We start from the raw sequence: 57,671 nt of genomic DNA on the forward strand, positions 1-57,671 counted from the left end.
GGATCCGGAATTTCAAGATATTCTAGTACTTCCGGTCCTCCGAATTTATTAAATACAAGTGCTTTCAAATGAGTGGCCTCCTCTTATATATTTTTAAAAAGCTCTGAAAGAACGGGCTTCTTGTATTTACTCCAAAACTTGCCTCTGCTTATGATACGGTTAACCCGCTGTCTGTAACAGCAAGTTTATTTCGAAATTTAGGGAGCACAAAAGTACTCCTCGGACAGAAGTTCTGTTATTCCAATTCCAAAATTGATTCACCGCTAATTATAGTACCATTATTATTTCCTTCACAAATCTCTTTCATTGTGCCTGGCTTGTCAAAATTAAACACATGCATGGGCAGATTGTAGTCTCTTGCTAAAATGAAAGCGGATTGGTCCATTACCTTTAAGTTGTGTTTTAAGACATCGTTGTAATGAAGCGAGCGAAATTTCCTTGCATCCTTATCCAATTTAGGGTCTGCGTTAAGAACACATCAACTCCTTGCTTTGCAACTAATAAAGCGTCACAATGAACCTCGATGGCTCTTTATACTGAAGGATAGTCTGTTGTAACGTAAGGATGACCGTTCAATATAGCCTTTTTCTAGATGGTGGATTGCTCTTAGACGGATGCATGGTTCTGCAACTGAAGTAATAGGTATTGCCGTCATTACTCGTACTTCCTTTTTGGTCTTGGCTTTAAGAACTCCACGAAGCATTAAACTATTTACTACAGTCGCAAGTGTACCAATGTTATCAGCTTCTGCCCTTTCTATCCCCCAGCTTTCCGCCATATTCCCTCCGAAAATGTTACCCCCACCTATAACTAACGATACTTCAACACCTAAGTTTACCACTGACATAATTTAATCCGCAATATGGTCCAACCTTTCTGGCTCAAAACCAAATTCTGAGTTTCCTGCTACTGCTCCACCACTTAGCTTAACGAGAACCCTTTTGTACCTTGACAAAGATTATACCCCCATATACCCCCATAAAATAAAAACACTAAAGCAATAAATGCTTTAGTGCTCTACTGGAATGGAAATATGAAATTACACATGTCGACTGAATGTAAGTCTTCCCTTTCCGCCTCATACTCCCACTAATTCATGTTTTTTCCATCAAGTGATTTACATTACGTGAATGTAAATTGCAATGATGAGAATGGAAATGTTTTTGGAGTTGATCTTTGACCCACCTGTTTACCTGCTGATGATGCCGTCGATTGACCTGTTCTTTAAATGAAACTATGCTATTTAGCAAAGAAGGCGAGTAGATTGAAACAAATAAGAAGTCGCTTTTCAATGGCAGTCCATATTCTTTCCATGATCTCGCTGGGCCCCCTATATAGTACAGGCGATCGAATTGCCCGTAGCATCAATAGTAACCCTGTAGTAATTCGAAGGATCATGGCCCAGCTCAAAAAAGCAGGTTTTTTTGATACAAAACCAGGAGTTGCGGGGGCCTCTCTTCTGATCTCTCCTGAAAAATGTACCCTACTGAATATCTTCAAAGCTGTCGAATCTGTGGATGGAAATCAGCTTTTCAAAATACACAAGGATACGGACCCCAGGAATGAACATTGAATCCATTCTATTACCCCAATTCTCTAATGCACAGAAGGCTATGGAGCAAGAACTAACTTCTGTTACCCTACTCAGATTGTAGAGCAACTACGGATAAAGGCAAATGTAAAATAAAGCTACTCCTCTGATGGGTAGCTTTATTTTACATTTAATGATTTTGCACCGAGTCATATAGAAGCTTGATAATCTAAGGTTTGATGACCCGGCTCCTATCATGCAAGCAAAGAGTGTCTTTTTCAGCCTCAAATGTACTCCATAAAGCGCTGGTTCTGTTATTCCGCACAAACCTGATATTCCAGCAGAAAAGGCGACCTGTTTTAATTTTGCATCCTTTGTTTTGAATGCTACAGCCATTGCACCAGCGCCTTGTGCTATATTGGAGGCCTGGAGGCCAGCATTGCCACAAGTACTAATGTTTCATAACCTGGTGATACCATTGCATTAATGAAAACAGGATAAAAAACTTTATGAATTCCATACATGACGAACAGTGGCATCAGTATTGCCATTATGACCACTGTCAACCATCCCACTCGGTCTTGGATCCAAAAAATCAAGTTCGATATATCTGTACCGACATACATACCTAAGGGTCCAATCGCTATCAAAGTAATTGGTGCCACAACTAATATGACAATCAGTGGCTGCACCTGCTTCATCTACGAAATCCCATAAGTTCGTAATAGAACCTCCCAGGAAACCATAATTATAGCCGTACATTGTTGCATCTTTATGGAATGCCGGTTGCATAATTTCCTTCTTACCTGCTATCAATCCATCCACATACTTACTAATCACTTCAACAATTGCTTCATAATCCTCGAATAGCGACTTCAATGGGACCATGTTCTTGTCCCTCGAACAACAGCCCTATAGCTGGACAATCACTATGATGAAAAGATAATTAAGCAAGATTGGAAGTTAACCTAATTAAGCCATTCAAAATGGAATTAGGACTTCAAAGGTTACCCTTTGGTACTACAGCATGGACTAAAAAGCGCGAGTCACAGTGCTGAATTCGCCCCTGTAACCCGCGTTTTTTTTATTATGCTTCTATACATCAATCACTGTCCTATTGAGTAAAAAATCAATTTATAACATCCATTAAGTTCTCATACCCACATAATCAATGGACGATGAAACTCCGCTCACTTTAAATGATACATTCGATACTTAGACATAAACTTTACAGATGGAGCGCTGAATTAGCAATGAGGACACCTATCAGCTTACTACGGGGTAAGGTAAGAGCGGAAAATTCATGTCGGAAGGATCTTTACATACAGACTTCAATTAGTTAATTATTTCCTATAACATCGCTATTATTCCATATATCAGGATTATTGATCGTTTGATTTTCTCCACGTACAGTGAAATCATAACTATCCTTTGCATTAGTATACCAGTCAACAATGACTAACTTTCCATTCGCACTTTGCACAAGAAATTCAGTAGGTTCAGCAAAACTGCCTACATCCTTTTTAACTTGTGCATCTAATTTAAGATAGAAAAAGTTCTTACCCACTCCAACATACTTTACTTCTGCTGCATCAACATCAACGTCTGTCACCAAATTATGAGTAAGATTGTTCTTAAGGAACAAATCGTATTGAGAGGTGATTTTTTTTTGCGTATATTGTTTAAGGTTTTCGTTATCTATATAAGTATCCAATTCAATGTCAGAACCGTTCCAGATCGCCCTATAATATTCAGACAGAGCATCCGTACACATTTTGTATGCTGTTTCAAAATCTGAAGCGGTTAGACCACTTTCGTCTTTCGCCAAAAAATAGGAGGAATCTTTTGATGAATTTCCTTTTGTTACAGGCGAAACTCTTGTGTTTTCAGCATTATTAATATCTCCAACAACGGGAACATTGTTATTTTCATTGTCACTAGTACTGGTCTGTTCGCATGCACTAAGAGTTAATAAAATCAATAATAACAGGTAAGCACGTTTCATTAAGTTTCCTCCTATGAAAATATTCTCGAACTCCAGATAATTAAGGAGGAGAAATTAGTTTGATGCACAACGCTTCAAAAAAACAATGAAGTGTTGTGCATCTCCCCTCAAATTTTTCACTTGTAATAACCAGTCAATTTTATAACCCTTTTGCTATCACCAGGATAAATTTCCTCCGCCTTTTGGTTGTTATTATAACTATTTTTACCAGAGCGTCCTGTAACCAATGCTCCAAGAACTGACATCGTATTAGTTTCGTAGTATTCAGTAATAATAGTCGAATGCCGCCAATTATTGTAAGATCCGCTCAAATAAAATTGCAATACATCTCCAATTTGATATGGATAGCCTGCACTAGCATTATATTTGAACGTTGAGTATGTAGTACCCGTCCCAGCCGGACCCTTCGTTGTGTTATTCACCAAAAAATTATACAAGTTTGGTACACCTGACCAGGATGAAGCACGATTACTCAAACTTCTATAATACCAGCCTGTAGAGGCAATACCTGTTCCATTAGTATCGTAAGTAATTGCACCACCAGCGAGTAATGCATGAGATACGAAGTTTGTACAGTCCCAATTTCCAGTTATTTGTGAGAAATCGTAGTAAGAAACATTCGAACCACCACTTGCAGGCTGATCTTTTGCTTTATTATTTTTCGCATAATTTGCTATCGCTGTCTTATTTAATGAAGATAAGGTTGCAAAAGGCGTAATAACCTGATTAGATGATCCGTCATTTTCTAAACTATTGATTTGTACTGGAGCTTCGCGATCGACAGAAAAATAATCGGTGATTTTATCATTTAATTCCTCTTGTCTATTAGCGGTATAAGAGCTATCCAGCTTAGAGTTGATATTAACGAGATTACTTATATGATCCCCTTCACCTCTAACATATTCATCATAATAGTCATATGGCATATACCAATCTGAAATAGTAAGCCCTGCATCTGTATTGCGAAATAACATTTTTGACACTTCGCCAAATCCAGACTCCACTTCCATTCCCACGTAATTGAATGAGGCCTCAGTACCTATTGTCAAGAGGATGCCTTCTTCGGTAACTTCAGAGGACAGTAAATTGAATTTCAAGACGTAGTTTTCTTTTTGTGCATTTGCGGCATCTACCACAAATTGTTTTGTTTTCATTTTCTTTTCGAAGTAATCAGACAGTTCGGAATCAAGCAATTCTGTCCTGACAGTTGATTTGTTATCTAATTGCTTTGTTCCGAGATCGATATTTTCATAGTAATTCTTCAACAATTCTTTTGCAAGGGAATAACTAGTTGTCACGGCAGACAAGCTAATCGCTCTATCCTGAGTGTTCAATTCAATTTGTAATGGACTACTGGGTTCAACATACGAATCATCAAAATTATGGTCTGGTAGAATAATATCTTGAGTATCAAAATCAGGTGGGTTACTTTGAGCCTGAGCAGCTGGAATATTCATGGAAAGTACAAGTGCACCTACAATCACATTGCTCATTATTTTTTTCAAAAAAAAATCATTCCTCTCATCTCATTTGTATAAAAAAACAATACTATAAACATGAAATTAAAGTTTTCTTGCAATCACACCTCCTAGAACGATCATTAGTAATAATCCTAACAATCGTTTCAATTAGCTATTTTTACGTCCTTAAAAAGTAAAAACATTACAAATAATTGTAATAATTTCCAATATAAAATATTCCCTTAAATCTGTCAATGATAATAGAGAAAAACAATAATGTTATAGATTACAGTCCTTCAGCCTAAAGTAGAAGCCGCTGCTAAAAAGAAGAGCACTGTAGCAGAAAAAGTGGTGTATTACCAAAAGCAAATCAAGAAACTTAAACATTTGATCACTAAGGTACAAATCGAACGTAGTACAGAGGTTGAAGGTTCAAAAGGTTACATAGCAAGTCTTGAATTAGAAAGGAAATACATTAAGCAAAGTTTGTATTATTCAGAGAAAATTCTTGCCTGCGGGGTGCCTGCGTGTCTTCGTTAACTTGTATGATTCGCTTTTTTAATACCTAGCCGCCGGTGTTTAACTCCCCATCGTATCAGTTGTTCTAAACAAATGTGAACATTTTCATGTATTATGGTACTTAATAAAGCTTTAAGTACATGTTATCAATGATTAGATGTTCATCTAATCGGTAATCGGACTATGTTCTTGTCAATTCCGGCAATCGGTACAAGTTCTTGTCCTTGGCTCGGGACAAACTTGTACGATAAATTAAAAAAGCCGCTAAAATAGCGACTTCAATGGGACCATGTTCTTGTCCCTTGACATTTCTTGATCAATCATATTTCTCTTTGACATCCTGTCTATCATAGACGAGAGCTGCAAACGAGTGGTTCCAGTGTAATTTGATCCGCATATCTTTTCATGAATATGGGAAATCGTTGCCTGAAAAGCTTTAAATGCTTGATACATTGATAGTGTTATCAATCGACTCTATTAGAGATGTCTCCGTAATTTTTTGATATTCACCTGTCAGAGGATCTCTGTAACCGAAAACATTAAAAGGTTCATCTGCATTCTAATAGTTCTCACTTGTAATTCGTTTCATTTACCTACCCCACTATTCTAATAGTTTACTTGCTTTAGATTCCGTATAATAATTATATCGGCACTTCATCACTAATGGCTTAAAATCAATGATTCGAATTACTAGGAGAGTGGATATACTTTGACAGTACAACCTAAGACTTCTCTCGCCATTTCTCATAGCCATCAAGTATCCTTCTGGGTTCCGCTTCAATTATTTTACGAGCTGCAAAGGTATCACCAGCTCTGAGAGCCTCTATAATACTAAGCTAGTCCGTAAGATCAATTAACTTCACGTAATTTATACCAGCCAGCGTTTTACATGAATCTGTGAATCTGGTTGTTGCGATGACAACCGCTTTTTTAGCCTTATAGTATCTCATACAAGAGAAAACTTCTTGAACAGCACTAATGCCTACCGGATTTCTACCGAATATCTTTGGCTTGAATGACATTTTCAACTCCAACTGGATCAGTAAAAACGATATCAACTCCAAAGTCACGACTACCTATAGTCTTATAGACACCAGAATAGCCTAGTTCGATTAATAATCTGTATAAGTACATCTCAAAACCGGAGCCGTTTTCCATTCTATCAATATCAGCTAATGTAATATCTCTTAGTTCGTAGTCCTCCTTATCAAATTCAACGATAATCTTTTGTTTTCTCGACTAGATGAGAATTAATATAGACAACACAAAAACTTAAGCAATAATCAGCAGAAAAATAATATACTCCATTAGACCTACACCCCTTCTAATTTCCAGTACAATAATACCATATATTTCAAGGTGATAGATAGAATTTGTGATCACAGTATTATGCAAATCAAGATTTTGAATTTATGCAAACAAGCTATAAGCCAAGGTCTAAAACGGATGATCCGGCTAAATCGTTATCTTCAAGCAGCAGAGGGACTCTTAAAGAAGGCTCAGCGCGATGAAGATGTCTTCAAATTGGCGAATAAAACCTTTCATCGCCGGAAGCTTCACGTTTAATCTAAATCAGTATCATGTATAATCTCAAACGAAGTCGTGGATTGATGAAAATTCGGTTTGGTCTGTCCTCATCTGAAACCCAAACTATTCAAACGAGTGGCTAAGGCGACTCAGAAGCATCGAATTTAACCCATCCTTTTTATAGAGGGACTTCAAGAAAAGAATCCCTGGTCTCGCTCTTCTGACAGATATCATCTATTTACCTTATGGCCACTCCAAGATGGCCGATTTGTCCTTCAACAATATGGAAGCAAGCATTCCAGGGATTGGGGATAAGATTCGCATTGAGTAAAATTAATAAACGTTTCATAGAGGTTACTTTTCTTCTCTCTTGTTTAACTTCTGTTTGAGTATCATGATTTAGTATGTAAGCATTAGCTCAATAAGGGAAGGTTACAGTTAAAGTGGTGGTAGAGTATCTATATTCCAGTGAAGTCAGTGTTGGGGCATCATCGAACTGAGTTGCGGGCACATAAAAGATCTCGGCTATTAAATAATAAGAAAAACTTTTTGTTCTGTAAAACATGAAGTCCATCTCAAATGAGATGGACTTCATTGTTCATACTAGTTTTTATTCATCATATTCCCACTTCAGAATGTCTTTAGCTTCCTTGATCACTTTTCCTTTTTTGTTGATGTAATAGGCCTTTCCATTCTTATAAACGATAGCTTGTCCATTACTGAAGCTCGTTACACTACTGTAAATCGCGGGGATGACCATTTTACCTTTTTTGTCGATGAAGCCGACTTTTCCGTTGTGTAGAGTTACAGGAGCTAATCCTTCCGAATAAAAAAAGATACGAGCATACTTAGGCTTCACAACAACTTTTCCTTTTTCATTGATGAAACCCCAGTTTTTTCCGATTCTTACTCCAACCAATCCTTCATGAAAACCAGTATCATCAATTTCGTCAAACTGCGGCTTAATAAAGTAGGCTCCTTTTTTATTGATAAATCCATACTTTCCATTGATGCTGACTGGGGCTGCCCCTTTAGCGTTAAATGGTTTGGCTGTCTGAAATTTAGCCGGAATGATGATTTTTCTGTTTTTATCAACATAGCCGTATGTCCCTTGGCTACTCTGGTAAACATAAAGCTTTTGATTGTGAGGATCATCATTAAAGATTTTTAGAATACTAGGTTCTTCAGATTCAACGATAAATTCAATGATAAACTCGTTCCATACATAACCACCGATTTCATATACCGAGAGTTCTAGCATGTATTTCCCAGGTTTCACCTTTGGGGCGAATTTGACGGTATACGAAAACGCGCCACCTTCGCCCGGAAGCAATTTTAGCACCGCTGGCGAGCTTGTGACCGAAACCATGTTTTCTCCAGCGTGACCCCAACCCGACAAATAAGCTGTGGGTTTTAGATACATCGTTTCGTTGGTGTTATTGGTATAATGGGAGGGAATTTTGAGCTTCTTCGCTTCGCCAGGTTTTAATTTAATCGTTTGTATCGCTTTTTGACTTGCAGATACTTGCGTAGGAATGCAAAGTACAGATAATAGAATGGTAACAATAGAAAGCAGTAATGCTAATCTCAATTTCTTTCTCACGCTGAAACCTCCAGTTGATTTTTCATTAAACTCTGATATATGTAAACTTCTAACTTATAAATGAGCAATCCACTTCTAGCAAACAGTAAAATGAAAAAGATAACTGCAAGTAGCAATCCCTTATTGATGATGGCTAGTTATATACCTAATAAGGGCCAGAAGAGAAACCATGACGTCATATAAGGGTGACACACCTGAAAGTACGCCCTTTTCCAACTATTATTTTTAGAATAACCTGCCCTACTTCTTTATCCAAATGGTTATGGCGAAGTCTTATATTGTTGCTTCGACGATCAAAAGATTCTTCGGAGAAGTGGTTGGTTGGGCAGACATCTGACTTCCATTGACCATTTTTGGTAGAAGGCAAATGAGATAAACGCGCCCCAGTCCTTCCTTTCATTTCAATAAATTTAATAGTACATCGCCTTCCGCCAGGCTTACATACTGATTGACTAAGACCAATTGCAAACTTTGCATAGGAACCAAATTTAAAGTTTATTTATTTAGATTCACTTGCTCCCTCCCCAATTAAATCATAAACCTGGGCGAATTAATCCAAGCGATGAATTTTGTAAAGTCGCTGCGGTTTGAACGGTTCAAGTCTGATCATGCCCATACTGTTCTTCTCAATAGTCTCGACCCCTGATCTGTTCTTGTGTATCTCGAAGCGTTTTCGCAAGCAATTGGTCTCTAGGTACGTATGTGTCAACTAGCTCATCATAGCCCTCGGGAAGCGGGCATTCTCTATTAACGTACTTCTTATTTGTCATGAATAAACCTTTACCAAAGTGAGTGTCAATAATTCCAGCAGAGTAATCTACAAAGACTCGTTCACCGCAATATTTACATTTTGAGAATGTAGTAGTTTTTTTATATGGTGCGCAGTATGTAGCAGAACATTTGCAAGCAATTTTGAATGTAACCCTAGGTATGGGTAATGAAATATCCGTTTCAAGTAAGTTACTTTTTTCATGATTCAATTCTGTTTCTGTAATATCCTCTTTAGTTTGGGAACTGTTAAGGGTATCAAGTTCAATTTGCTGTTCGGATTGTTCGAGTTTAAAATCAGCTACCAGAGTTGCATTTAATCCGAAAATATCTTTACCAACGGAGGTTATAAATCGAGTCTCTTTGTTATAACACGTAATCCACTCTTCAGATTGCTCTTTAGAAAGCTCAACCTTACCCTTAACACCACTATTTAGTGTATAGACCATTATATTAAGCCTATTATCTTCTCTCATCCAATAGCTCCCTTCCCTTTTTTTCTTATTTTTTAATGTTCCTCTTTCATATGCTTCATATCCCTAACTGTAGTTAAATAACTTCACTAAATAGATTTCAGTATAGTATGAATTTTAATCAGTTAATTATCGACTATCCCCTACTTTACGAAGTTTAAGATTCCCGATTCTTTGTTTTCTAAATGAACATGTTGAACGATTATATTCGGTTCCCTATCCCTCCCCTATCGCCTCTTACATCCTAAGAAACAGTATAATTACAGATTGAGTATTTTGTAGTGACCCGGTTGTACCCGCTCATAGTCTTCATAAGAAGATTTGTAATGATGTGTAGTGTTAGAGCAGCACCTAGAAGTACTGTGTGTTCGCCTCTTCATATAATCTATTACTTCCTTATGTGTAAAGAAGTTAACACCTTTAGCTGAAACAATTGCTCTAGTTGCCCTCAAAAACTCTTCTCTACAATTTACCACTCCCATCGGATTACCTCCATTAGCGATTTCTTTTATCTTAACATTACTTATCTTTCAGAAGAGTATAAGTTGTGTATCATCTATGCTCTTATTTCCCCATTCAAATCCTTTGTTTTTATTACTTGGACAGACTATTATGAAAAAACGAGGTGAGACAATTGTTGAAAAAGGAACTAAAAGCCCAAGCTAAGTCACGTGGCATTGAACTTAATGATAAAAAGATTGAACGCTACGTTGGATATGGACTACTTACAGGCACAAAAACAAGTCAAGGAAATGCAAGCCGTACCGGTGTGGTGAAGCTGTTTGATGAGCGATCCATAGATGCTATATGTTTAATAAACGAACTGAATGTGAACAAGAAAATTAGACGTCAACAGGATTACATCTATGTTTTGTTCTGGCGAGGATACCCGGTTGATCTGGAGAAGCTACAAATAAGATTACTGGAGTATCAAACAAAGATGATAAAGTGGTTCGAGGATAGATCAGAGTATACTTACGATCAGAGCGAATTTATGGATATGATTCTTTCGGAGAATGTAGGTAAGCTGCCTAGGAAAGTTGGAAGACCTTCTAAACAGTTCTTAGCTAGGGAAAACGTAGAATTTCAAGAAACTGCAAATGCAATGTTTAAAACAGGGAAATTATTTAGGGAATTACTGAATGGAACGATTACTCCAGGAGTATTTCGTGAATTCATTCAAAGTAAGAGTACACTATCAGATGAACCCCATGAAGAATTACTACTTCAACATGTGAACCGCTGGATTAAAGAGAATTCTTGGATGAACGCAATTAAGACGTCGAATGTTCAGGACTACAAGGATTGCTATGAACTAATTGCTTTATTAAAGGAATATTGGTTGGTAATAGAACAACAGTATGGAGACATTTATAGCATTCCAGGAGTTGGAGATACCCTAAATATACTTGAAGAAAATTTTCATATATCAAAGCTAGCTGATCAGCCTTTCATTTATAGATTTGTAATTCTAATCTTCATTAGTGGCGGATTTAGCTGCCAACTAAGAGAATTTTTGTCCCTACCTTCAGTCTATCAAGGGTGGACGTCTATAGTATCTGATTTAGGTGCCACTTCTGGAGAGGAGGTGAGAATCAATGGATAACATCGGTGTAGCACTGGGTGGAGGTAAAGCTTTTTCAATCCCTACTTGGTTTGTCTTACTGATCATTGCGTTTGCAATATTTGGTATGTACAAATTTGTTCTTCAATTTAAAGAAGAATTGGCTTAATCGAATAACAAAAGGACTAACCTAATATAGGATTAGTCCTTTTGTTATTCGATTTTAATATTTTAAAACTTTAATAAAACATCACGGATTCACCTGTTACTCAGAACTTTAAAGAGTCACAAATCACAGTTATAACAGTTTGGACAGTTAAATCAAAGGCTAATATGTGAGCTACCTCGTCACCAGCTGGTGCTCATGTACTTTCTTTATACCCTGGAAATACATTAGAGGGTGGTTAGAATTTTGTTGTGAACGGAGAAACCTGGAACTTTAATGGTATTGAAGCAGACTATGCGATACTCTCTGCTCTGTCTGCAGACAATTAATTTCCATTGAAAATACCATTCATGATCTTTCTGCACGGTTATTATCAGTCAGAAGTAAGAAAGACATTACGAAAGTTTCACTTTATTACTTCATAGAACCTGAAACTAGGTTAACCAAGGAGCTTTGTTAAAATCCGTCATATAAAAGGAGACGTTAACATGTTGAAAAAATTGATAGCTCATTTTTTAATTTCCGCTTATGTTCTTGTCCCTCCACAATAATATATGGAATTTCTCCATGAAGCAGGTTCAAAGCTTGACTTATTTAGAATTAAAATTATTTTCATATGAGGTAACACTCTCAAATAGCATCCACAATTTTCTTGCTGAAAAAAATTCTGCCAGTTTATTAATCAAAGATGCTCAGCTATGGGCTCGTTATTGTACTAGCCGAGCAACCTCTGATTTCAAATCACGAGAAAAACTTTATGCTTTCCCCATAAAAAAACCTTCGGTAGGCAAGAGAAGTCATCTTAACAGATGTCATTTTTCTCTTGTCCACTCGAAGGGGGGAATGTCATAATAGCGACAATGAAGGGAACAAACGTTCTTGTCCATACTAGTTCGTTTCCTTCAACAATATTTTGTTATCGCTGCCCGTTAAATGGGTGGTGCATGGTGGTGGCTAAAATCACTTGGAGATTATTACTCTCAGATGCAGTATTTTCTCTATTAAGCGTCAACTATCTTCATGCTATTATTTCCCTTACATATTCAGAGCACTCTTGGACCAAGTCATGTAACTTATTCAAGTCTACACAACGTTTTTCCATCAGTGGGTTATCCCAATCATAATCTTTAATTACAACCACAGCAAACTCCTTCCTATACCAGCCAACATCAATAATAATATTCATTCCATAATTATACCTGACTTGAAAAATATCTTCTTGATCCAAGAATTCCGTTCCATTGTAAGCAATAAGTCCTGGTGAGAAATCTATATCATCAAACATTAATTATGCTCCCCTCACTTTGATTTTTTCAAATATTGCAATGCTTCTGATTCATTAATAGGATGTCCGTGTATAACTGGAGTTGAATTTCCATTTTTGCTCATTTTCACAACTACATATTTTGTTTCCTTCCCTAAGTGAGCTCCAACCACGTCATCAAACTTCATTATTTTCCACACTTGTCCCGTTTCATTTTTCACTATTGTCCCCTGGTCCCAACCTATACGTTCTAACATTTCATTATCTATACCTGGCTTATATTTAGCAGCACCAGACTTTGTTGCCTTTATAGTCTTCTTATCCCATTTCACATTCTTATTCAGAATGTGTTTATGCCCATGATTATCCCATGTCAGATTTTGTGTCTTCTTAAGTTTATTGTAGTAAGAGGCAGCATCATCGCCGGTTTTAAATGTCAATTTCCCTACTTTAACTGTATATGAACCTGGAGCAAATGGAATAATAGCAGCCGCAATATCCCAAGCTAAAAAGCCAGCATTACTCCAACTAGGTTTATTCCAAAAATCAACTGCACTCCAACCGATACTTATTACATCTGCAATAGTTTCCCAGAAATGTCCCGATGGGTCTGTACGAGTTATTGGATTATTCCCTACATAAGTATATAGGTTTCTGCTCAGGGGATCATTCAGATTACCCTCGTACGTATCCTCTGTAATAAATCGTTTTGCCTCAGGATCATAATAACGAGCTCTCAGATAATAATAACCCGTTTCTTCATCGTACATTTCTCCGGCATATTTAAATGGATTATCGAATGCCTCTTTTTCCGAGGTCAAATTACCCCAAATGTCATAATCATAGGAATTCAGTGTATTACCAGCCGAATCCTTGATCTCAACTACATCCCCATGGTCGTTGTAGTAATAATATCCCCTTTGTGAACTACTCTCACGGAAAAGAAGTGAGTTCCCCCAAATATTTCTCGCTTTAGGAGTTCCTCGTTCATCTAGTTCCTCAATAATTTTATCATTCAAGTAAATGTATTGAGTACTCTTGTCTCCGACCGTTTTGGATGCACGAAGTCCGTCCCCATAATAGGTGAACTTAGTAGAAGTTTCAACATCCTGATCATCTGTTATGGTCACTTTAGTAAGCTGATTAAGACCATCATATTGTAAGTCAGTACTTCCTTCAGTAAAATCAACAAAACTATCTTCATTTGTGGTTTCAATATTACCTTTAACATCATAACTATACGTTTTGTTGTTTCCAAAAGGACTCGTTTCCTTTTGAATACGATTCAGTTGATCATATTGGAACGAAGTGATTTTAGAATTGGTCATCTTCTGAGTTAAATTACTAAACCCGTCATAATTAATCTGTTGATTGAATCCGGCAAATTGAGTAGAAACAACCTCGTCAAACGCATTGAGTTTTATCAATTGAGACTGATGATTCGGATGCTTGGTCGTAATTTGGTTTGAATCATCTCCAATACTATAGCTCATTTCAACTGTCCCCATGTCTGGGTAAGAAACAGAAGAAATTCGACTTAACTCATCATAGACATAATTGACACTTTTCCCATCTGGATATGCTAAACTTTCTAATTGATCGAAATTGTTATAAACCAGATGATAAGCACGGTTTCCGACTGTCTGAGTACTCAAACGGTTCCATTCATCGTAGGCATATTGAATGACATCTTTTTCGCTACTTGATTGAATGGAAGTAAGCAATAAATTGTTTGGATCGTACGTTTTGTTAATACTATAAGTGGTGTGGTCTTGAGCATCCTTTACAGTAATCAAATCAGGCTGATCATATCCATTATAGTTATAGGAATACGTTTCATTTAGTTCATTTGTATACTTAGCAACAAGCCCCGTAGGTGTATACGCATAGTGCTTTTCTCTAATTGTATCTTTTAGATCTGGGGTATCGCTTTTTTGTGTCTTTGTAGATGATAACTGCCATCCCAATTCATTATAGCTACTCTCCTCTTGAAGTTCCCCATTAATGTATTGTTTTGTAAGAGCACCGTTGGAATCGTATGTGTATGCATAGTCCGTTCCTTCAGCATCCGTCATAGAGACCAGTTTGTTATTCGGGTCGTAGCTATACTGTGTAACTTGCTGCCCACCGTCCGTTTTAACGGTCGTTTTTGTGTTTTGATCTAGCGAGTTAAAAGTAAATATGGTCTCTCTATTTTTACTTGCACTCTTTTCTTGATAAAAATTCGTTAATCCAGATAGAGTACTAAGTTTAACCTCTACCTTACCATTTGGAGTTACTACCTTGACCGAATTTCTTGGTAATACATTTGATCCTTCCATTGCCGTATTTCCATAGGAATAGCTCGTGACGGCTCCGCTTGGATCAATTCCCTTAGAAAGTTCACCATTTGCACCATATTGATAGCGGGTCTTCAGCTGTTCATCTCCATAAGGCAAAGTAGCAGTTAGTAACACACCACTATTATTGAATTTATTTTCAACCAATGTTCGCGTAGTTCCTTTTGAAACCGCCATCTGTGTTTCAACTTCTCCAAAAGGAGTGTATGTTGTTACAATACGAATCCCACTTGGTTCTGTCGATGTGATTTCTCGGTCAAAATTGTCATACGCATACGTATAACCCAAGATACTACTTCCATCGGATGGCAAATATTTTTCTTGGAGAATTCGGTCCTGATCATCATAATCAAACAGCACTTTACTACCATCTGGATAGCTCATGGATACTTGCCTACCGTAGGAATCATACGTATAAGCGTAACTTACAGGTTGTGGTGATGATCCATCTTTTAAAGTTAGATAAACGGTTTGTTTCGTAATATGTTGACCATCATCATATTCGAAATAATTATCATTTTCTCGGTACTTGCCAAACCCATCCCCTGAACTGGATTGTTTAATATGCGTAGGTTGATGGTCTGAATTGTAGTTCAAATATTCGGTAACTAGAGTATCTGTGGAACTTTTGCCCTGACTAGTATACACTTTTATTTCTGTACTTCTTGACAGAGTGCCATTGGCATTGTAATCAAAAGACTGTCTCGTCGAGCTATTTGCTTCTGCAGGTGTTTTTTCGATATAACTGACTTGATGAAAGGGTCCATTATAAAGATAAGTTGTTACGTTCCCTAAGACGTCGACTACTCTCTTTGGATAACCGTAATTGTCATATTGTAATGTTTGAAGAGCAGCGTAACTATCAATGGTTGAAGCACTATCCCCAAAATATAATTCATTTTTCACTTTAGCAGAGCGAGGATCGGAGGATAAACCATCCGTAAACATTTTTATGAGTGACGGATTAAATCCATCTTTATAAAATACTGATGTTACTTCTGTAGTCGCAAAATCTGTATTCGCTTGACCTACGGTTTCTTTCAACGCATTCTGTATATCCGAGTATTGTGTGGATGAATAGGTTTCTTTCAACATGCCATAGGCATTCGGGGTATAACGATTCATTACTGATGCTACATAATCGCCATAATTGTAACTTGTTTTGGTAGTAATTTCGTCCCCCGTACGGTGCTTACTGTTAGCCAATCTGAAATAAGCGATTTCCTCATCCGTTCTTGAAACATTCCATATTTCCTGAGCGTCCTTGGTATTTCCCTCTACATTTTCTTGAAGGAATTTCAAGTTATCTTTAATATCTTTAAACGTATAGTAGACAGATGTTACTGGATGATATCCAATATATGTTAATACATTTACGTCAAGATAGTTACGAATGGTTCCGCGAATTTCTGCTTGACCAGTCCATCTTCCTTGGAGTGACCATGATTTATCATACGGAGAATACCGATAATGTGTCTGAAGGCCTTGGTCATTTTCAACTTGTTTTAAGAGAAGGTATTCAACCTCGCCGTAGGTCGCTAAGTCACGATTAAAAATTTGACTCGCTTCTGCTTCTTCTTGGTCAAGAATCGGTTTGTAATTTTCGTCAAACTCATAATAGTAGTCATCTTCAAAATTAAAATCGGCGTGCGAATTCATATCTGGTGAATAATAAGAATACGATTCAATAGTACGATTGTTTAGCTTATCTTTCACTGCATTCAGTTCGTAGTAAGCAGCGGGTACCTCTTGCATTTCATACGTGTCTACTTGATCTTTTACCGCCACTCTTAAAGATGCCTTGTGATCGACCAGGGTCTTGTCATAAAACATCTTGTACAATTCTTTTCCGTTCGGTGAAGTGACCGTATACCCGTTAATTACAGCATTAGTACTCTGAATTTCGATGTGTCTTCCCACCGAATCAATAATGCTTATGCCATCACTTGAATATGAGTATGTGATTTGATCACCAAACTGATTCTTCTTGTATAATATCTCACCTTCATCATTAAACGCATACGTAAGTTGGTCATCTATGGTTAATAAGTGATCACCACTACTATCCATTTGATAAACAACATTGTCATAAGGATAATTCCTCGGATGCTTTACCACACCTTCCGAATTTAAATCAAATTCATAAGTGGTGCCATCCTCGAGAGAAAACCGGCGAACGCCGTGATCATAATTGTAACTTCTATTATAAGAATCATAAGTTACACCCGGCTGAAAAGTGATTGGAATGGACTCGTAAATATAATTCGTATGCATGACAGGCAGTGCCAGGTTCCAACCTGTCGCAATATAATAATCAGTATCCGTCAATTGATCAATCGCCTGAGTTACTGTGTTCCCCATACAATCTGAAGCTGGAGAAGTTGCATCAAAATCGCTGTTTCCTTGTTCACATATTTGCATGGCTTCATACGATGGATTAGTTGTTTTAGCATTTAAGGAATCGTACGTACGTGTAAGTGAAAAATCCAGATTGGTTTTTCCTTTTAAGTTTAAATCGACTTTACTTTGTGTTGCAGTTTTATAGATAGAGTTGACATCAGAATCAGTGTCACTTTGATACACAAAGGAACTGTTACGATCCGTAAACGAAAATCGATCTGGCAAGCTCATTAACGATTGAGTTAAGATAGAATTTGATTCAAAGGAGTCTTCTGCGTCTTCTGCATTTTCTACGTCTTCTGTATCTTTTACGTCTTCAGTATTTCCTACGTCTTCAGTATTTTCTACGTCTTCTGTATCTTTTACGTCTTCAGTATTTTCTACGTCTTCTGTATTTTCTACGTCTTCTGTATTTTCTACGTCTTCTGTATTTTTTACGTCTTCAGTATTTCCTTTGCCTTTTGTATTTCCAACGTCTTCCACATCTTCAATTTCATCTTGGTATACCGAGTCGGTCACCGAAGGCATCTCTAATGTAGGACTTTGGAGTGAGTTCCAATATGCCGTAGCCCCCTTGGCATCTTTTTCGTAGTTATATACCTGCATGGAAACTGGCGTATAACGTGATAATAATTCTCTTTCCGATTCAGATAATTCATCCATAATACGAATAACTTGTTTTTTATCTAAATCTAAAAGCCTTACTAGTAAATCGGTATTCAACAAGTAAGTTACATCAGAGTAATAATAAGCGGCCACTAAAAGCATATCAGCTGAAAATAAAGACTGCATTTCGTTTAATTGATTCTCATCAAGTTTAGAAAAAGAAGAGATACTCTTGAATGAATTGTCCTCAGCCTCTTCTTTTATTGGATTTGCGTAAATTTGGATATTTGAAAATGGGTTTAATACCAAGCTGATAATCAGCAAGAATGACAGTATAGATTGCAATCGTTTTATATTTTTCAATATTCTATCCCCTAATTATTATCAATAATCATACGATCCGTTTTTATCATGTTACCAAGCGCATCAAAAATATAGTCTATGATATAAAGCTTTTCACCTTTAGCAAATCTTTCAGAAATGATCCTATTAAACGCATCATATTCATATTTTTTTATCCCGATATCATAGGTAAAGTTGTAGATTTGTGTAATCTGTCCATTTTTAACAACGGCAGCATTTATATCTGTTGAACCCGAAATATGAATGGGTTGAGTATAGACTGTTCCATGGTTTAAAGTAGGTTTCGAGCCATCAATGGTATATAAAATCTTGTCTCCCGTTGTTGAAAGTGTTAGGTTAAATGGTTTTTCGTACAGACCTGTTGGTTTATTGACTTTGATCAAGTCTGGCAATATCCAACCATCCCGTTTTACTTGTGCATAAGCCCAAACATAAACTTCACCAAAACCTTGATTAAAACCATCATTTATAGCCTGATTAATATTGTCCCAAACATGTAAATGCTCGACGTCGTTAACAAAACCTGCAAAATAATGTATGAGTTCAACGGGGTATTTGAGATGGGATTGTACATAAGTCAACGATTTGATGTGTTTATCCTTTTGGTCATAGATCAGATAATCGTAATCTTCGAGCATAAAAAAATCTAGATTTGGATACTTCCACTGCTTATAAGGGAAATTAACGATACTCATCATTTGAGGTACTCTATCCCGGTCAACTACAGAAGGAGTAAAGAACAAGACGGTAAACTTTGCATCGGGGTAAACTTTTTTTACTGCGTCTCTCAGCATTAATGTAAACTCACCGTTTTTATTCCTCAACCAATAAAGCATATCCTCGTGACCTTTAATTGATTCCAAACTAGACTTAAATTCATACATACGTTTACCCGTCTCTTTTTGGTAAAGTTCTTTCGTCGCTTTATCATAAAATGTGGGCGGTTTATCCTTTAAACCTTCCATGAACCACCACCAAGGCTCTCCCTCCTGAATCATTGGCTCCATTCCATTTTTAACAGACATTCTTGCTAGTTCTAATACATATTTTTTATAAAATTTCTGTACGTCTGGATTTGTAAAGCTCAATAAATGAGGAACGGGCACCCATCCACTTGTAGCTGGTGTGTTGTCCCACGTGCGCTGCCACCAGTCAGCAGGCGCATCAACACTTTCCATAGAAATAGAATTGATAAGCTTGAAATCATGCTCACTCAATCTCTTAATATAGTTGTCATACCACTGTTCAAATCCTGAATTGAATGGATAATCCGTAATGACTTCCATTGCTCCATTTGAATACTTTTTGTCATAGTAATGTGAGGCACCCACATACATAGTCACATAACCATTAAAGCCCAACTTGTGATAGTCTGATACGACTCGTTCGGGGGTCAAATTGTAGATATCATCATAATCATCAGTAATGCGAAGATCTTGCCCAGGCCGAGCCGTGGGCTCTTTGCCTAAATAATCATTACCTGACACATTCCAGTTGGTCATTTTAACCATGAACTTTTCAGAATCCGATAAATAATCATCGGCTGCTGTTCCATCGTATTCTGTCGGAACATAAGCCCACATAATTTTTTTAATATCACCAACAGGGATTTTCTTCCACTCTGGATTCTTAACCCATTTTTCAATATATTCCTTTGTTCCATCTTCATGAGTGATGACATTATATTCTTTCTGGTAAGGCTGCCAGCCTGCATAAAGATTATTAAAATCAATAGTTATATTTCCTTGTGTGCCACTAGCAGCACCAGCTACTCTACGTGCAGGAAATATAATATTATTCTCTTGTTCCCAATCATCTTGGGGTCGATTGGTCACATAGTTCCACAATCGAGCATAATAAATTTCACCAGTGTTCGTCTCAATCGTAAGCGCAGGCGCAAGGACGGAATTCATTTCTGGTAAGTTTCCGTAAAGATAGTAACTGTAACTTAAAGTGACGTTTGAAAAGTCACTATCCGTTGGATATTTTAAATCTGGATGACTATAGTGATCTATAGATTCCCAACTCATCCCGCTGAGATCTGAAGGCTTTCGAAAGTTCCCCATGGTTGTAACTGTATTTCCATTAGTAATGGTTGAAGCCATCATTGAAAATGAAAAATTATTGGTTAAATATTTGGGCTGGAGTTTATAAACCTCATTTTCATGTGAGGATTTAATCATGGAAGGCACTGCTAATTTTGACTGAAGAAGTGATTTGTTCTGTGGCGTTTTCTGAGGCTCATAATCAGGGAATTCTTGCTTCCATTTATTTAATTGAGCTGTGTATGAATCTGATATCTCTTGTATATCCGAATTATCATGGGCTGTTTCTTTTGCCCTCAAGATCTCCTCATTTTCCTTTGGTTCTTGTTCTTCTTGAACTTCTTGTTCGTTGGATACAATGCCTTTTGCCTCGCTTACATATATACTAGATAAGACCAGCTGTAAACATAGTATAAAGACCATACATAAAGCTACTTTTTTTGAAATCACTTTCTCGCTCCCCTATAAGTAATTTTTAATATATAACAATTTACTATTATATTTATTTTTCAAAATTTTACAATAAAAAAATTAGTTCTATCTAAACTTAGAGGTTAAATTAGTATTCATCCGAAGGCTACAAATTGTAATTTCCCACCGATTCTTATATAAGAAAAATTGCCTGTGACTCTGTAAATCCAGGCCATCGCCTCCAATTTAGATGGCCTTTTTCACGGGACTTCGATCTTAGAACCTCTCCTTTTTAATAATTACCTAATCGGTAATAGGAACAAATTCTTGTTCTTGGCTCAGGACACAAACTTGTACCGATAAAATAAAAAAGCCGCTAAATTAGCGACATCAATGGGAACGTATTCTTATCACTCGACTCTTTAAGAAAACTTAGCAAAGAGGAACATTCCTTTTCCTCGCTTTCCTTCCTAGTTTATACCGATCCAAGTTAAGCTTTCCGAGCAAAGATTTCACTGTTTATTCGGAGTACTCTGGGACGTGCCTACTGAAATAAGCATGTTCATTGTAGCCACATTAGAATAGACCTTATTCCTAATGGACCAATCATGGAAGTACGGTTGCTGTTGCTATCATAATTGAACGTTGTTTGCTTCCGCCGGGATAAATCATCCGTTTTAAATTTTCTTCTACCAGATGACGAATATCTTAATATTCATTAGTTTTTTCAACATATGTAAGGTCTAACTTACCTTAAAGTATTCATGTTGTCCGGAGTTCAGACCTCAGAAATAAAGTCTGTGGAAGTTACCAGACGGTTCCATATGAAGTAATCAAACACTTTTTTATTTAGGAGGTTCAGATTTTTGACCTTTTATCCAATAACACATATCGTTCTACATCGAGGTCGATCTCAGAAGAAACTAAACCACAGTTCCCCAGTAGAACACAGGATAAGGTGGTAGTTTAGCCCTGTCTTTTTTGTTCTATCTATCTTCACGTCTATGATTCAATTTTCTACCATTTCTCCCGATAATACGGAAAAATTCAATGCCTCTCAGCGTTCTAAATAGAAAAAGTCGCTAATTAGCGACTTGATTTGATTACATTTTTTTGTTTCACCTCATTTTTCTTTATCTCTTCAATTGTATAATCTCCTGTTCAGATAAACCAGTCACCTTCGCAATCGTAGCTAAATCCAAATTAAGTTTCAGCATATTTTTGGCCACTTCTGTAATACCTGCTTTTCGAGCCCCTTCAAGCATCGAGGCTTCGTCATGCAAATACTTCTGACGAGCCTCGTACAAACGACGAGCTTCTGAATCCTGGCTCAAAAATTGTAAGGTATCCATAGCCTTCTCTAATCCTGGTTCGTTCATCTTCAGCACCTCCCAATGTGTAGTATCCACACCCTTCAAAAACAACAACCAATTCTCAAGTCCACCTTGTAAAGGGATCACGTCATCTAATTTAGGTAATTCATAAGCGTTAAACCCGTTCGATCTTCCCTGAGATGGAATGTATTATGATATTCACGATTTTCTAAAAAAGCATAGTTTAAAATATTGATGGTGACACATTTTTTCAACTCCTGATACTTTTCACCCTCATGAAGTTGACTGGAATATCGTTTGCTCCAATAAAATAATGTCCGTTTCTCAATATCGTATTTATTAAATAATTGCATTTCAATGTCAATTAGTTTTCCCTCTGACGTTTTGGCATAAACATCAAAAATGGATTGCTTCTCGGTTTAAAAATGCCAACAATACGTCTTTGTTATTTTCACTGCCAAAAATACGTTTGAAAACAAAATCTACTCTGGGATCCAGTAAATCCATAACAGACAACTCCATTCTTTCTTCAGTTCCATTATACCAAAATCAAGCCGTCACAAGTATAATTTTAAGCAAATCACTCTCACCCAAAATTCATGAGTCTGAGTGAGAAAAACTGAATTGCTCGAGAGTCTTCTTGTCCTTGGCTCGGGACACAAACTTGTACCGATAAAACAAAAAAGCCGCTAAATAAATAGTGACTTTCAACGGAATATGTTATTTCCCCTAGAGAATCATCAAAATACACTAGTCACGATAATATGGTTCCATAACTCCTTTATTGTTTTTCCCTCAATTTTTGGATTTTGATATTAACTGTTCCACAGAGTCATATCTAAGTTGAACTTCTTCATTTTGTTTAACGCAATACCATCCATCTTCATTATAACTGATTAAAAAGTGGAAATCGTTTAAGTCAAACTCCACTTCATGTCCAAGATTTAAATCCTCAATAAACTCTTCATAACTGTACATACTGTCTCTCCTTTCATTGTCTCCAAGAGCTTCTAGGTTCTGTTTATTCGGGACTTTCGGATGTTCTTTAGGATTCCCATGATTCGTATAGTCAATATCTTTTTTTCATTTCCATTTTTGTCATAAAATCTTCTTTGAACAAGTTTACCTTCTTCGTCTATTCTATCTGCATATGAGTAAGGTTTTTGTTCCTTAGATGGGAGCTTGTTCGTTGCTTTCTTACCAGAATGAGATACTTTCTTAGCTGTTCCACTAGTCCCTTTTTTAAGGGATTTAAATATTGCTTTTTTAGCAGTTTTCTTAACTACTGCTTTTACAGTCTTTTTAGCAATTACTTTAACTACGAATACAATAAGAAAAATAATGAATGGATTATTTCCATCATCATCAACGAATGTAACTGGATTATTCAATCCATAGCTGTACCCATTTCGATTCAGCGGATTATCCAGATCTAAATCTTGTTCCGCGTCTAATGAAATAAAGGAACCTAGTTCCGGATTGTAGTTTCTGGACATCAGATAATATAATACAGACTCAGTATTATATCTATAACTAGCATAACGGTACGGGTTTTCATCCGCAATTGAACCACTTTGATTTAAAATATTCCCCCATGCGTCATATTCATACTGAGCTACTTCGTTTCCATTCTGATCCGTTAAACTAACGACATCTCCATGACCGCTCAAGTGGTAATAATAGGTATTACCATAATGGTAGCGGGACTGTATCTATCGAGTATACTTTGAGAGCTTCTGAGAAAAATAGCATACCAATCGCTGGTAACTATTCAAGTGCTACTAAAACAATAACTTTTTCCAATGTTCAAGCGGGTACTTATGCTTTGCAAATAAAAAATATTGGAACTACAACTGCTAGTGGATATGGATCAATCAATGATTAAGTAAAACAAGAAGGCCAAGAAGGCCAAGAAGGAGCCATTGTCGAAAACAATGGCTCCTTCTTTATGAAGTGAAATTACTATTTTGATGAACTTGATGGAACATCAGTATCAGTCAGGTTTTCATCATTTAAGGTTTTATTTAAGAGCAACGAATTGGGATAATTTTTAAGAAATTCAGCTTCATCTACTTTTAAAAAAAACTCGCCTTCAAAAATTAGTTGATTCGTATTAGGCCCGATTTGATCTAAATTTCTTGCTATCTCCGATTCCTTAAAGATACTTTGTTCATCTGCTCGTACGAACATGCCATGAGGTGTATATAGTTGACTATAATACCCTTTTGCGATTTTTGATTCTACGGATTCTACAGATTTCACGTTATTTGTTGAAAAATTAGTGTTAACAGGATTTTCATCTGTCTTATTTACGGTTTCCATTTCTGAATAGGTGTCTGCTTTCGAATTCGATATTAATGCCACTCCTGAAATAATAATCACTGCAAAGGCTATTAAATATATTTTTTTAAACATATTATCCTCGCCCTTCCTATAAAAACAATTATTTCCTACTTTAAAACATTATATTCACCCAAATGTTGAACGAATCGATAAGGTCTGTTAAGGAAAAGATTCAACTATAAAATGTTTTATTTTCCTAATTTTATTATACTAGCATTTAAAGTGCATGTGAACATCAGTTTACGATAAAATGCATTTCCTTACGCATTAAATCTCCAATTCTCCTCTAGGTATTATTATTTTCCATCCAACATGGACAACACGCCGGATAGCGATCGGGAGAATCAGAAGGTAAACCGTTCCATTTTGTTTCACCTGGAGGATATAAGAACTTGTTATCAAAGAAGGGCGTTGTTTGCTGAAGAGATACTGAAAAATGGTGAACGTGTAGCTGCCCCATTACATAGATATGAAGTAGAGTTATCTCACGGATGGTTCCCGGTCATTGACCTATCGTATATCTGAGTTCCGTTGAGTCTGTTGTGCCGAATAGCTGTACAATAATAAAGCCCGCCGGGAGTGAATCGGCGGGCTAACCTTTTCCTGCAGAAGTAGACCCAATGTCTACAATAATATGATATGTACCTCTTGAGAATAAGTGCAAATTTTAACTTGAATAAAAAATAATCTTCCTGTTAGTTTGAAATAAAGCAGCCGATCATTTTGGTCAGCTGCTTTATTTGTTGTATGAACTATCGTTTCCCGTTAGTTTAATGAGCCTCTATTATGCATTTGAATAATTAATCCAGACCACTCCTGGTTAACCACGGAACGAAGGAGTACCCCAAGTACCCGAACAAGAACTTCGGCTCGTGCTCCTAGTTTGTATCCTCCCATAGTTGAAAGGAAAAGAAGTATCTTTATATACTAAAAGTGAGACCTTTACATCTAAAGTAATCTTCTTCTTGTTTAACAAAAAGTTCATAACGTCTCTTTAACCATTTAAATGACCTACTCATGATGTTTGTAATTATACGTGTATGATTGATCCGGTAGGACGTCCAAATTTTTTTTAAAATAATCCCAACCTTTATTTCGCCTGGCACACTATATAATTGTCAGGAATTACAGATGCAACTATGGAGGCAAAAGATGGATTCAATTGGTAAAAACGGGAAAGAAGCGGCGGAAGCGATTCGAAGCTATGTCAAACCGATTTTCGGTTTTGCCTTAAATCGGGTCAAGCAGCGGGCCGAGGCGGAGGATCTGGCTCAGGAGATAATGCTGCAGTTGTTGAAATCCTTCTCTGGGGTGCGGGACATTAGAAACCTTGACGCTTACGTCTGGACGGTTGCCCGATACACTTGGGTGAATTGGTTGAAAAAGCGTGCGCACGCTCCCCAAGCGTTCGAAATCAACGGCATGTCCGAACTGTCTGCTGCCCCTTCCCGGGAGCCGCTTGACCGGCTGCTGGTAACCGAAGCTTACCGCGAGCTCCGCCGAGAAGTCGCGTTTCTGTCCGATATCCATCGCCGGATCGTGGTCATGCATTACTACGACGAGCTTAAAATCGGCGATATCGCGATTGCTCTGAACATTCCTGTCAACACAGTGAAGTGGCATTTGAGCGAGGCTAGAAAGAAGTTACGGAAAGGGATGAAACGTATGCGTGCAACAGGAACTTTAAGTGTCAATCCGGTCAGCATGGGGGAAATGGGCCATTCCGGTTCGGCCGGCAGACTGGGCGAAACCAACGATTTTCTTGGACGCGCCTTGGCGCAAAATATCGTTTACGCGGCTTATCACAAGGCGCGTACCGTACATCAAATCGCGGAGGAGCTCGGAATGCCGCCGTCTTTGCTGGAAGGCGAAGTCCGGCACCTGGCAGATTACAATTTTCTCATCCAAACCTCTCCCGGCAAATATCAAAGCAATACCATCGTCTGGGACCTCTTCGAGTTGGCCGTAGCCGGTCATCAATTTTGGCAAGATTGCGCCGCCGAAGTGGCCGATGTTCATTTTGACTCGTTAATGGAAGTTCGCCGGCAAGTCGAGGATAGCGGAGTGTACGTTCCGGACGGCGACTATAACTTCCTGCTCTGGACCTTGCTGCCCAAGAACGTCGAGGAGCAATCTTGGCGGAGCATGCCGGCGGGCGAAAACTTCGATGCGGTCGCACCAATGCGAAAGGACGGAGGTCAGTATATTGCCTATGCGGCGTTAAACCGGAGCCACAATGCCGATCCGGGTTTTGATTTGAGTAGTTACGTCACCTTCGGTCCGTCGCTCCGCTACGTCGAAGACACTCCCTTATACTTGTGGCAATTCAATACGTACTGGAGCGACCGCCAGATGGATTGGCGTTTCCTGGAATACCGGAATGTCGAGATTTGTCATGCGTTCCAACAAGGGGAACTGCCCGAAAACGAAGAGAACGCCGAGCAATACTCGTTCCTGCTGGAGAAGGGGTACATCCGCAAGACGGAGGAGGGGTACAAGTTCAATGCGGTTTGGATCGACTCTCCGCAAACGTTGGATCGGTTGAACAAGGCAATGCCGGATTTGTCCGCTCTGTATGCGCCTGCTGTCGGCAAGCTCTACGACAAAATGCTCAACCTGTTCCTGCAAAATCAGCCGAAGCATTTGGAGCCGCAGCTTGCTTACATGGTGAGAGGCAACACCGGCGGAGGCCGGCTTGTCGCTTATATTTTGAAGCATTTGATCGATAACGGGAAGTTGAAACCGCCGTTGCCGCACCAGCAGAAGACGATTTCAACCTGGATGGGGCCGGTCAAGTAAGTCGGTTCGGAAATGTATACGAAGAATGGCCGTTCCCGGGCGGTGGCCATTTTTACACAAAACTCTGTCTGTCCAACGAAGTAAGTAGGACATCGCTATTTCACCACGGCCCCCTCCTGAACGTATGAAAATGATTAAAAACTACCCATGACGCATGTGCGTCATGGGTAGTTTTTAATCGCAATCGTATCTGCCGGATTTCTCCTTTACCTTACGATTTTTAATCTTTCTTGTGCGCAACCAACCGTGAGAGGCCAGATGCTCCACTACTCGGCAGATCTATTCAGCAAAACTGCCCGTTAGTTGAATGAATTTACGGGCAATATTGAATTTACATGGTTCCAATGTTATTGTTCTTCAAATCCATTAAAGCAACAATTGTGCAACCTTATTTAAATATACCGCTATAGTTATCATCATTGGAACAATCACATTTCTCTAACCAACACCAATATTCCTTACCTAGGATAGGACGGTATGCTTTAACTGAATAACTGAACTTCTTAGTTCTTTCTCTTGTTCTAGGTAAGCACACAACGCTTGAATAACCGACCTCTTTGGATTAGTCTGAGCAATTTCACTATTCAACAATTGAAAAATCTCCTGCAATTCCTTACGGCGTTCAGCCCCCCCCTTCCAGGCCTCAATGATAGCAATCACTCTGCTGAGCAACTCTTCGGTGATCCGTTTTTTTTCTCCATTCCAGTCATTTGAGCCTGAATGAATAAATGTATCATATGCGCTTTGCCCGAGCAGCCCATTCGAACCTAACTTGGACATGTGGTTGACTAACGCATCCATTTTATCAACGATAAACCAAGCTGTATCCTCAATGGACAATAGATTCTCTTCGGAGATGACGCGCTGCAGATAATCTTTAATAAAAGACCGGTAAATAAAGATTAAATCCCAGAGAAACGGCTTAATTATAGGGCCGTAGACTTCTAAAAGCCATGATCTGTGCCACTCCATCATTCGCTCGCGAACGTGATTTCTCAATTTGCGGAATGTTTCGTACTGCGTAATTGGTAGATCAATGAAATCCACCATAATATGACGATATTCCATGAAATACTGAAAACGAAATACAATCTGATCCACTAGTCTCTCCTGAGAGCTTCCCTTTCCGATATCTTTCAAACGTTCAGCCCGATCAAAATAAGCCATTTGGCAATGGTCGAAAACCTCACACAACAAATCCTCTTTAGAAGGGAAATATTTGTAAACGGAGCCCTTTGCTATGGAACAGTCCTGGGCGATTTCCTGAATGGATGTTCCCAGGTAACCTTTTTCTTTAAACATTTTAGAAGCCGAATAAATAATATCTTGCTTCGTTACGCTCATGCTCAAGCATCCCCTCTTGACAACTTTGAACCTATAGTACAAAATTATGAACACCAAGTCAATAAATAAAAGTTCAATTTTATGAACTAACTATTAAGGATAAACAAGTTGGAATTGGAGTGTGATTAACATGAAAGAGCATTTATATCAATTTTCTAAAACGGCATTAATCGTAATCGACTTGCAGAAATGGATCGGAAACCAGTACGCCCCTCATTCAGCAGAACAAGTTGTCGAACGTGCCGCTGTTATGGTTCAAACTTTCCGCGAGGTTGGTGCCTTCGTTGGACTCGTACGTGTTTCTTCGAAAGATTTCAAAGATATGCCCCATCCGCTGCTGGATCAAGAACCTCCAGCAATCAATCTGGTACCTGGATGGGATGAAATTGTACCTGAAATTGGAGTCACTACTAACGACCATCTAATTACTAAGCGTCAGTGGGGTGCATTTTACGGGACGGATCTGGATCAGCAGTTACGCCGGAGAGGCATTACTACGATCATACTCTGCGGAATTGCTTCAGGGATTGGGGTTGATACAACTGCGCGAGAAGCATTTGCTCATGGGTATCAAGTGATTTTTGCAATAGACGCAATGACCGGATTCAGTGAGGCAGAACATGAGCACGTAAGCAAAGTCATCTTTCCACGTATCGGACGAATCCGCACTACCGACGAGATTCTCGCTTGTGCAGCGCTTCAATCTAGATCCACATAAAAGAACTTAATAGATGAGAGGTCCGACAACAAGCACGCATCGGTAATGATACCATGTAAATTTTTACGACAACACCCTTCATTCTAAGTTAAAGCAAAGGCACGCAACCAGGTACCTTTGCTTTGTTTTGCGTTACTTTTCTAATCTGTTGGCACTTAGATCACTACCTAATTTTAGTTGGTCCACTATTCTATGTAACCCTATCTAGAGTTTAATAATTGTTCCATGTACAGAGCTATCTTCGTCTGCTAAAAACACGGATTATTTAAGCCATTAAATAAATTGGACGTCCGTCGATTTTCTGGAGCAGAAAGCTTTTGGTCCTCTCATTAGTCTAGCATTAAGTACAATAAGCTCTAGATCGTTGATGATTGGTTAGCCGCGCTATAAAATCAATAAGCCCAAATTCATACCATAAATAAAAATGGTGTCGAGGATAATGTTCACAACAGCAGCAACAAATACCCTGAATGGCTGTTTTAGAATATCCTTGTGATGCAATTAACCTATCTAATCCCAGAGAAATGAGTACACCTAAAGTTCCAAAAAGGTAAATGTTTAAAATTACATGAGCGAATGATAAAATCTCATGACTGGCACCAAATAGTTTTAAAAATGATGCATTAAATAGTAGAAACACAGTTATTATTAGCATCGATGCCATGAGTAGCATAGAGAAACGAAACCAAGCAAGTCTTCCTCTTTATTATGTTCCCTTTCTCCAATTTTTATAGAAGCTAACGGAGCACCACCGATTCCAAATAAAACTGCTCAGGAAGATCCTATCAAATACGCTCACAATATAAGGTGAAAATATCGTCTCTGGCAATGCCAACAAAGCAAAAATTTTAACGAATAAATGTACAATTATCAATTAGCCCATTTCAAATGTCTTGTTATGAACTATACCTTAATAAAAGAACCTTGAAGGCAATTGGCCCATCAAGGTTAAAAAAACATAAACTAACCTGTATAAATTAACTCATTTATACGGGTCCCATTCTCCAGTTACAAACCTACTATTGACTGCTTGTCTTGCGCCACAAAAATTCTAGTTAAGGTCCATACTGGCGAGCACGCGTGCGACTGCGGCTACTGTCGCATGCACATCGGCGTCCGACGTGCGCCAGTTGACAACGCTGATTCGCATTGCACTCCGCCCTCTCCAAACTGTGCCGCTGAAAAATGCCGTTCCTTCCGCGTTGATAGCGGCAATCACTGAGGTGGTGCGAGCGTCATGATCTTCTTCTGAAGCATTGATTTTTGGCGAGAGGAACCTGACCAGTGCTTGGTTCAGCGTGGGTGCAAAAACCAACTCGGCGCCCTGCAACGCTGAGATACCGCTCGCAAGAGCTGCGGCATGATCACAACTCCGTTCAATGAGCTCGGCCACGCCAACTCTGCCAAGCTCACGCAACGCTGCATAAACCGCAAAGCCTCGTGCGCGTCGAGTCCAATCAGGCGTCCAGTTAATTTGGTCGCGTGTTTCCGCATCATGGGTCAGATAGACTGCACTAATCCCCATTGCTGCGCGATGTGCATCGGAATCAGTAATTAGGGCTATTCCATTGTCCTTCGGTGTATTAAGCCACTTATGCGCATCCGTCGCCCATGAATGCGCCAGTTCGATTCCTGCCAGTTTGCTTCGATGTTTTCCACTTGCTCGCGCCCAAAGTCCAAATGCACCGTCGATATGCACCCATGCCCCAGCTGCTCGCGCGATAGGGATAAGTTCACTGAAAGGATCGATTGCGGCTACGTTAAGATCCGCTGCGTCAAGAATAACAATCGTTGGGCTGTCAGAAGCTTTAAGTGCTGTGGACAGCACATCTGCTGTGACACGCGCGTCATCGTCGGTTGTGAGAGGAACCAAGGCAGCTGTTCCGATACCGAGGAAGCGCAGAGCGCGTTCGATACTTCCATGACGCTGTTCAGACGCCAGAATACGGATTGAGGGAGCTCCGTTCAACCCGTCCAGCTCCACATTCCACCCCCTATCTCGAAGGAGCGCATGACGTGCTGCGGCGAGACAAGTGAAGTGCGCCATCTGGCAGCCGGTGGTAAATGCGAACGAAGCTGTGCTAGGCAAATCAAGTACCTCCTTGACCCATGCTCCGGCTATCTCTTCCACTACAGAAGCGGCAGGCCCGCAAGCATATAGAGCTGCGTTATTGTCCCAAGTGGAAGTAAGCCAATCGGCTGCAAGTGCTGAAGGTAGTGCACCGCCAATCACCCATGCAAAAAAACGGCCCCCTGCAGAGCCCAAATGTCCTCCTTCGGTGGCAGCCACCAACTCGTCAATCACCCGTTCGGCGGGAATGCCATCATCGCCAAGTGGAATGCCCAATCGACGACGTAATGTATCTGTGTCTGTAGTTGCGCCGACAGACTGGCTGTCCAATTTGTTGAGAAAATCTACAGCATGAACCTGGGTACGCTCAAGAAGAGAGCGGAAATTTTCATTCAGGTCATTACTATCCGTTTGTGTTTTTTTTATCAAAATAAAAACCCCCAGTACAGTAAGAATTTAAGACAAAGTTATTTTAACACTACCATCCTTTTGATATCTTGCTCATCAATTCGCTCTCCTCACACTATGCTTATATCTCTCAATAGCAGCTTAAGCTAGCTACAAATTTCTGCAATATGACAATAAAATCATGGCAACTATTACTTTAGCCGAATTTCACCATTTCAATTCGTACTGATTTCCCCTTATTCGCTGAATAACATTTATTTTATCGACCGGGACCCTACACGTTAAGCTAAATTAAGAGATTAAAACCGATTAGATATATTCCAAATCGGTAATGGGAACATGTTCTTGTCCATTTCGGCAATCGGTACAAGTTCTTGTCCTATGCTCGGGACACGAGCTTGTACCGATAAAATAAAAAAAGCCGCTAAATTAGCGACTTCAATGGAAATATGTTCTTGTCCCTCGACAGATGCTGTCAATAATGTAATATCGTAGTAGATTTTAGTAAGTTGCTTGGTTACTCTATAATTTTATATACTTCATTCATAAAACTTGGGTTCTTATCAATCAATTATTACCACTTTCTGCGGGTCATCTAAAAATTGAAACATCGTTTGGATCTGGTTAGAAGTATTTCTCTCAAGTGACAGTGTAGGGATCTCCTTTTTATCAAAGAAACCGACCTCAAGAGTTTCAAGACCCCCTTTGGGATCGCCCGAAACAATCTCACACTGAATAAAAATTTTATATACATGATACTGTTCTGGTGGATGATCATGAAATTTTTTATCAAGTACAGCCAGTATTCGTTTCGAGGTAGTAATGAACCCTGATTCTTCCTCTATTTCTTTAACTACTACTTCGGAAGGAGAATAGCCAATGTCAGCCCAACCACCTGGTAACGCCCATGCGTTATCAGCCTTTTCTCTTACTAAGAGTATTTTACCTTCTTGAAAAACAACACCACGTATATCTACCTTAGGGGTAGCATAACCCGTTTCACTTCCAAAGTGTAGTTTAATCTTCTCCATTCCTACATTAGTATAATTCTCAAGAATTTCAATACTAAGGGCTCTTAATTCTTCATATCGCTCAAGATCATATACATCTTTCGAATAAGTCAAACCTGTTTGTGCGATGGCTTGAATCCTCTTAACCCAATCAAGCCATTCACTACCTGAACTCATGGTCTTCTCCTACCTTTCGCAATTTGACAACATGTCATTATATTCGGATATGAGTAGACTCAAGATTTCTTCAACAGGCATGCCGGCTGAAATATGAGTTCTATTCCAATTGATTCTTGAGAAAACCTCTGAATAGCAATTATTTAAAATTTCTAGATTATCTAAACTTTCTAGATGATGAATCGGGGGGGAAGGTCTTTCTGTTAACCTTTGATAAGCTTTTATGGGCTCGATATCAATAAAATAACTTATGGTAGGGTGGGGAAAATGGGAAATCAAACTTATCATAGGCTCAATATTGGCATTGTAATGAAGACCTTGAGCAAGTATATCATATACATATCTATCCAGCACAATTATCTTATTAGACTGATTTTGAAGTTTTTTATTCAATGTATCCAACCAATCAATTAAAATACCGTAAATATACACATTACCATTCATATTTGGGATATATGAGAACGGATCACCAAACTCATTTTCGCAATATTTTTTCATTATCTCATTAACAACATAATCCGGCTTGCAGTATTCGGAGTTATATCCTCTTTCAAAAAGAGCTGCGGCTAATTTTTGAGCATACGTTGTTTTTCCTGAACCATCAATCCCAGAAAAAGAAATAATAATTGCATCCACCACCTTATAAGATTAAAGCCCCTTGAATAACTCGATTATTTTCAGTATCCGTAATAAGCAGATCGCCGTTGATAGCGATTTCAATCCAACGAGCAGCACATAGCTTCTTAAGGGGAAGCTTATCGGGAAATATCATTTTTACTACTTTACCATACCAGTTATCATCTTTTATTAGATATACTAACCTCTGGTTTGCTGTATCCATAACTAAAAAACCTTTTAAATAAGGCATCACAAACCTAGGTCTATTAAACGTGTGCCACTTTCTATCTTCCATTGAATAAAAACCGTTTATTTCTTCACGTTTTTGATCAACCGTTATCAAAATGATTTCGCTTTTGCCAGAATTCGCTATCACTATTCCTTTTGAAAAGTACTTAGCAGAATGGGGGTCGTCTAGATTTGCCCAGATTCTTAACAGTTTTCCGTTTTGATTAAGTTCGACAATCTCGTTATTGCTTGTCAAGGTAATAAGTAGGTTCCCAGTCTTACGTTCAACTTCAATATGGTGGGGATCACCCAAACTATTAAGCTGGCCATCATGATTATAGTCATTAAATGAACCTGTAGTAGTATATGTAGATAAATTTACTACAAGGACTCTATTATTCAAACCATCTCCGATAACTATTTCATTAGAGTTTTGAGGGTTAACTACTCCACATCTAGGCCAATATAACTTTGAACCTGCAAGTGAAGAACAGAAGTTTGAAGTACCAGATTGTTTGTTGTAAAAACAAAAATTATTTTTGTGAGTGTTTGCAATAATCCAATAATTATTAACTTCCTGGATACTTCTTGGATAAGTAAGAAGGTGCTTTTCGACAGGTGAGTGCCCTATTTCATTTACTATCTTACCTGAAAAGTCTACGGTTATAATTCTTTGATTTTTTGAATCTGCGATGACTGTCCTGCCATCGGCCAACCGTCTTGCACATGTCGGCTTCCACAACAAACCGTCAATTGATCCAAGTTCTCCGGCATTACCGTATTGCCACACTATATTGCCTTCTAAATCAATTTCAATGACCCTAGAATTTATTGAATCACAAATTAATATGGTTCGGCTTTGATGAATATAGACGGAAAACATAGGAACGTTTAATTGTTCTTTGTCTCCAGGTCTGTTTTTGATTCCGAAAGATGTGACTAACTTGCCGCTATTACTCAACAAGAATACTTGTTGAGTTTTCCTCATGGTAAGAAGAACACCATCTTCTAGTAATTGTATAGTTTCTGGATCGATATCAAGGATAACTGGATAATGATAGGTCTCTGTTTTAGTGGTAATCTTTAAATTCTCTCTCCATTCAACCTTTAAAATATCAACCCCATACTCTAATGCTACCCCATTATTATTCATGATTATAGGGTTCTTCAATCCAGGTCTACCAATATTCCGATGGGCAACTCGTTTTAGAGAACCACTTAATTCGTAATCTCCATTGATATCAACAACATAGCTTATTTTATCATTGCTTGTTTCAAAATAGATAGGTTCTTCAAAAACTGATTCTTCATTGTACACTCTAGGATATAAAGGTCCAAAATCAAACTTATATTCAAACTTCAAAATGCCCATTCCTTTTCATAATCATATTTTGGATAATACTAATTTCCCCATTCCAATAAGACCATGATCATCATCTTCTTCTCCTATCACAACAGACAAATTCTCAGGAGTCATGAATGTAGTGACTTTGTGAATTTCATTTTGAAGTTTGTCGGTATACAACTCTCCCAATGAGGTAGCAAATCCACCAATAATAATATATTTCTTGATTCCAATAGAATAAAATATGTTCGATAATGAATTAGCTAAAGGTTTAATTGATTCATCAAGAACGTAATTGGCGAACAAATCACCTTTTTTAATTGCTTCAGCTAAAATTTGATTGTTGATATAATCCTCAGAATTTAATGAGGAATTATTAAAAAGTTCAGTATTCTTCACACGGAAAATATTAGCTAGTTTTTCAATTCCTCTTCCAGAGGATACACTAGCTAAGTGTCCAGGTTGTCCACATTCACAAATGAAATCTCGAAATGTATCACCGATGTATGAATGACCCAATTCCCCACCCGAACCGTCTAATCCACTAAGAGGACCCACGTTTTTCAAGAATACTTTGTTTCCCAGTCCCGAACTTACAGTGACAATGCAGTAATCTTCAGATGAAGTATCAAAATATCGATAACCCGCTGCTGTCATATCATTTACCACATAAATGTGTTCCATATCTAACTTTTTCTTTAATATTTCAGCTAAAGGGATTTGTTTAGTATTTATTCCGCTCCAAAGTGTAGGTGCTGAAGAAACCGCACCTACACTATTTACTGGACCAGGGAATGAAACTCCTACACCTAATATATTGTAATTAGCAATATATGACTCATACGTTCCCACAAAGTATTCAATCAGCAAATCCACTAAATTTTCAATAGAAGACTCTGGATTATTCAGATAGCTTGGACTTCCTTGTTTTACTACTTCAAGCAAAACACCGTTAGTCAAGTATATTCCAGCCCTAGAAGTAGTCCCGCCTATATCAAACACAAGTATTACGTTCTGTTTCAAATGGAAGCCTCCCTTTGGAGAGAGACCTGAAAAATATATACTTTCATAGTAGAATTGGAATTGTTCACTAACCCATGCGTCCCGTGGAGAGGATTTGAGATAACATCGCCTGCAACTACCTCATATTCTTTTTCCCCCAGCGTCATTAAACCAGTTCCCTCTATAATAAAGTATATTTCCTCATTTTCATTGTGTGTATGAACACCAATAGAAACGCCAGGAGGAATTTCAACAAAGTCTATAAAATCAATTCCTGAATGAAAATCTTTAGATTCATAAGGTCTAACTTTTGATAAGAATCCCTGTCCCCCATGACTCTTCTCAGGTTCATAGGCAGTATTAAATACATTCACAATTTTATATCCCATTTTCATACCTCATTCTATTCAAATAAAATTGGTTCAAGAAATTGCTTTGCTTTGGATATTGCCTCTTCTGATGACATTGATATATCGTCGATCTCTAAAGAAATCACACCATTATAACCTGATAATTTCACTGCGGTTAAAAACTTTTTCCAGTTAGTATCGCCCCAACCAGGGATACGGGATCTGAAACCTCTTCCCTTCCTATTTAGGTCTCCATGTGGCATCCATCCAGATGTATTTAAATGATTAGTGAATTCTGTATCTTTTCCATGTACGTTGAAGATTTTCTTTCCTAAGACTTCTGCATAAATGGAAGGATCTACTCCAGTAATCAATAAATTCGAAGGATCCAAACAATAACCGAAACTATCTATATTTAATAGTTCACTCATTTCTAAAGCCGTCTCAAGGTTATAAGCCATTTGTTGCGGACTAATCTCATGTGCAAATTTAATTCCTAATCTTTCATATTCCTCTAAAATAGGCATCCAGGTGCTTTTAGCATTCTCTTTCTGTTTCTCCCATCCGTCTTTAGAAGGCCAAGGATGATACTGTGAGAATTCCAAACATCCAAGATGGCCAATAACCAATGGGATGTTATACTCTTTTGCTGCCTTTGCAGCTTGAATAGTTCTTCGAATTCCGTAAGCTTTTTGTTCTTCTTTAGATCCGGAATAAAACTGCTGCGTTGCTTCTCCATAGGGACCTAGTACTAGCTGAGTATCTCTATGAATTGCTAAGCCTGAAATTGTTAGTCCAGATTCAGAAAAAATTTGATTGAGTTTATTTTTGTAACTTGGATCTGATGCACGTTCAATATCAAAATGTAAACTCCCGTTATTTGCAGTTAACTCTACGCTGTTAATACCAAGGGTTTTAATCTTTTCTAAGGCTACCTCTAATGTTTCGTTCTGATAGATGCGAGTAAATAATCCTAAATGCATAAGGTTTCCATCTCCTTCATCACATCGCCTAGTATCTCAAACATTTCGCTAATTTGATCTAATGTGACGATTACCGGAGGCTTAATAACAATTTTGTTGTTATATCGTCTTAAGAACAGACCTCTTTCTAAAGAACGATTAAAGACTTCTTCAGCGATTTCATCTCCATTGTTATCCGTATTGTCAAACTCAATGCAATGGATTAATCCAACTCCCCTATGAGAAAAAGATAAATTATTTGCTTCTTTTAAAGTCATAATTTGGCTGACCATAGCATCATACTTTAACTCAATTTCAAAATCAGTCGTTTCCAACTCATTTAAACAAGCAAATGCTGCCGCACAAGATAGAGCATGTCCTCCATGAGTAAAATCTGCTTCATTGTAATCAAGAACGGCAGAAAGTTCTTCTTTCACCAGCACTCCAGCTAATGGATGACCTCCCGATAGTCCTTTTCCTAAGGTAATAATATCTGGAGAAAGACCATAATAGTTTGTAGCAAATAAACCTGGTAACCAACCAAAACTTTGATTCTCATCTAATATAAGAAGAATACCGTTTTCTTTCGCTAGGCTATTCACACTCTGTAAATACAATTTTGTTTTGGAATTAACTAAGACTCCTGCGTTCACCATCATTGGGTCTAACAAAATGGCAGCAATACTCTTTGTCTTAATAACTTCAATTAATTCATTTAATGTTTCTTTATAGTCTCCCTCTTCTTTACAATTTGGAGGATTTACAAACACAATATCATCCGTATTGCCGGCCAACGTCCTAGGGTCCCTTCCATAACCTCTTAATTGAATGGTTTGTGTCGTTTGACCTGTGTGGCCCTGATTAAATGAAATAATGCCAGTCTTACCTGTATATTTCCTAGCAATTTTCACACCGGTTTCATTAGCATCAGACCCGTCACACATTTTAATATTCACTTTGGTAAATCCGTCTGGTGCTATTTGAACAAGTTTCTCAGCAGTCTTAAAATAAGACATAGAGCTGAAACGACTCGAAGCATAGGTCAATGTTTTAGCTTGTTCCGTAATTGCATCCACTAATGCAGGATGACACTGACCCAAAAGTAAATTCAACGTCTGACTGGAAAAATCCATAAATCGTTTTCCATCATAATCCCAAAAGTAAATTCCCTCACCACGGCATGCTGGCGATGTGCCTTCCACGGGCCATGTATTTCTAGTCAAGTATTTCAAATACACACTGTTTGTAATTTTCATAATATTTTCCTCCTAGTTTCTTATCAATAAAGTATCTTTTACGATAACCTCTTCGAAATATTTACTTATACTCATTACTTCGTTTAAATCGTGGGCTTCAACTAATATCCTCACTAAATGTTCTGTACCAGATTTTCTTATAAATACTCTCCCTCGATCTCCGAGTTGGGTTTGCACTTTCTCTATCTTCGCTTGGATATATCTAGGCATATCCCATGAGGCATTACATGGTATATTGATTAATTTATTGGGGTACATAAATGATGCTTTTCGCAACATGCTAATTGGCTGCTTTAAAGTCTGTATCATTTGTATGAAGAGCAAGGCAGTTAGTAATCCATCAGAAGTGGTACTATACTTTGAGAACATGAGATGCCCCGAAGACTCTCCCCCGAGCACAATTTGATTCTCTTTCATACACATGGTTACGTTTTTATCCCCCACTGGGGTGATTTCTATTTCAATTCCGTAGTGAATGATATGATTGATCAAGCCTAAGTTTGTCATAATAGTAGTAGCAATAGTGTTATTAAATAGCTCCCCATTATCTTTGTAGTACAAGGCAATCATCGTGAGCATTTCATCCCCAGTGAGTCTATGACCTTGATCGTCAACTAGGATACAGCGGTCTGCATCTCCATCGAATGCTATTCCCATAATAGCTTTTGAACTTTTAACCTGATGTTCTAGTAAACTGGTGTCCATGGACCCACAAGCTTTATTAATATTTTTCCCATCTGGACGATCGTTAATTGAGACAATCTCAAAACCTAAATCCTTAAAGTACTTTGGTGCGATGTTGCTTGCTGCTCCATTAGCACAGTCTATAACTAACTTTGAACCTTCATTCGTAATGGGTACACTAACTGAAAGGTAATCCAGATAATCAGAACTTCCTTTCGCTTCCCAAAATAACACTTCTCCTATAGTTTCATTTCCAAACTTATTGTTATTTTGATTGTAGTGTTGTTCAATCTTCTTCTCTTCTTCTTTGGTTATTTTATAGCCATATCTATCAAATATTTTTATTCCATTATAGTAATAGGGGTTGTGTGAAGCAGACACTACAATACCTAAATCACAATCGTATTTCTTCGTTAAGAATGCGATCGCTGGAGTCGGGAGTATACCCACTTTTATCACGTCAATCCCGCAAGAAGTAAATCCGGCAATTAAAGCATGCTCAATCATCAAATTGGACTGTCTAGTATCATATCCAATGATAACTTTGTGATTGCTCTCAGAATCCCCAGCGTATTGAATAATATAATTTCCGATACCTCTAGCAATTCTCAAAATTCTCTCTGGCGATAGTTCTTCGTTTGAAAATCCTCGTATTCCGTCCGTTCCAAAAAGATCATTCATCATACTTCAATGCTCCTTTTGGCGTTAAATGCAGATTGATAGATTTGAAGATTATTCATTGCTGAAGCAAGTAATTGTAAAGGAAGTTGTTCAGGCTTTTTGACAAAACTTGCTTCTCCTATAGATAGAGGAATTACAAGGTTTAAATCATTTCCTCGATGTTGAATCACTATATCTAACGATTTATACATAAGTTCTGGAATGAACGTTTCCGCATTGAAAATTTCATATCCAATTGACAACAACGTGGATAAGATATTATTCCTATCAGTTTCATTAATTCTACCCATTAGGTAGGATATTTCAGTTGAAATCGCAATATCCATTACAACCGCTTTACCGTGATTAATTCTATAATTCGAATACTCTTCTATAAAAGGACTAAACGTATGTCCGAAGTCTACCAGCCTTTCAAGATTATCCTCATAAAAGTTTCCATTGAGATGGTCGAGCATTTGTTGGACAGATATATAATTAATCTTATTTGAAACAAACAAATTATTTTGGTATTTGCCCTCTAGAAGTTCCACATGATTCTTTTTTACAAGATCGAAGAGGTATTGATCACAAATGATTGCCATTTTAATAATTTCCCCTATCCCGCACAAGAATTGATCTTCGGGAAGCGTTTTCAACAGATTGATATCATTGAAAGTAGCAATTGCGGGGTGAAATGATCCTATATAATTTTTTGTGCCTGCAAAATTTACACCTGTTTTTATACCTACACCTGCATCAACCTGCCCTAATAATGTAGTCGGTATTCGCAAATAATCTAAGCGTCGTTTAAACATGGATGCTGCAAAACCAACGATATCAAGTAATATACCTCCTCCTATAGCAACAAACAGTGATTTTCTGTCTAGTCCAAATTCTTTCCCTTTACTGCAAATCTCCAAAACATTATCCATATTTTTATTAAGTTCCGTCGTCTTAATTACAATAATTTTGAAGTTAGTTATATGAGAACTAAAATATCCTTCAATTTCATTTCTAAAAAGCTTATTTACCGTTTCACTTATGACCACACAGCATTTTTTTTGCTTACAGTAATCCTTAATCAAAGAATTTTCTAAATTAAATATTCCTTCTGAGAAATATACTTTGAAAGAAGTACTTTGATTTACATCAGCTATAATTTCACTCATACTATTTACTTTCATTTCTGATCTCCTTGCATTCTATAAAGTTTAATGTGGTATATTCTCATGAATGTCGACTTAACACTTTGTTTTCTAGCCTATTTTATTTAATAACTCCTCTAAGCAACTTTTTTCTTGACGTAGGATCTTTTCTAACTCCGCTTCTATCTTATTTAGAAGAGAACTAGACTTCGTAACGTTGTACTTAATAACGGTATTCCTTAAAATCATAGATTGTTTCTCTAAATCTACATACTTCACAATGGCTTCATCTGTATGTTTTAGATAACCTAAATTAGCCATGTATTGTAGACGAAGCATCATAATTTTTTTGTGCTCCCAAATTAGGTGAAATGGCCTTATATCTAGATTTTCAATCTTGTGCTTGTGATGTCTAAATCTAGTTAACAAGTACTTGTAAACTTCCAGGCCATAGAGACTCATGACGTTATAATTGATAGGATCAAACGAACGCTTTGAGTATAAATGTCGACGCATACCATCTATGATTTGATCAATGTTCAACTCATAAATATCTTCATTTTTCTTTTTTAGCAAAATAACCCGAGATATATGATCATAAGGACTGCAAATATTATTAAAAGCATCATTTATCTCTTCATACGTGCATTTTGTTTCTTGATATTTTCCATTTGCCAGATTATCAGCAATATAAATTGACTCATCATCGTACCCTAATATCAGGGTTTCATGAAACTGACTTTGTTTCTTATAAACAGCATGCGCAGGAATATAGAAACGGTCTAAATGGCACCAAACATATGAATCAGAGTCAATAGAATGCTTTATAAAATCAACGAATGTATCCCATTTAGAATTCACTATTTCCCGTGACAGGACATTCTTTCTAATAAACGGACAAGTTTCAACAATTATGTCTTGATTATCATAACAATATAGTTCCCAATCAATTACATATCTTAACTGTATAAAATTATTGCAAACCCAAGGCATCAAGTTCTCTTCATCAGCGAGAATGGAAAATAAAGTCCCTTGGTAATTCATTGTGTCCATTATTGGTTGTCCCAAAAAAAGTTTTTTCATAATTTAATGACCCCATATATTAAGATATTTAGAAGTAGAATAAGAGAACAACTTAGTCTATAAAACAATATCAATCCATTTAGCTCCGATTACTCATTGCGATTTCCTCATTGAGCTTAATTATTCGATTTGGATCAAAAAACCTTTCTGCAAAAGACATATCCCATCTTCCTGCAATTTCGTTACTATTGTAGTGGTATACTTCATCCAAATAGGATAAATCCTGAGGTTTCAAACGGATCAGAATATCATCTGATACTACATCAATATACAGACTGTTAAGGTTTGATAATGCGTAGTAAACTCCTTTGTGAGACTGCGTTGCCTCAACACTTTCGTGAAATTTATTCCAATCGATACAAATTTCTTTATGAACGAGTAGATAAAAGATATCGCATAACTTATATAAGGTAAGATCGTTATAGGCTTTTACATCTCTAATTGTGGTAGCTTCTTTGTAATAATGAATACATAAGAATATTAAAAAATCTTCCCAGTTCAATGTCTTTATACGAGTGTTATCTATGTTCACACTAATGGAATTGTCTAATAAATTTGTGACTGAAACATCAGTTCTATTTGCAGTATTTAGATCAATAGAGAACTGAAGATCTACTTCGTGAGAATGGATAATTAATGAATTGGGTGTCTTTATAATAAAAGGATGTACTTCATGAGATACTAGAGACCAAAACATCGTGTCTTTTCTAGATGCAGCAACAATATCACTCCGGTCTAAATTAATGACACCTTGGATATATCCTACATCTTTGAGACATTGAGTTGCTAAATTTATCTGGCTAGGATGGATAAGGATATCTGTATCACCGAAATTCCGTGCTCCCCAATCTTTATACACACAAGCTGATAGGGCTATGCCCTTAAGCAGTGCATAGTTTATCCCATTTTCATCAAACTTTTGGCATACTCGTTTTGTATGTTCCCACTGTTCTTTTGCCTTATTTAATTGAAGATTGTAACTTTGGGAGACGTTTGAAAAGAGCTTTTCATATGAAAGCTGAACATCAAGTTTTTTCAAATATTTTTGAATATTGCTCCAAACCATCCCGGTAACACGATGATATTGTAATAATCCCAGCACTCGACTCCAATCCATGTGCGAATTCACCAAGTCCATTACCTGCGTAGTTTCCGTCTCTGTCCATGTTGGTTTCACTAACAATAGGACTAGCCTCTCTTCAGTCTTTAAAGAATCTAAATTAGTAACCATTTAATCACCCTTTCACTTCTACTTTATTCGCTATCAATGGATCTTGAGCCAAACTGTAGCAAATGTCGGCATTTTCTACAGTAGATAATCGATGTGCGATAATAATAGTCGTTTTCTCTTTTCGTATAAGATCAATATTGGCTTGAACACGCCTTTCCGTCTCTAAATCCAAGGCAGAAGTCGCTTCATCCAGTATTAGAACTTCGGGATTTCCTATTATAGCCCTTGCCAGGGCTATTCTTTGTCGCTGACCGCCTGATAAGTTCACTCCCCGTTCACCTAATAAGGTATCGAAACCATCTGGAAGACTCACGATATTCTCGTAAATCTCAGCATGCCTACAAGCCTCAGCAAGTTCTGCTTCTGTAAAATCACGGCCTAAAGTTATGTTAGAACGTATGCTATCAGGCAGAAGATAGGGATCTTGAAAAACAGCATTCACTTTTTGAGCCCAAGTTTCCCTTTTTAACTTTTGTATTGGAATATCATTAATCTCGATATGTCCCGAAGTAGGTGAATATAGTCTAAGAAGAAGTTGAGCAATTGTTGATTTACCTGATCCGCTTTCTCCAACGATTGCTACCTTTTTACCAAATGGAATTTCTATCGTAAGGCCATTAAGAACTTGCTTTTCTCCTTCAGCATAAGAGAAACTTACCTTCTTAAAAGAGATCCTTTTGACAGGCTGCGTCAAGCTGACTTCTCCTGGATCCATTTGTTTACTACTCATTAATTGTTGTGCCTTATATATTCCTCCGTAATCATTTGAAAATTGCATAATTGAATTGTACGTCCCTTGAAAAGCATCTAATAATTGGATGGAAAATTGATAGAACACTACAAAGGTACCGATGGTTAAGTTACCTTCCAAAACCATATATCCGCCATAACCTAAAATTAATAGGTTGGAGCCCCATCGCATAGGTTCGGAAATGACTAATTGCTTTCTCTGTATACGAGCAATTTCAAAAACTTTATGAATGTAATTTTGTGCGCTTTGTTTTATCTTATTGATTTCCCAATGAATTCGATGAAAAGCAATGACTTCTCTTGAAGCAGATATACCTTCCTCAATATTCACATTGTGTTCTGCCTTCAGGTTACTACGTTGAATTGATAATTTACTTATACGTGAACCAAAGTATTTTCCCTGAATAATGTATAGGACCGAAAGTGGCACAATAATAAATAAGAGCTGTGGTACAGTAAAGCCTACAATGCATAAGAGCAGTATAAGATTTAGAATTCTTTCTATAAGATCTGGAAACCCCCAGATATACGTATTCTTGGAGTTTAACAAGTCATTGAGATAAGATAGCAAACTACCCACTCGTTCTTTTTGGTAATGATCTGCAGGCATTTGATATAGAAATTCCATATACTCTTTTCGCATCATCAACCTCAATCTATCCGAGGCTCTTTCAAACAAGATATCTTTGAAACACCAAGAGGCAATGTAACTAAAAGCCAAGAAAACAAATAAACCTAGTAAATACGGAAACAAACTATAGTTTTTTTCTAAAAATACATCATCAATAATATATTTTTGAGTAAATGTAATCATCAAGTTGGTAACAACGGATATCACGAGCAAAAGCATTGCCAAGAGATATATACGTTTAACCTTTGCAATATAGCTAACGACCCAACGAAGCGACTGAAGCATCTTTTTTCTCTCCCATCAGTAACTCATGAAAAGCTCCCTTTTTCACGAGCAAATTCTCATAAGTTCCAACTTCAGATATCCTACCATCTTTTATCATAACTATTTTGTCATAGTCCTGTATCGTTGAAATCCTATGAGCTACTGCGAGAATGGTACGTCCTTTAAAAAGATGGTCAAGCGCATCTTTTACTTTCTTTTCGTTGACGTGGTCCAAAGCGGATGTTGCCTCATCTAAGACAATTATTGGAGGGTTCTTCAGGATCATACGCGCAATCGCAATTCGCTGTCTCTGTCCGCCCGAGAGCCTACTTCCTCTTTCGCCTACGAGGGTTTCATATGAATCTGGAAGTTCACTAATAAAGCTATGAGCAGATGCTGCCTTCGAAGCGGCGATTATGTCCTCATCTGATGCATCTGGATTACCAAATCGTATATTTTCTTTGATACTATTGCCATACAAATACGTCTCTTGGAATACGTACCCTACATTTTCCCTAAGCTGGGACAACGAAAGTTCGGATAATATGACATCATCCAAAGAAATAGATCCTTCTGTAGGATCATAAAACCGTGAGATCATCTTTATTAAGCTAGACTTCCCGTGTCCGCTCATGCCAACAAAAGCCACCTTTTCTCCTGCTTCTATTGTTAGATCAATATTTTTTAAGATCATTGAGGAAGGACTATACCCGAAACTTACATTATCGAATTCGATCCTACCTCTCACTACAGGAAGCTGCACTGGATTATCCGCTTCTATGACATCAGACTCCAACTCCATGAAGTAATGTAATCTTACAGTTTGAATTAATAATTCCTTTTGTTCGGTTAAATTTGTTATTAAGACCGTGAGATCAAACATTACCTTATAATAAAGAATCGTAAATGCTATAAACTCTCCTAGTGTCAGAAGATCTTGGGAAACAAAAAAATAGCCAAAGATGAACATTAAAACACCACTGAAATACACCATAACCCTTCGAAATGCACCACGATAATTAATAAGTTTAAAGAAAATCACATTAATCGCAGCAGTTTGTTTGTCTTTTTCTAAAAGACGTTCCAGATCCCATCCCTCTTGCCCATATGACCTTAATTCAATCAAGGAAGATATGCTGTCATATTGTCTTTTGTTGAGTTCTGAATGAGCATTTTCCAATTGTTGCGCATACAAAGCTGATTTTCTTTCAAAGTATGGTCCACACAAGTAGTAAATGATTATTCCTGGAATAAACACTAATGAAAGTTGCCAACTTAAATAAAACATAAATGTAAAAGTTACTATAAACGTTATCGTAAACTGCAAAATGGTTGGAAAGTACAGACGAATGATTTTCTGTAACGCTTCAACTTCAATTTGGAATAATGAGAATACCTCTCCAACAGGATATTTCTCATAAAACGAGTAACCTAAGCTTCTTATTTTATGAAAGACTCCTATCTGCATATCCCTTGACACCCATTCTTGGACTTTCTGATCAATCATATATTTTAGTATTGTAGAAATGACGACGATTGTAATGATAAAAACTATAATTTCAAGGGAATTCCGATATTTAGATAAGTCATTTGCAGGAAGAATTTCATCTACCAAGAATTGTACAAATTTAGGTATTGAGATTTGTGCTAAAGAAAGAATTAGTCCAAGTAGTATGCTAACTGAAAACAACTTTTTGTATGGACTAAGAAAAGAAAGAGTCCATGTATATATCTTGAGAAGATTAACTTTACCTGTTGTTACACGTTTTTCTCCTATTCTAAGACTAGTCTGTCCCAAGATAATTCCACCCCTTAATTTAAATCTAGACCTCCCTCAAGGATTCTAGAATACTTTCTTCTAAAACATGAAACCCATCATTTAGTTCAACTTGATTTATTGTTAATGGTGGAAGTAATTTAATAACTGAATCTTTTCGTCCAACACATTCTACAAGCAATCCTTTTTCAAAGCATTTGTCTCTTATTTTTTCAGCTATATATGAAGATTGAATTCGACTTAAATCTACTCCCCAAATCATTCCCTTGCCTCTGATTTCAATTTGAGGATGGATCGATGAGATCCTTACAAGTACAGATTTCATTTGAGCAGATTTTATAGCAATATCATTTTCAATTTCTCCCCATATATCTAGAGCGGCGGCAGCTGTTATTAACGCCAGTTGATTGCCTCTGAACGTGCCATTGTGCTCACCTGGAGACCAAATATCCAAATGATTTTTTATTAAGAGTAGTGCCATAGGTAAACCATACCCACTTATCGATTTTGAAAGAACTACAAGATCTGGTACTATGCCAGCATCCTCGAATGAAAAGAAGGTACCTGTGCGTCCACAACCAACCTGTATATCATCACAAATGAGCAAAACCTCATGTTTTCTACACAGCTCTTCCAAGGATCTCAACCACTCGACTGAAGCAACATTAATACCACCTTCAGCCTGGATTGTTTCTAATATTATAGCTGCCGGTTTATCAATTCCTGAATGATCATCTGCTAAAACCTGTTCAATATATGATAGGGTGTCCATATTGTATGTATCACCTGCATATGGAAAGAACGTTGTATTATTCAGTGGAATACCGGCAGCTTGCCGGTGATAGTGGTTACTAGTTACGGATAAACTACCTAGCGACATACCATGGAAACCTCCCATGAATGCAAATATACCTGTCCTTTGGGTAACCTTTCTAGCTAATTTTATGGCAGCTTCAACAGCATTTGTCCCAGTAGGTCCACAAAATTGTAATTTATAAGAGTACCCTTTTCTTTTTAATATGGAGTTATCAAATTTAAGTAAAAATTGTTCCTTTGCTTCAGTATACATATCCAAAGAGTGAACAATTCCATCTGTCTCAATATATTCTACAAGCTTACTTTTTAGATATTCATGATTATGACCATAATTAAGTGCGCCTGCTCCAGCAAAAAAATCAATATATTTTTTTCCTGTGTTTGAATAAACAAAAGCTCCCTTAGCTTTAGTGAATTTGTCAGGGAATGACCTACAATACGATCTTACGTTAGATTCTAGTTCTTCAAAAACCATGTGCTAATCATTCCTTTTTCTACATTAAATTATCTACTGTTTATTCGTAAAAGAGATCACTTTGGGTTGTATTTTCATCTCTAATTCCGTATTTTCATATATTTCCATTGCTAAATTTTGCGCGATTTCAATTGAATCCGATACTGTAAGTATTCTTGCAATGATATCTGTGTTTGAAGACGCCCCAGTAACATACTGATTTACTTCTTTAAGAAAAATGATATTTACATCACTGTGATTTATATATGATTGATCAATTTTTATTCCACAGAGATTTCCTGCAATGGGGCTTGTTACTTCAAGACATACCGAATATTTTGGCTTACTTAAATTCATTTTCGCAAGTTCCCCTGTAACAAACAATGCACATACTTGGTCAAAAACAGATATGTTCAGTGCTCGATCAATCATCCACGGATTGGGTGGACCTATAAGTCGGGGATTCACTTCCAGAATATAAACCTCGTCTTCTTCGGTAACAATAAATTCGATGTGACATGGGCCAAAATTGTACTGAAACTCATCTACAAAACGCTTAGTTTCTTCAACAATTTTATCCACTATCGGTTCATTAACAGGAAATGTGTATCCTAGCTCGATAAAGTATGGTAATTGACTCATTAGACGGTTAGTAACACCTAGAATTTGAATTTGACCGTTAGCAACGATAAATTCACAACTATAAATGTTCCCCTGAATGTATTCTTCCAACAGGAAAGTAGGTTTATATAGGTTCCCTGTAAACCGAGAAATGTATTTTAATTTCTTAAAACTTTCGGTTAACTCTTGTTCATTATTTATCAGTTTTACACCTACTGATTCGTTACCATTTACTGGTTTAAAGACCCATTGTTTGTTCTGAGAAGTACGATAAAAATCTATTGCTTCCTTGATCTCACTAAATGAATAGAATTTCGGATGAGCAAAACTTAATTGATTTTGTTTCCTTCGAAATTCATCTTTAAAATGAAAGACAAAAGATGATTCTGAACTTAGAAACGAATAATTATACTTTTCACAAATTAAACTGACTGGATATATAAAAAAGTCACTTGTAGAAACAATTGTTTTTACCATGTGCTCGCTTTTAATCTCGTTTATTAATGAAGATAAAAAGTTAAACTGCACTATTCTCTTATCAGTTATTACTTTTGTTGCACGTTTAATATTTTCACTATCGTACGGTACAATACCTGAAGTAATTAAAATCACTTCATATCCTAATGTTTGAAAAGACAGTATTTCAGCGCCTCTGTTACCTGATTCAACAATGATTACATATTGTATCATTGTTGCAACCCATATGTATTAGTAAGGAGTTCGGATATTTTGTATATACTTGAAAAATTCTCAATTAATAGGTCTTGATCATCGATCTGAATATCAAATTCGATTTCTAAATTTACAATTAACTCAATTGTCTTTATAGAATCTAGACCCTCATTTCGAAGTTCAGTATGTAATTCAATACCTCCTTCACGATGTAACACTTCTAAAACTTTTGATAATATTATTTGTTCCAAAGAAGAAACTTGCTGAACCATTATAAAAACAACTCCATTTCTATATTCAAATCAGGCCAATTTTCTGTCTTGTATCCATATAAATCAATGATAGCTTCTTTCCAACGATCCGTACCAAAAGCAATACATCCAGAATGTAGAGGCTGCCCATTAACATCTTTGATGTTATATTTTGAGCAAAGCATATCATTGCAATAGTTAAATGAAGCGATAGATACCTCTTTTCCAGTTGATGTGGTAACAATAAGTTCGTATTTCGCGTTACTCATCATTTGGTATGTTCCTTTGGTTTTCAAATCTTGGCTGAAGAAAAATGGATCTGTTGCCGTAGCAATTCTCCCTTTCAAACCAATGGATTCAAATAAGTTCCAAACGACATTCATAATATCATTTCGCATATTGATTACGTGTTCTTCATCGCCAATAAATACAATTTCTCTCATAGTAAACTGACTTTTTCTGAATTTATCTTCCCTCCACTTCACTTCATGACGATAACATTCTCCTCTTCCAGTAAGCGCTTTCTCTTTAGTCAATATTTGGCCTTGTAATTCTTCATAGCAGTGATAGCATATACATGGTTGTAAAACTTCCCCTTTAAACTCTAGTGCATCGTTATATCTTTCTTCCTTTGCTTTAAGTCGGAAAGTCTTTATTGCGTCGATATTATGAGGAACAGATGCTACCCCAAAGATATTCTGAGGAAAATGAACATGGTACTGATTTTTCAACATGTTGTCTTTGGTAAGTATAGATGGGTACTCCCTCATTTGGGCACCGTTCTTTTTTGCAATCTTAAGGAATGTCTGATCCAACTTCTCTTTTAACAGAATTCCACTTTCATGCATAGTTGAATCATTCACAGTATTACCATTAGGCTTACGAGAATGATCTTTGGACTGAGGAAGATTTGTTTTTACAACTCTTTCCTTAATACTTCGAACGTTCTCTAACTCAATACATAGTGTTTGAAACGAATCTCTCAATGACGATATTCTATCACCATCAATTTCAGAATCTAAATGAAGTTCAATAACTTTTTTATCGCTATCGTAAGTTAAACCTGATACAGATTCAGATAAATAAAGAATTCTGTCAATCAAGATATCAACTTTATCAAACAATTTTCCAGGGACCTCTAACGAAATATACATTGTCAATCTCCTCTCTATAACCATCGTGTCCGATGGGTTAAAACACCCAGCTCGTATTTAGCAATCATTTCATACGCAACATCTGATTGTGGAGGATGAAAGCCACCTGCTTTTACATCCTGATATAATTTAGATAAAATGTTGCTTTTCCCAATACTGCTTATTCCTGAAATTTTCATTGCAATATTCACGATCTGCTCAGCATTTCTAGTAACAAGCTCTTTCGTAATTAAGCTAATGTTGCTAATATTGTCGGAAACCAGTTTGCCTGAAAGGACATCATCAAGTAAATTTGAATATCTTGTAATTTGCGAAAAGCTTGTTTCCAATAATATGGACATCTCAGCCACTGAAAATTGCACACCAGGAAAAAAAGAAAGGGCACGATTAGTGTGTGGTACTTGTTTGCTTCTACAATACTCTTTTACAAAATCATAGGCTCTTTTGGCAATTCCATAGTAAACCGAAACAATACTTAAACGGAATAAGTATCCAAATACATTGGTCTTTTGTAGAGCATCCTTTGCAGTGAATAAAGCATCTATGTACGGAACAGACACATTATCGAATAACAAACTGTTGCTATTGCTCTCAGACATCGAAATAGTATCCCAGTCAGGTTTTACAGAGATCCCTTCAGAACTTCTCCTAATTAAAAGCACCGCTATTCGTCCCTCCTGTTCAGAGGGGTTATCAACGTAGCAATAAACTGGAAGGAAGTGAACATATGGCTCCAAAGAAACAAATTTTTTTACTCCATTTATTACGTAGCCTTGTTCTGTCTTTCTGGCATGGACAGAAAACTGTTCGGGGTTTAGTTGATCTTCTCTTAAGAAATAAAATCCTGGTTCATTAAGCGAGGCAAACAGTCTCCCTGAAGCAGATTCCTTCAAAACTGAATGAATTAGTTTCTCATCAACGCCAATTTTCTGAAGTCCCCACTGAGTATATAAGTGCATTGCGAAACTTAGTGCGGTTGAAGGACAAGTTTCCGACAAACCAGAAATAAGTCGAACGTAGGCTTGCGGTTTTATATGAACATCTTGAGTAAAATGGTGTGCATCCATATTCAATAAGAAGTCGATTTTTTCTGACAAACTATGTTCACAATCTCTTGAATATTTAGTGAACTCTTCTACATAATGATACAAATTATTCATAAAAGTATCTCCATATGATGAATTTTTACAACAGATTTAATTTACCATTTTACTAATATGTAAAACAATACTATCTGTATAATGTTATATAAGGTAAAATATGAATATAATTAAATGGAGGATGGGAACTTGCAAATTCAAGGTATTATCTCTCAGCTATTATTGTTTCCCGGAGCGCTTGAAAAATGGTCCTTAACGAAGTATGACTTTCTTTATATCAAAACCGATAATAACCTCGAAATACAAATAAACCGCTGCAACATTAGTTTAACTTCAGGAAACAGTGCAATATTTCAATATACTCACAGTCAGTTTTGCTTGTTTAACCCTGGTAATCAAACCATCAGTCTTCAGATAGTTAGATTCAGTTGTAGGACAGTTATACTCAAAGAGCCTTATCTAACTGGATTCGATCCTTCTCCTTTTGATTTAATTTTAGAAAATAAGCATTCCATTGATACCAATACTATAGCCGTTATGTCTTTCTTAGAGAACCTCCAGAAACCCAGTACTTTGGAGAAAAAGGACCAAATAGATGCGAGACTTATTCAGTTAAATAGATTCATTAGAAAAAACTATCAGTCGAACATAACATTACAAGACTTAGCTGAATATGCTGGCGTCCATCCAACGTATCTATGTAACACTTATTCCAAAGTGTTTAAAACATCCCCTATTTACTTTGTGAACCAATTGAGAATTAACAAAGCAAAAGAACTACTAGCAGAAACCGATTTATCCATTAAAGTCATAGCATCAAATGTTGGATATAATAGTTTGTCTCAGTTTAGTTCTATTTTCAAAAGATACTGTTTGAAATCTCCAAGCCAATATAGAGAGGGATTGGCCAGCAATCATTCCATACTGCAATAATTACGCAAATCTATTCAAGTATACTTGAACACATTTTTTCTTTTTCTAAATTAGGTTTCGCATTGTACATAACGATTCAACAAGCTTTACCTTAAAACGTTAAAGACCTAATTTCAACATTACAGGCCTCCTTGGATTTTTATGCAATAAAAAAACGCACAACTTCGCGAAAGCGATATCATGCGTTTTGGATGCATAAAAGTTTAAATTCGTTGTTAGTTTAAGACTGTAACCCGTTGATTGAACAATGGCTTTAAAAAGGAACGATACCCCTGTGTTTCGCCAAGTTCTTATTGTCTTCACATACTAAAAGTGTTCACAATGTTCTTCTTCATCCTGATAAATACAACTTACCAGTCCAATCATGTCGCTGTAATTTTATCATCTCATTTGTTGAGTACATAAACACAGATACATTGAAGAGTATAGATTTCATAAATTACGTTCATTTTATCTTAAGATCTTCCAAAATAAAGCTTTATGATGTTTTAGGTGCTTTTATAATGTAATTTTCGTATAGAATACCAAAAACCAAAAGCGGTAATAGTGCTGATACTCCCAAAACCACATTTGTCTGAAAGAACGACTGATGGATGAAATAAAATACAACACTGATTACGATAGCAATCAACAAATACATAAGATTTAAGCCAATGGCATTTATTTTCCCCTTAAACAATCTATCTCTCATCCACACGATGATCGATGTACTGACTATGGAAAGCAGAAAAACCGGAATGCTAATTAAGAATATATAGAAAATACCTGTTGTGAATGCATTATCTATCCCACCATCACTTTGTGGCCCTGCAAAAATCAGAATGGTGTACAAGACAGCAGCTGTTAAAGCAGTAATTACATTTGAGAGGATAAACCGTCCTAGATGTTGTAATCCTGGGCTAGTACCGTTCAAAATGAAGCACCTACCTTATATTTTTTCAATTCACTTCATTATATATGATTATTTGGAATCAGTCATACTTTTACTGGAAAAAACCTCTACATTTTGTATATGAACCACAATTTTTTAAGTAGAACTGATCAAACGAACCATATTATAAATATATCGATCCCCACCAATAAAGCTGTTGCTCCACGAACCGTTAGTTTGTACACGAATTGCGGATGAACCCGAACCATCAAGAACAATGGTATTAGTAGGATCTAAGCCAATGTGCTCAATAGAGGCTTTTAGATCATTGATGGTGATAGCGTCTGGTGTTGCAATAAGATATACATCATCGCCTTTCCATGCGATCGCTGTTCTTGGCAGTGGTACATTGAATTGAGCAACACCCCAGTCAGAAGAAGTAAAACTGTTACCTCCAATAATTGTTTTAACATTGCTATACTGGGCAAAAACCTCTGCTGTGTTTGTAGCATACATATATGCTGCCTTGGTTGTCCCTCCACTTGTATAGATGACCAACGTCTTACGAGCAAAGAGTTGATTGGATGATCCGTTCCGTAAATAATTTTTTGGCAGTGTTCGGGTTTTAAGTGGTGAACCGTAGTTTACAGAGACATTACCGGTATCTGTAGAAGAGTATGCGATAGATCTTCCCTCAAGCGGAGGAATATTGTAGTTATCATTCTCTGGGAGGAAGAAACCACCGTTGATACCCATAAAAGAAGTCTGCGACATCGGTTTTAAGATCGTTTCACTTTTGATGTTGGAAAGTTTCGTTTTGATATACTTCATACGTGGACCGTATGGAGAAAAAATCGACAGTGGTGCTCCTTCAACTTGTTTGTATTCATAGTTAGTAGCCATATAATAATTCCCCTATTCAGATTAGATTAGAGAAATGTAATTAAAGAATGGGACTTGTTCTATAGCGTCATTCCTCCGCCTAGATAAGTCTTAATTACCTTCTCATATATAAGGGTAATTTAATTGTTTATTTAACAACCTCTAATCATAAAAAGTTGTGATAACAGGCTAAAATTATCGAATCTAGATAACATAGTGTCCACAGTTTGTATGAGGCCAAATGCTGGCATTACCAAAGTAGCGAATGTGTTCGTCATTAACAAATTAGCTGATCTGTCTACGCCTACTAGTTGGATTGAATGGGCTATCGGAGGCATTAGCCTCAAACTTCAAGAAACTGTTACTAGCGAAACGGCATTCAACACCCTGCTGAAAGATGAAAAAGGCAATGTTGATTTCGGAAACAACAAACGTGCTGCGATCGGCTATAAAGCTGATAAAATTGTCCTGGCTGTAATGAGTAAAGCAAACGATTGTACGCCATTAGAAGCAAGAGGTATCATGAAGTCTCTTGGATGTACAGATGCTATTATGCTGGATGGCAATACAGCCGCACAAATTCGTGCCAAAAAATCAGATGGTACAAACTACACTTCTGGTGGACCTCGTCTTGTATACAGTATCATTACTGTCAACGGGGCAACTTGGTCTTAATCCTTCGGTTTTTCAAAGGGAAATCGCTTTATGATTTCCCTTTTTCCTATTCCTTTTGAACAATAAATTGTAACTTTTTCCATCATCGTAGCGACTTTATCTATATAAGTTTTTTAAAGGTGGGATATCATACTAAAATCATTTGCCTTAACAGCGCTGTTAACTTCATTTATTCTTCTTACGGCGTGTGGTGTTACAAACTCACCAACCGAAGAACCAACGAATACGATGAATACAACACAGAATTCAGTACCTGATACATCTAAAACTCCTGAGGCTGAAACGGAGTCTTCAACAAATTTTAAACCTGGTATTAATATTGATTTTAAAGAGGCGGAATCCTCCCTAACGGAAGACGAATCCCCTCTTCTCGATGTACTTAAATTGAACTTAAAAGGACTTGTTGAGCATGACCACAATTTGTACCGATCCGGATTCGTCACCGAAAAATTGGCCGATGCTATGGATGGGTATTATAGTGAAGAATTCCAATATAATTTTTCAACAATTGAAAGCATTGAAAAAGTGAATCGATCAAAAACCAAGTGCATATTACAGTCCTTGGGGAACGTTTGGATTCCAATACAGATACGATTGAAGAAGTGAAAATGATGTACGCGGTCCGGAAGAACAATGAAAGTATATGGTCCATCTATACAATTGATTAATTCATGAGTGCTGAATTCCGCTAAACGGGTACCTTTGAACATATGGTGAATTTATGATAAAGATGATGTTTTAGGCTAGAACGTGTCGGTCATTAAGCTTGAGAAGTTGACCGCTATCGTAAGACGACAAGAACAAGTCGCAAAAACACAAAGAATCTGCATGATTGGTCGTTTTATCAGTTGCAAATGTTCATCCCATACAAGGCGGCACACGCTGGAATCCAAATCGCGGAAATTGATCCAGCCTACACTTCGCAAATCTGCCCAGTATGCAGTAGGCGGAACAAATCCAATGATCGAACGTATCGTTGCATCTGTGGGTATACAGCACACCGTGATCGAGTAGGTGCGATCAACATCATGCGTCAACCTGTGGCAGATGGTAACAGTCTGATTTGGGACGGGATATTGAACGAGCCCTTAACTTAGCAGCTGGGCAAAGCAGAAACGGATGCGCCCTAGAATTAGCTAGGAATCCCACCTTTCAAGGGTGAGAGGCTCAAAATAGTGGAAATGCCCTTAGTACAGGCGTTGTAAGAAAATTCATATACTGAATCTAGTTTGAGCAACATCACATGGGACATCGGTGGATACAGTCTATTCCCGAATGTGTCATAACCTATTGATGCAGCAGTTTATACTGTAATTAATGGTACAGGCGACGCAAACGCATGTGCTGACGGTAAATCCAAAACTTAAAACGCTTATCGCTTTAGCCCTAGCAGTACTGCAATTGGTTGATATGGATCTCTGGTTAGCTGTGTTCCAATCAGAGAATGCCTAAGAAGTACGTCGTTTCATGATTAGCCGCGGCTGCAAACCTGGCTATTATGCTGGACGGTGGAGATTCATCACAGATGAAGTATGCCATTGTCCATAACGGTTATCCTATGATCCAGGGTAATATTCACGATGGTCGCTGTAGAAGCAACTGGATGGGTATAAGGCTCGACACAAAGAAGCAGTCCCCTATGTCGGGACTGCTTCTTCTTTAATCTGTTCTTTAGTCTGTGCCAGAGATAATCCACTTGTCATCCGTTTTATCAAACACAAATAAAGCTATTCCAGGCTCTTGTTTAGTGTCATATTTTATCGTAGTTCTCACACTACCAACGTTTTCAGACATAAAGTTAATAGACTCAAGTTGAATACTCTCTACTTTCATCGGAGTTAAAGTCTTCATATGGTTAGGATTAAACAGTTTTAAGAATTCATCTTCGTTCCCTTCATTTCTATATTTTGTTGATAGATTTACTACTTTAATCATCTCTAGCTCGTCACCCTCATAACCAGCTTCATCGATGTATACATTTTTCTCCTCTTTCACTTTATCCTTTTCC

The 57,671-nt window shown here is 37.3% G+C and carries 47 protein-coding genes and 4 pseudogenes (1 of these 51 running past the window's edge); 10 read left to right on the forward strand and 41 right to left on the reverse strand.

Annotated features, from left to right (window positions below):
• Positions 1-235: 235 nt before the first annotated feature.
• Positions 236-955, reverse strand: a pseudogene (pyrH, locus tag BLS14_RS30310) (UMP kinase).
• A 309-nt stretch (positions 956-1,264) separates the two neighbouring features.
• Here pyrH and BLS14_RS30315 point away from each other — a divergent pair.
• Complete coding sequence (locus tag BLS14_RS30315; protein ID WP_256336757.1) at positions 1,265-1,573, forward strand: Rrf2 family transcriptional regulator; 309 nt, start codon at positions 1,265-1,267, stop codon at positions 1,571-1,573.
• A gap of 87 nt (positions 1,574-1,660) precedes the next feature.
• On the opposite strand, the gene BLS14_RS33395 is transcribed toward BLS14_RS30315, so the two are convergent.
• The 9 genes and pseudogenes from BLS14_RS33395 to BLS14_RS30345 form a co-directional block, all read right to left on the reverse strand.
• Entirely contained in the window at positions 1,661-1,927 is a 267-nt protein-coding gene (locus BLS14_RS33395; protein WP_256336758.1) for a hypothetical protein, read from the reverse strand.
• Between the two features lie 17 nt (positions 1,928-1,944).
• Positions 1,945-2,232, reverse strand: coding sequence for a PTS transporter subunit EIIC (locus tag BLS14_RS33400; RefSeq protein ID WP_256336759.1), 288 nt, complete (start codon positions 2,230-2,232; stop codon positions 1,945-1,947).
• A gap of 52 nt (positions 2,233-2,284) precedes the next feature.
• A pseudogene (locus tag BLS14_RS33405) lies at positions 2,285-2,419 on the reverse strand (nuclear transport factor 2 family protein); the annotation flags it as partial.
• Between the two features lie 451 nt (positions 2,420-2,870).
• Positions 2,871-3,536 (reverse strand): hypothetical protein, encoded by a 666-nt coding sequence (locus BLS14_RS30325; RefSeq protein WP_090955566.1) that lies wholly within the window; start codon positions 3,534-3,536, stop codon positions 2,871-2,873.
• A gap of 116 nt (positions 3,537-3,652) precedes the next feature.
• Entirely contained in the window at positions 3,653-5,029 is a 1,377-nt protein-coding gene (locus tag BLS14_RS30330; protein ID WP_176854863.1) for an amidase domain-containing protein, read from the reverse strand.
• Between the two features lie 1,322 nt (positions 5,030-6,351).
• Complete coding sequence (locus BLS14_RS33650; RefSeq protein WP_371121680.1) at positions 6,352-6,537, reverse strand: restriction endonuclease; 186 nt, start codon at positions 6,535-6,537, stop codon at positions 6,352-6,354.
• On the reverse strand, positions 6,509-6,673 hold the full coding sequence (locus tag BLS14_RS33415) for a restriction endonuclease (RefSeq protein WP_371121681.1): 165 nt from the start codon (positions 6,671-6,673) through the stop codon (positions 6,509-6,511). The genes BLS14_RS33650 and BLS14_RS33415 overlap by 29 nt, the downstream gene beginning before the upstream one ends.
• Before the next feature lie 979 nt (positions 6,674-7,652).
• Positions 7,653-8,645, reverse strand: a complete 993-nt coding sequence (locus BLS14_RS30340) for a WG repeat-containing protein (RefSeq protein WP_090955570.1) — start codon at positions 8,643-8,645, stop codon at positions 7,653-7,655.
• A gap of 626 nt (positions 8,646-9,271) precedes the next feature.
• A complete protein-coding gene (locus tag BLS14_RS30345) occupies positions 9,272-9,889 on the reverse strand; it encodes a hypothetical protein (protein ID WP_090955572.1) in 618 nt (205 codons plus the stop codon).
• A 634-nt stretch (positions 9,890-10,523) separates the two neighbouring features.
• Here BLS14_RS30345 and BLS14_RS30350 point away from each other — a divergent pair.
• Both BLS14_RS30350 and BLS14_RS33420 read left to right on the forward strand, forming a co-directional pair.
• A complete protein-coding gene (locus BLS14_RS30350) occupies positions 10,524-11,492 on the forward strand; it encodes a hypothetical protein (RefSeq protein ID WP_090955574.1) in 969 nt (322 codons plus the stop codon).
• Complete coding sequence (locus BLS14_RS33420) at positions 11,485-11,619, forward strand: hypothetical protein (protein ID WP_256336761.1); 135 nt, start codon at positions 11,485-11,487, stop codon at positions 11,617-11,619. The genes BLS14_RS30350 and BLS14_RS33420 overlap by 8 nt, the downstream gene beginning before the upstream one ends.
• A gap of 1,015 nt (positions 11,620-12,634) precedes the next feature.
• On the opposite strand, the gene BLS14_RS30355 is transcribed toward BLS14_RS33420, so the two are convergent.
• The 6 genes and pseudogenes from BLS14_RS30355 to BLS14_RS30380 all read right to left on the reverse strand — a co-directional run bounded on the left by BLS14_RS30355 (position 12,635) and on the right by BLS14_RS30380 (position 24,048).
• Positions 12,635-12,901, reverse strand: coding sequence for a hypothetical protein (locus tag BLS14_RS30355; protein WP_090955575.1), 267 nt, complete (start codon positions 12,899-12,901; stop codon positions 12,635-12,637).
• 14 nt (positions 12,902-12,915) lie between these two features.
• Positions 12,916-18,588, reverse strand: a complete 5,673-nt coding sequence (locus tag BLS14_RS30360) for an RHS repeat-associated core domain-containing protein (protein ID WP_090955577.1) — start codon at positions 18,586-18,588, stop codon at positions 12,916-12,918.
• Positions 18,589-18,599: 11 nt separating this feature from the next.
• Positions 18,600-21,083 carry a chitobiase/beta-hexosaminidase C-terminal domain-containing protein gene (locus BLS14_RS30365; RefSeq protein ID WP_256336762.1) on the reverse strand — a complete coding sequence of 828 codons (2,484 nt, stop codon included), beginning with the start codon at positions 21,081-21,083 and terminating at the stop codon, positions 18,600-18,602.
• Positions 21,084-22,177: 1,094 nt separating this feature from the next.
• Positions 22,178-22,900, reverse strand: a pseudogene (locus tag BLS14_RS30370) (Rpn family recombination-promoting nuclease/putative transposase).
• A 273-nt stretch (positions 22,901-23,173) separates the two neighbouring features.
• The gene (locus BLS14_RS30375) at positions 23,174-23,356 is read right to left on the reverse strand and encodes a hypothetical protein (protein ID WP_090955579.1); all 183 of its coding nucleotides are present in this window, start codon (positions 23,354-23,356) and stop codon (positions 23,174-23,176) included.
• A 32-nt stretch (positions 23,357-23,388) separates the two neighbouring features.
• Positions 23,389-24,048 carry an RHS repeat domain-containing protein gene (locus tag BLS14_RS30380; protein ID WP_143021610.1) on the reverse strand — a complete coding sequence of 220 codons (660 nt, stop codon included), beginning with the start codon at positions 24,046-24,048 and terminating at the stop codon, positions 23,389-23,391.
• Positions 24,049-24,104: 56 nt separating this feature from the next.
• Between BLS14_RS30380 and BLS14_RS32870 the strand changes: the two genes are divergently transcribed.
• Positions 24,105-24,263: a hypothetical protein gene (locus BLS14_RS32870; protein WP_176854865.1), complete on the forward strand. Its 159-nt coding sequence runs from the start codon at positions 24,105-24,107 to the stop codon at positions 24,261-24,263.
• A gap of 77 nt (positions 24,264-24,340) precedes the next feature.
• On the opposite strand, the gene BLS14_RS30385 is transcribed toward BLS14_RS32870, so the two are convergent.
• Positions 24,341-24,793: a hypothetical protein gene (locus BLS14_RS30385; protein ID WP_090955583.1), complete on the reverse strand. Its 453-nt coding sequence runs from the start codon at positions 24,791-24,793 to the stop codon at positions 24,341-24,343.
• 1,080 nt (positions 24,794-25,873) lie between these two features.
• On the opposite strand from BLS14_RS30385, the gene BLS14_RS30390 reads away from it, so the two are divergent.
• Positions 25,874-27,520 (forward strand): RNA polymerase sigma factor, encoded by a 1,647-nt coding sequence (locus BLS14_RS30390; RefSeq protein WP_176854867.1) that lies wholly within the window; start codon positions 25,874-25,876, stop codon positions 27,518-27,520.
• A gap of 462 nt (positions 27,521-27,982) precedes the next feature.
• Here BLS14_RS30390 and BLS14_RS30395 read toward each other — a convergent pair whose 3' ends face one another.
• Positions 27,983-28,864, reverse strand: a complete 882-nt coding sequence (locus BLS14_RS30395) for a TetR/AcrR family transcriptional regulator (RefSeq protein WP_090955587.1) — start codon at positions 28,862-28,864, stop codon at positions 27,983-27,985.
• 130 nt (positions 28,865-28,994) lie between these two features.
• Here BLS14_RS30395 and BLS14_RS30400 point away from each other — a divergent pair, with 130 nt between their 5' ends.
• Positions 28,995-29,582: an isochorismatase family protein gene (locus tag BLS14_RS30400; RefSeq protein ID WP_090955589.1), complete on the forward strand. Its 588-nt coding sequence runs from the start codon at positions 28,995-28,997 to the stop codon at positions 29,580-29,582.
• Between the two features lie 340 nt (positions 29,583-29,922).
• On the opposite strand, the gene BLS14_RS33655 is transcribed toward BLS14_RS30400, so the two are convergent.
• The 20 genes from BLS14_RS33655 to BLS14_RS30500 all read right to left on the reverse strand — a co-directional run bounded on the left by BLS14_RS33655 (position 29,923) and on the right by BLS14_RS30500 (position 52,362).
• Complete coding sequence (locus BLS14_RS33655) at positions 29,923-30,255, reverse strand: MATE family efflux transporter (RefSeq protein ID WP_090955591.1); 333 nt, start codon at positions 30,253-30,255, stop codon at positions 29,923-29,925.
• Between the two features lie 378 nt (positions 30,256-30,633).
• The gene (locus BLS14_RS30410) at positions 30,634-32,082 is read right to left on the reverse strand and encodes a pyridoxal phosphate-dependent decarboxylase family protein (RefSeq protein WP_218133148.1); all 1,449 of its coding nucleotides are present in this window, start codon (positions 32,080-32,082) and stop codon (positions 30,634-30,636) included.
• A 542-nt stretch (positions 32,083-32,624) separates the two neighbouring features.
• Positions 32,625-33,248 carry an NUDIX hydrolase gene (locus tag BLS14_RS30415; RefSeq protein ID WP_090955593.1) on the reverse strand — a complete coding sequence of 208 codons (624 nt, stop codon included), beginning with the start codon at positions 33,246-33,248 and terminating at the stop codon, positions 32,625-32,627.
• Positions 33,249-33,257: 9 nt separating this feature from the next.
• Positions 33,258-33,884: a nucleoside/nucleotide kinase family protein gene (locus BLS14_RS30420; RefSeq protein WP_176854872.1), complete on the reverse strand. Its 627-nt coding sequence runs from the start codon at positions 33,882-33,884 to the stop codon at positions 33,258-33,260.
• A gap of 4 nt (positions 33,885-33,888) precedes the next feature.
• On the reverse strand, positions 33,889-35,466 hold the full coding sequence (locus tag BLS14_RS30425; protein WP_176854875.1) for an NHL repeat-containing protein: 1,578 nt from the start codon (positions 35,464-35,466) through the stop codon (positions 33,889-33,891).
• Between the two features lie 12 nt (positions 35,467-35,478).
• Positions 35,479-36,462 (reverse strand): ROK family protein, encoded by a 984-nt coding sequence (locus BLS14_RS30430; protein WP_176854877.1) that lies wholly within the window; start codon positions 36,460-36,462, stop codon positions 35,479-35,481.
• Positions 36,459-36,830, reverse strand: a complete 372-nt coding sequence (locus BLS14_RS30435; protein ID WP_090955607.1) for a cupin domain-containing protein — start codon at positions 36,828-36,830, stop codon at positions 36,459-36,461. Before BLS14_RS30435 ends, BLS14_RS30430 begins: the two co-directional genes overlap by 4 nt.
• Before the next feature lie 14 nt (positions 36,831-36,844).
• Positions 36,845-37,774, reverse strand: coding sequence for a sugar phosphate isomerase/epimerase family protein (locus BLS14_RS30440; protein ID WP_090955608.1), 930 nt, complete (start codon positions 37,772-37,774; stop codon positions 36,845-36,847).
• A complete protein-coding gene (locus tag BLS14_RS30445) occupies positions 37,765-39,009 on the reverse strand; it encodes an aminotransferase class III-fold pyridoxal phosphate-dependent enzyme (protein WP_090955611.1) in 1,245 nt (414 codons plus the stop codon). The genes BLS14_RS30440 and BLS14_RS30445 overlap by 10 nt, the downstream gene beginning before the upstream one ends.
• 12 nt (positions 39,010-39,021) lie before the next feature.
• On the reverse strand, positions 39,022-40,377 hold the full coding sequence (gene glmM, locus BLS14_RS30450) for a phosphoglucosamine mutase (protein ID WP_090955613.1): 1,356 nt from the start codon (positions 40,375-40,377) through the stop codon (positions 39,022-39,024).
• Positions 40,374-41,537: a sedoheptulose 7-phosphate cyclase gene (locus BLS14_RS30455; RefSeq protein WP_090955615.1), complete on the reverse strand. Its 1,164-nt coding sequence runs from the start codon at positions 41,535-41,537 to the stop codon at positions 40,374-40,376. Before BLS14_RS30455 ends, glmM begins: the two co-directional genes overlap by 4 nt.
• A gap of 72 nt (positions 41,538-41,609) precedes the next feature.
• A complete protein-coding gene (locus BLS14_RS30460; protein WP_090955616.1) occupies positions 41,610-42,581 on the reverse strand; it encodes a hypothetical protein in 972 nt (323 codons plus the stop codon).
• Between the two features lie 79 nt (positions 42,582-42,660).
• Positions 42,661-43,698: a nucleotidyltransferase family protein gene (locus tag BLS14_RS30465; protein ID WP_176854879.1), complete on the reverse strand. Its 1,038-nt coding sequence runs from the start codon at positions 43,696-43,698 to the stop codon at positions 42,661-42,663.
• 118 nt (positions 43,699-43,816) lie between these two features.
• Positions 43,817-45,478 (reverse strand): ABC transporter ATP-binding protein, encoded by a 1,662-nt coding sequence (locus BLS14_RS30470; protein ID WP_090955619.1) that lies wholly within the window; start codon positions 45,476-45,478, stop codon positions 43,817-43,819.
• A complete protein-coding gene (locus BLS14_RS30475) occupies positions 45,450-47,255 on the reverse strand; it encodes an ABC transporter ATP-binding protein (RefSeq protein ID WP_090955621.1) in 1,806 nt (601 codons plus the stop codon). Before BLS14_RS30475 ends, BLS14_RS30470 begins: the two co-directional genes overlap by 29 nt.
• Before the next feature lie 25 nt (positions 47,256-47,280).
• Complete coding sequence (gene ectB, locus BLS14_RS30480) at positions 47,281-48,525, reverse strand: diaminobutyrate--2-oxoglutarate transaminase (RefSeq protein ID WP_090955623.1); 1,245 nt, start codon at positions 48,523-48,525, stop codon at positions 47,281-47,283.
• Between the two features lie 33 nt (positions 48,526-48,558).
• The gene (locus BLS14_RS30485; RefSeq protein ID WP_090955625.1) at positions 48,559-49,815 is read right to left on the reverse strand and encodes an ATP-grasp domain-containing protein; all 1,257 of its coding nucleotides are present in this window, start codon (positions 49,813-49,815) and stop codon (positions 48,559-48,561) included.
• Entirely contained in the window at positions 49,812-50,069 is a 258-nt protein-coding gene (locus tag BLS14_RS30490) for an acyl carrier protein (RefSeq protein WP_090955627.1), read from the reverse strand. The genes BLS14_RS30485 and BLS14_RS30490 overlap by 4 nt, the downstream gene beginning before the upstream one ends.
• Complete coding sequence (locus BLS14_RS30495; protein WP_176854881.1) at positions 50,069-51,202, reverse strand: aminoacyl--tRNA ligase-related protein; 1,134 nt, start codon at positions 51,200-51,202, stop codon at positions 50,069-50,071. The genes BLS14_RS30490 and BLS14_RS30495 overlap by 1 nt, the downstream gene beginning before the upstream one ends.
• 14 nt (positions 51,203-51,216) lie before the next feature.
• Positions 51,217-52,362 (reverse strand): acyl-CoA dehydrogenase family protein, encoded by a 1,146-nt coding sequence (locus BLS14_RS30500; protein ID WP_090955631.1) that lies wholly within the window; start codon positions 52,360-52,362, stop codon positions 51,217-51,219.
• A gap of 129 nt (positions 52,363-52,491) precedes the next feature.
• On the opposite strand from BLS14_RS30500, the gene BLS14_RS30505 reads away from it, so the two are divergent.
• Positions 52,492-53,235, forward strand: coding sequence for a helix-turn-helix domain-containing protein (locus BLS14_RS30505; protein ID WP_176854883.1), 744 nt, complete (start codon positions 52,492-52,494; stop codon positions 53,233-53,235).
• A gap of 478 nt (positions 53,236-53,713) precedes the next feature.
• Here BLS14_RS30505 and BLS14_RS30510 read toward each other — a convergent pair whose 3' ends face one another.
• Both BLS14_RS30510 and BLS14_RS30515 read right to left on the reverse strand, forming a co-directional pair.
• Positions 53,714-54,148, reverse strand: coding sequence for a hypothetical protein (locus BLS14_RS30510; protein ID WP_090955635.1), 435 nt, complete (start codon positions 54,146-54,148; stop codon positions 53,714-53,716).
• A gap of 114 nt (positions 54,149-54,262) precedes the next feature.
• A complete protein-coding gene (locus BLS14_RS30515) occupies positions 54,263-55,009 on the reverse strand; it encodes a phosphodiester glycosidase family protein (protein ID WP_090955637.1) in 747 nt (248 codons plus the stop codon).
• Between the two features lie 210 nt (positions 55,010-55,219).
• On the opposite strand from BLS14_RS30515, the gene BLS14_RS30520 reads away from it, so the two are divergent.
• The 3 genes and pseudogenes from BLS14_RS30520 to BLS14_RS30530 form a co-directional block, all read left to right on the forward strand.
• A complete protein-coding gene (locus BLS14_RS30520) occupies positions 55,220-55,663 on the forward strand; it encodes a phosphodiester glycosidase family protein (RefSeq protein WP_090955639.1) in 444 nt (147 codons plus the stop codon).
• Between the two features lie 228 nt (positions 55,664-55,891).
• Positions 55,892-56,269: a hypothetical protein gene (locus tag BLS14_RS30525; RefSeq protein WP_090955641.1), complete on the forward strand. Its 378-nt coding sequence runs from the start codon at positions 55,892-55,894 to the stop codon at positions 56,267-56,269.
• 144 nt (positions 56,270-56,413) lie between these two features.
• Positions 56,414-56,760, forward strand: a pseudogene (locus BLS14_RS30530) (RNA-guided endonuclease TnpB family protein); the annotation flags it as partial.
• Between the two features lie 574 nt (positions 56,761-57,334).
• Here BLS14_RS30530 and BLS14_RS30535 read toward each other — a convergent pair.
• On the reverse strand, positions 57,335-57,671 hold the 3' portion of the coding sequence (locus BLS14_RS30535) for a hypothetical protein (RefSeq protein ID WP_090955643.1). 131 nt of this gene lie beyond the right edge of the window; 337 of the gene's 468 nt are visible here — the last part of the coding sequence; its start codon lies off the right edge, out of view; it ends in the stop codon at positions 57,335-57,337.

This window comes from Paenibacillus sp. OK060, assembly GCF_900101205.1.
GTDB lineage: Bacteria > Bacillota > Bacilli > Paenibacillales > Paenibacillaceae > Paenibacillus > Paenibacillus marchantiae.

Coding starts and splice junctions, on each gene's coding strand:
- BLS14_RS33395 (WP_256336758.1), bottom strand. CDS start 1,927: ATGGCTGTAGCATTCAAAACAAAGGATGCAAAATTAAAACAGGTCGCC.
- BLS14_RS33400 (WP_256336759.1), bottom strand. CDS start 2,232: ATGAAGCAGGTGCAGCCACTGATTGTCATATTAGTTGTGGCACCAATT.
- BLS14_RS30325 (WP_090955566.1), bottom strand. CDS start 3,536: ATGAAACGTGCTTACCTGTTATTATTGATTTTATTAACTCTTAGTGCA.
- BLS14_RS30330 (WP_176854863.1), bottom strand. CDS start 5,029: ATGAGCAATGTGATTGTAGGTGCACTTGTACTTTCCATGAATATTCCA.
- BLS14_RS33650 (WP_371121680.1), bottom strand. CDS start 6,537: ATGTCATTCAAGCCAAAGATATTCGGTAGAAATCCGGTAGGCATTAGT.
- BLS14_RS33415 (WP_371121681.1), bottom strand. CDS start 6,673: ATGGAAAACGGCTCCGGTTTTGAGATGTACTTATACAGATTATTAATC.
- BLS14_RS30345 (WP_090955572.1), bottom strand. CDS start 9,889: ATGAGAGAAGATAATAGGCTTAATATAATGGTCTATACACTAAATAGT.
- BLS14_RS33420 (WP_256336761.1), top strand. CDS start 11,485: ATGGATAACATCGGTGTAGCACTGGGTGGAGGTAAAGCTTTTTCAATC.
- BLS14_RS30355 (WP_090955575.1), bottom strand. CDS start 12,901: ATGTTTGATGATATAGATTTCTCACCAGGACTTATTGCTTACAATGGA.
- BLS14_RS30375 (WP_090955579.1), bottom strand. CDS start 23,356: ATGTACAGTTATGAAGAGTTTATTGAGGATTTAAATCTTGGACATGAA.
- BLS14_RS30385 (WP_090955583.1), bottom strand. CDS start 24,793: ATGTTTAAAAAAATATATTTAATAGCCTTTGCAGTGATTATTATTTCA.
- BLS14_RS30390 (WP_176854867.1), top strand. CDS start 25,874: ATGGATTCAATTGGTAAAAACGGGAAAGAAGCGGCGGAAGCGATTCGA.
- BLS14_RS30395 (WP_090955587.1), bottom strand. CDS start 28,864: ATGAGCGTAACGAAGCAAGATATTATTTATTCGGCTTCTAAAATGTTT.
- BLS14_RS30400 (WP_090955589.1), top strand. CDS start 28,995: ATGAAAGAGCATTTATATCAATTTTCTAAAACGGCATTAATCGTAATC.
- BLS14_RS33655 (WP_090955591.1), bottom strand. CDS start 30,255: ATGCTACTCATGGCATCGATGCTAATAATAACTGTGTTTCTACTATTT.
- BLS14_RS30415 (WP_090955593.1), bottom strand. CDS start 33,248: ATGAGTTCAGGTAGTGAATGGCTTGATTGGGTTAAGAGGATTCAAGCC.
- BLS14_RS30425 (WP_176854875.1), bottom strand. CDS start 35,466: ATGGGCATTTTGAAGTTTGAATATAAGTTTGATTTTGGACCTTTATAT.
- BLS14_RS30435 (WP_090955607.1), bottom strand. CDS start 36,830: ATGGGATATAAAATTGTGAATGTATTTAATACTGCCTATGAACCTGAG.
- BLS14_RS30440 (WP_090955608.1), bottom strand. CDS start 37,774: ATGCATTTAGGATTATTTACTCGCATCTATCAGAACGAAACATTAGAG.
- BLS14_RS30445 (WP_090955611.1), bottom strand. CDS start 39,009: ATGAAAATTACAAACAGTGTGTATTTGAAATACTTGACTAGAAATACA.
- glmM (WP_090955613.1), bottom strand. CDS start 40,377: ATGATGAATGATCTTTTTGGAACGGACGGAATACGAGGATTTTCAAAC.
- BLS14_RS30455 (WP_090955615.1), bottom strand. CDS start 41,537: ATGAAAGTAAATAGTATGAGTGAAATTATAGCTGATGTAAATCAAAGT.
- BLS14_RS30460 (WP_090955616.1), bottom strand. CDS start 42,581: ATGAAAAAACTTTTTTTGGGACAACCAATAATGGACACAATGAATTAC.
- BLS14_RS30465 (WP_176854879.1), bottom strand. CDS start 43,698: ATGGATTGGAGTCGAGTGCTGGGATTATTACAATATCATCGTGTTACC.
- BLS14_RS30470 (WP_090955619.1), bottom strand. CDS start 45,478: ATGCTTCAGTCGCTTCGTTGGGTCGTTAGCTATATTGCAAAGGTTAAA.
- ectB (WP_090955623.1), bottom strand. CDS start 48,525: ATGGTTTTTGAAGAACTAGAATCTAACGTAAGATCGTATTGTAGGTCA.
- BLS14_RS30485 (WP_090955625.1), bottom strand. CDS start 49,815: ATGATACAATATGTAATCATTGTTGAATCAGGTAACAGAGGCGCTGAA.
- BLS14_RS30490 (WP_090955627.1), bottom strand. CDS start 50,069: ATGGTTCAGCAAGTTTCTTCTTTGGAACAAATAATATTATCAAAAGTT.
- BLS14_RS30495 (WP_176854881.1), bottom strand. CDS start 51,202: ATGTATATTTCGTTAGAGGTCCCTGGAAAATTGTTTGATAAAGTTGAT.
- BLS14_RS30500 (WP_090955631.1), bottom strand. CDS start 52,362: ATGAATAATTTGTATCATTATGTAGAAGAGTTCACTAAATATTCAAGA.
- BLS14_RS30515 (WP_090955637.1), bottom strand. CDS start 55,009: ATGGCTACTAACTATGAATACAAACAAGTTGAAGGAGCACCACTGTCG.
- BLS14_RS30520 (WP_090955639.1), top strand. CDS start 55,220: ATGAGGCCAAATGCTGGCATTACCAAAGTAGCGAATGTGTTCGTCATT.
- BLS14_RS30525 (WP_090955641.1), top strand. CDS start 55,892: ATGAATACAACACAGAATTCAGTACCTGATACATCTAAAACTCCTGAG.